We start from the raw sequence: 56,990 nt of genomic DNA, 5'->3' as shown, positions 1-56,990 counted from the left end.
GGAGGTTCGAGTCCTCTTCTGGGCACCAAAAAAACACAAAAAAAGCCGATGATCGAGAGATCATCGGCTTTTTTCATACTTGCCCAGAAAGCAATGTGCCAGTGCACATTGCGTGGGGACTCGAAAGGCATCGCTTGCAAGCGATGCCGGGGTCGCGGAACGTGACCGAGTCCTCTCGGCGCCGGGGGCGCCGTACGGGAATGAAGCGGTACCGCCGAAGCAAAGCCTCATCGACGGTTTCGCTTTTTCCGCCCCCCCCTACTCTTCCACCTGCTCTTTCAGCACTCCCCGCAGCCAGATGCCTAGCGGGTTCCCTGAGCGTTTGCGGTGCCAGCCGACGGCGGTAGTAAACGTCTCCGGCATCAAGTCCAGCGGTAGCCGTGTCAACTGAAACGCGTTGGCGATGGCTGAGGGTACAAACGCGACCACGTCGTTAAATTCGAGAAACGGCTTAAGCGAGGTATAGCAAGCGAGCGTTGCGACGGGAGGGATGAGCGCGTCATGCGCGGCAAGAAATTGCGAGATGGCGTCCTGCGAATAACTTGCGCTGTCGGCAAAATCCACGCGAGGAAACAGTGCGACATCGGCAATATTACGAAGCCCATCAGCGATCCCGGACCTTTCCCCGACCACGCAACAGTACTGCTCATCGTTGAGAGAAATCCGCGCTAGCGAATCATCAAAAAACTTAGCGAACCCAACGGCAATATCCGCATCGCCGCGCTCAAGTTGTTGCGCATGCGTTTCCTGGCAAAAATCCATTACACGCACTGAAACCTTTGGCGCCCTCGCCCGGATCTTCGCGATAAACCTCGGCAATATGGAAAGTTGCGCGTATTCATTCGCAACCATCCCAACACATCTTTCCAGCCTCGTCGGATCGAAATCCGCCAGCACCACGTCATCCACATCCGAAAGAATCCGCTCAAACTTCCTGGCAATATCCAGCGCGAAGTCCGTGGGTTCAATCCCAGTACTATGCCGAAGAAAGATCTCATGCGGCAGCGCCTCTCGAAGCCTTTTCAAATATCCGCTAATCGCTTGCTGCGACATTCCCATTTCCGCAGCAACTCTGGAAGCACTTTTCTCGCGCACCAGTCGCAAGAAAACGCGCATATGTTTGAGGTCGATACTGTGCACAACGAGTCCTTGTAACGGATACAACCGGCGTTTGATTTACGCGGGTGTCTGCCATTTTTAACATGCCACCTCATCTTCAAAAAACGAGGTAAGCAGAAATGAAAACTGTCATCGTCATAGGCGCCAGCGGCAAGATCGGTCAGGCGGCGATGAAGGGGCTTGGGAATCATCGGGTGATCACGGCCAGCCGTTCTGGCGAGGGTTGCGATTATCGCGTCGACACGACGGACAAGGCATCATTGCGCGCCCTGTTCGAATCGGTGGGTAAATTCGATGCGGTGGTCAGTGCCGCAGGGCATTGCGAGTACGCGCCTTTCACGTCGATGACCGATGAGCAATGGGAAGCCACCATTCAGGGCAAGCTTGTCGGCCAGATGAACATCGTAAAAGTCGGTCTCGACCATATCGAAGATGGCGGTTCGTTCACCTTGATTTCGGGCATTTTGAACGTCAAGCCGATGCCCGAGGGTATTGCGGACGCCACGACGAGCGGCGCGATCGATACGTTCGTGAAATGTGTCGCGTACGAATTACCGCGTGGCATTCGCATTAACGCCGTCAATCCGACGGTCATCGAAGAGGCCTGGTCGGTTTATGGCGAGATGATGCCGGGTTATCAGCCGGTGCCTGGGGCGCTGGTTGGCAAGGCATTCGAGCGGTGCGTCGACAGCTTTATCACGGGACAGGTCATTTTCGTGGACGCTTAATCCGTCGTCCATTCCGCGCTAAAAAACAAGGGCGATTCCCAGCGGATCGCCCTTTTTGCGTGCCCGACCCTCACCGATCGACGCCGCCCGCACCGTCCGTGCTGCACAACGAAACACCCGAGCCAAAGCGTAGTGAGAATGTGTAGCGTTTCCGTCACGACGGCTATGGCGTCGTTCCAGAGCATAGGGAAATCTGTAGAATTTACCTCATAAAAAATTGAATATTGTTCAACGGACACTTAATTCGTTGCGCTTGTCGGGTGTTTTTGGTTTTTGTTGCTTGATACTTGTTGGGAAATACATGCCTGCCTTCACTCGCGGCGAGCTTGCCGATTTGAACGTGTTTGTCACCATCTGCCGCTGGCAGAGTTTCCGGGAGGCCGCCACTGAGTTGGGCGTGACGACCTCTGCCTTGAGTCATGCGATGCGCAATCTCGAGGCGCGTCTGGGCGTGAAGTTATTGAATCGCACGAGTCGTTCCGTGTCGCCGACGGCGGCGGGATCGGCATTGGCGAAGGAATTGGAGCAGGGTCTTGAGCAGATTGCCTCGGCGATAGGTGCGTTGGACCGATATCGTGCATCGCCAGCGGGCCGGTTGCGTCTGAACGTGCCACGCGATGCGGCGCGGTTGTTGCTGGACCCTATCCTGCCCCGCTTTGTTGCGTCTTATCCGGACATCGAGCTGGATGTCACGGTGGACGACCGGATGCTGGACATTGTGGCGGAGGGGTTCGATGCCGGGATGCGCTACGGCGACACGGTGCCTGGCGACATGATTGCGACGCCGTTGACGCCGGCATTGAAGTGGATCGTGGTGGGTTCGCCGGCGTACATTGCGCGTCATGGTCGACCGAAGGTGCCGCAGGATTTGATGTCGCACAATTGCATCCGGATGCGACTGGGCGATAACACCTTGTACAAGTGGGAGTTGGGCAATGGGTCGACGGCTGTGGAATTGGATGTGCCGGGGGCGTTGAGCATCAACGAGAGTGACGGCGTGATTTCGGCGGCCCTGGGCGGGTTGGGTTTGGGATATGTGTTGGAGCGCAACGTGGCGGCCGAGTTGGCGAATGGCACGTTGGAGGCGGTGTTGACGGAATGGGCGGTGGATGGGCCGCCGTTATCGATGTATTACCCGAGTCGGCGTCAGACGTTGCCGGGCTTACGGCATCTGATCGACATGATTCGTGCGGAGCATATGGGGCGGGCGGCTTGAGGTGTTTTTGGAGTGAGTGGGGGGTGGCTGGGGGTGTTTGGGGGTACGTGAAAGTTTTTTTGAATTTTTTGGCTCCCAGATATTGACAGTATGTAACACCCTCGGCATAATCTCACTTCTTCGCAGCGAGCACGCAGTAAGCGAGCTGACGGGGCCCAGATGGCGGAATTGGTAGACGCACTAGTTTCAGGTACTAGCGGGTAACACCGTGGAGGTTCGAGTCCTCTTCTGGGCACCAAAAAAATACAAAAAAGCCGATGATCGAGAGATCATCGGCTTTTTTCATACTTGCCCAGAAAGCAATGTGCCAGTGCACATTGCGTGGGGACTCGAAAGGCATCGCTTGCAAGCGATGCCGGGGTCGCGGAACGTGACCGAGTCCTCTCGGCGCCGGGGGCGCCGTACGGGAATGAAGGGGCACTGCTGAAGCAAAGCCTTATCGACGGTTTTAGAAAAAGCGCCCCCACCGCAGATACAAGGCCGCATCGCTGGTTTGTTTTTTCCGGCACATCCAATCGCGCCCCCTTGCCCACCGGCACAATCGCCCGCCGCCACTCGCCCTTCGCCCCCCCAATCCCCCTGCAGTAATAAGCATCCAACGAAAAAATAGTTGTCTGTGGGAATGTCGGTGGGGAGGATGATTGTTTTGCCGTTGGGGGCATGACAGCGTGGAGCGGGTTATGTTGCAAGAGGTGTTGGGAGCGAGCGAGGAGCTATTGTCGAATCTAATGGGATGGACGCCCCCACCCGAAGCGGCATCAATGTGCCAAAGTGGAAGTGTCGAAGCAACCACCTGACCGAGGGGAGCGCCCATCATGAAGATTACGACAGTTGGCATCGATCTGGCGAAGAACGTTTTTGCCGTCCATGGTGTAAATGAGCATGGCCGAACGGTGCTGAAGAAAGTGCTCAAGCGGAATCATGTTGCGGAGTTCTTCGCCAACCTCCCCACCTGCGTGATCGGAATGGAGGCATGCGCCAGCGCGCACTACTGGGCTCGCAAGCTGCAGGCCATGGGGCATACGGTACGACTGATCGCACCGCAGTTCGTCAAACCGTACGTCAAGACAAACAAGAATGACGCGGCGGATGCCGAGGCGATTTGCGAGGCAGTCGCACGGCCGAACATGCGTTTCGTGCCGGTCAAGACCGTTGAGCAGCAATCGGTGTTGTCGCTGCATCGCGTACGCCAGGGTTTCGTGCGGGCGCGCACCGCGCAGGCCAACCAGATCCGTGGACTGCTCGCCGAATTCGGGATCGTTGCTCCCAAGGGAATCGGGCATCTCGAGCGTCAGGTTCCTGAACTGATCGAAGATGCGGAGAACGAACTGACTGGCTCGTTTCGATTGCTCATCCAGCGCCTCATGGACCAACTGAAGGAGCTTGACCGACAGGTCAAGGAGCTCGAGGCGCAGATTCAGGCCTGGCACCGTAGTGACGAAAGGAGTCGACGGCTCGCGCGCGTCCCGGGCATCGGGCCCCTTACCGCGAGCGCGCTCGTTGCGTCTGTCGGCGACGCAAAGAGCTTCAGTAGCGCCCGACAACTTGCGGCGTGGCTCGGTCTGGTACCCCGGCAAAACTCGAGCGGCGGCAAGAACGTGCTGCTGGGCATCAGCAAGCGAGGTGACGTGTATTTGCGAACATTGTTGATCCACGGTGCGCGTTCCCTTCTGCAGGTTGCCAAACGCAAGGAATGCAAAAGCGGCTGGCTACATGGCTTGCTGCAGCGGCGAAACGCAAATGTCGCCGCCGTCGCACTCGCGAACAAGAACGCGCGGATCGTCTGGGCGCTACTGGTCCACGGCCGTGAGTTTCACCCTGATTACCACGCGCCTGCAGCGACTGTTTAACTGTCCGCCGCATGCCCAACCCGTAACTACCAGCAGGTAGCCTACTTCCGATTGCTCAGGCGATCATGACGTGATGGCGAGACAGGTCAGACCGTGGCCGGGAAACTCTGAGTACACCAACGTGCGCACCAGCACGCGAATCTGATGAGAGTCCGGCCAGCGAATTCCATCAGGGACCGCCGGCCTCGCGCCGGGACATCGAAGTCCGGATGCATGGCCGCAATCATTACCTGCCCTCCGTTACAAATGAGAGCTTGGCAAGCCGGGGGCGTCCATGCATGGTGTACGGGGTGCTTTGGGAAATATGAGAAGGCGGTGGCGGTTTAGCTGAGAATGTTGCTTGTCGAAGGCACACCGAGCAAAGCCGGCGCGAGCCGGCCCCGACCACCATGAAGAAGATTATGAAAGAAACGAACGGCAGAAAAGCACAAACGAAGAGCGCGCTCGATGAACTGATCCAGCAAGGCGCGCGGCAGATCATCGAGCAGGCAGTCGAAGCGGAACTGGCGAGCATGCTTGAACAGTACAGCAACGTGAGGTCGATCGACGGTCGGCGTGCCGTGGTGCGCAACGGCTACCTACCAGAGCGCGAAGTCGTCACGGCCATCGGTCCGGTGCCGGTTCGGGTACCGAAGGTGCGTGATCGCTCGGGTTCGGGCATCCGCTTCAATTCGGCGGTCGTGCCGCCGTACGTTCGCAAATCCGCACGCGTGTCGGCCGCACTACCGTGGCTGTACCTGCGAGGCATCTCGACGGGCGACATGAGCGAAGCCATGGGCATCATGCTGGGCGGCCAGGTCAGCGGCCTGTCGCCAAATGTGGTGAGTCGTCTGAAGGCGCAATGGGCCGATGAGCATGCTCAGTGGAATCAGCGTGAGTTGTCGTTGGCGCGCTGGGTGTACTGGTGGGCTGACGGCATTCACACCGGCGTGCGCAGCGACGATTCCGACGGCCAGTGCCTGTTGGTGATCATTGGTGTCAAACCGGACGGAACGAAAGAGCGTGTGGCGATCAGTGACGGGTATCGGGAATCGAAGGCGTCGTGGGCCGAACTGCTGCTCGATCTGAAAAAGCGCGGTCTGCAGTCAGGGCCGCTGCTGGCTTGCGGAGATGGTGCGATGGGATTCTGGGCAGCGATGGAAGAAGTGTTCCCGCAGACCAAGCATCAGCGCTGCTGGTTCCACAAGATGGGCAACGTGCTCAACGCGCTGCCGAAATCGCAGCAGGCCCGCGCCAAAAAGGCGATGCAGGACATTTGGATGGCCGCCACGCGTGCCGAAGCGCTGGTTGCCTTCAATCACTTCGTTGATACCCACTCGGCAAAGTATCCGAAGGTGGTCGAAAAGCTGACGCAAGATCGCGACGAGCTGCTGGCATTTTACGATTTCCCGGCCGAACACTGGCAGCATCTGCGCACGACGAATCCGATTGAATCGACCTTCGCGACGGTGCGTCACCGCACCAAGCGCACGCGTAACTGCGTCTCGCGCGCGACGTTCCTCGGCCTGGCATTCAAGCTGATCGAGTCGGCCGAAGACTCGTGGCGGCGCATCCGCGCCCCCGAAAAGATCGCGACGATGCTTGACGGGATGACGTTCAAGGATGGAGAGCCGGTGACCGACAGCACACCGGCTCAGCAGCCCCTGGCCGCCTAATCTTGCTCACGCCCCGTACACCAGATTTGACTTTAACTCGCGAGCGAGACCGACCGCGTTGCCGACTGGTTGCTGGCGGGGTTGGAATTAAAGAGCACGCTGTTCCATGTGGGTGAGTACTGTGGCGTGTATCAGGCGTCGACGGGTGGGCATCAGCGGGCGAGTTTCCATGTGGTGCTGGATGGCGGGTGTTATTTGCACGTGGGTGCCGACGGGGGCCGCGAGGCAAGCACGACCGAGTTGAGTGCGGGGGATGCTGTTTTCCTGCTTTCTGACGTTCCTCACGCGTTGACGCCATCCGCGACACCTCCGGCGGACCTGAGCGTCAGATTAGGCAAGATGACGCCGCTACCGCCTGCGCCGCACGAACCCATCCGATCAGCCTCCAGATCTTCTGTTGCCCTCGCTTGCGGCTTCTTCGAATTCCGCACCGATCTCGACATGCTGGTACTTGGCTTGCTGCCGAACCCGATCATTGCGCGTCACGCGAGCGGTCGACTCGACGGCATGACGCAGGTTTTCGCGTTAATCCAGGCAGAAGCACGCCGCCCTGGCGACACGCCCTCCCCACTACTCGCCCGTCTCACCGACCTGCTCTTCTACTACGCATTGCGCGAAGCGGTACACGCAGAGGACGTTGCCCCAGGGATGTGGCGTTTAATGCGCCGCGACGCCTTCGGCCGACTGGCGGCGGCGATTATCGAGTCCCCGGGCGAGCGTTGGACGACGGACAGCATGGCGGACTTCGTGCACATGTCGCGCGCGCGATTCTGCAAGCAATTTGCGGAGGTTGGCGGACAGCCGCCAGCGCACTTCGTAACGTTGGTCCGAATGAAGACGGCGGCTGCACTCCTACGCGCGGGCGTCTCTTTGCCGGAGGCGGCCGAGCAGGTGGGTTACCAGTCGGAGTCGGCCTTTGCACAGGCTTTCAAACGTGTGATCGGCATCCAGCCGGGGGCATGGCGTCGGCAGGCGGCCAGCGCGGGCGCTCAGCCCGCGGCAACCGCCGTCGCCACGTACCCGGTGCACTAACGCCAGCGAAGGCCGTCACCGGCCAACGCTGCACCATCGTGGCTTCGCGTGCAATGGTTTGCCACCCTCCGATCAGGCCCAAATGGGTTCTTCGAGCGCGCGCCTCCCTGCCACCTCGGAAAATTCCGTCCCCCGATGAGACGAATCCGCAGAATTTCCAGACGGGCGCGCATTGAGCATGCGCCCGGGCTTGCGCACAATGGAGGCTCGACTGTAAGGAGCCCGATATGAGCCGACTGCCATTGCACACTGTTGAGACAGCCCCGGAGGCGAGCCGTCCGTTTTTGGAGAAGTCACTGGCGGCGAATGGTTTCCTGCCTAATCTGGTGGCGTCGCTGGCGAACGCACCGACGGCACTCGAAACCTATCTGACGGTGGGCGCGATCAATGGTCGCGCGAGCCTGACACTGGCCGAGCGCGAGGTCGTGCAGATCACGGCGGCCGGGATTCACGGCTGCGGCTTTTGCGTTGCCGGGCATACGGCCGTGGCGCTGAAGAAGGCGCAACTCCCCGAAGCCCTCGTGAATGAAATCCGCGATCAGGCCAAACTCTCCGATGCCCGCCTCGACGCCGTCGCGAATTTCACGCGCGCCGTGATCGCCACGCGCGGCGCGGTGTCGGATGCCGAATTCACCGCCTTCAAATCTGCGGGTTTCGACGATGCCGCCGCCCTCGAAGTGGTGCTTGGCGTCTCGCTCGCCACGCTGTGCAACTTCGCGAACAATCTTTCGCAAAACGAACTGAACCCGCAACTGGCGGCTTATCGCTGGGAACCGAAGGCGCAGGCGGCATGAGTACCTCCGCCAGCCAGCAGGGTCTCGCCGCCCGCGCACCGGCACTCGCAACGTGGCTCGACGCTCACTCGGAGACGCTCGACACGGACGCCACGCTTTGCGGTGAAGTGGTGCCGCAACTCGCCAGCGCCGGATTACTGCGCGTTGGCGTTCCGGTTGAGCTGGGCGGTACCGGTGGCACGATTGGCGATGCGATCGAAAGCGTTGCCGACGTTGCCGCGCATTCGTTCGCGGCGGCCTTCGTCTTCTGGGGACAACGCACGTTCATCGAGTACCTGCTGCAAAGCCCGAATCAGGCGTTGCGCGATCGTCTGCTGCCTGCCTTGCTCCGCGGAGACCTGGCGGGCGCGACCGGCCTGTCGAACGCGATGAAATACCTGTCGACCATCGAGCCGTTGCAAATCCGGGCGACGGACGTGCCCACCGTGGCCTCGTCTGGCGCCGGTAGCGCCGCATCGTCGTGGCGCGTGAACGGTGGCTTGCCGTGGATCACGAACCTGCGCAAGCAAGGCTTCGTTGCCGCCGCAGCCATCGACCACGAGGCGGGCGGGCCTCCGTCGATCTTCGCCATCGCACACAACGCGCCGGGGGTGCAACGCAGCGACGACCTGGATCTGATCGGTCTGCGCGGGACCAACACCGCCGCACTTCAGATGACGGACACACCGCTGAGCGATGATGACCGCATCACCGACAATGCACCGGCGTGGCTCGTGCGCGTGCGCCCGGCCTTTCTCGGGCTGCAATGCGGCATGTCGCTGGGTCTCGCGCGGCGCAGCCTCGACGCCACCAGCGCAGGCGGCCCGGCAGCCCGTGCTGCGGTGGCGGACGACGTGGCCGCGCTCACCGATCATCTCGCGTCCCTCACAACGCGTCTGAAATCGGGCGTCCTGCAAGGCGAATTTGTCGACACGCCAGCAACCCTGTTCAAATTGCGCATCTCGCTCGCGGAACTGGTTCACGACGCCGCCACACTGGAAGTGCAGACCGCGGGCGGACGGGGTTATCTGCGCGGACTCTCGGGCGTTGCCCGACGTCAACGCGAGGCCGCTTTCGTGCCTATCGTGACGCCGAGTCTCGTGCAACTAAAGAACCAACTGGCGGCGCAAAGCGCACGGCAACTCAAGACCGGAACGGTTACATGACCCAACCCACGGCGACGCAACGCGCGCACGCAACCGCCCACGAGTACGCACATTTCGCCGCAGCGCGCGAGGGCACCTCGCGCGCATCGTCATTCCTGACGCTGCGCAATATCTGCCTGTCGTACGGCGAACGGGCAATCCTTCGCGGCGTCGACCTCGCGGTCGCGCCGGGCGAACTCGTCTCCGTACTCGGCCCAAGCGGTTCAGGCAAATCCACGTTGTTGCGCATTGCCGCCGGACTGCTTGCACCGAGCGACGGCACCGTCATTGTGGATGGCACCCCGCTCACGGGTCCACGCCCCGACGTGGCGCTCGCCTTTCAGGACCCGTGTCTGCTGCCCTGGCTGTCGGTGGAGCGCAACGTGGCGTTCGGCCTGACGTTCGCACGACAGCCCGCACTCTCGCGTGAAACGCGGCGCACGCGTATCGACGCCGCGCTGACCGAAGTCGGCTTGTCCCATGCGCATCATCTGCATCCTCGCCAGCTTTCCGGCGGCATGGCGCAGCGCGTGGCACTCGCGCGTTGTCTCGCGCGTCAACCGCGTGCGCTGCTCCTCGATGAGCCGTTTGGCGCACTTGACGAAGTCACACGCGCCGATATGCAACGTCTGCTGGTGACCGTGGTGCGCGACACCGGCGCGGCGACGGTCCTTGTCACGCACGACATCGACGAGGCGTTGCTGGTCTCCGACCGGATCGTGCTGCTTGGCAATCAAGGTCGCACGCTCGCGCAATGGCAGATCGATGTCCCCTCTCCGCGCGAAGCCCAGGTACAGGCGCTTGGCGCCCTGCGCATCGAAATTCTGGAAGCACTGCAACTTGCGATGTCCCGCGACACAACATCCGCTCAGGCGGCACTTCACACATCACCTCACACACGTTAAGCACCCACCTTCGGGGATTCTCAGACCATGTGCCAAATTTCCCGCCGCGAATGGCTCAAGCTCGCTTCTATGATGACCGTCGCAGGAGCGGCCCCGTTGCTCGCATCGGCCGCTGCGCGTGCCGCCGCCGAGCCGGACGCGCCCTTGCGCATCGGCTATCTGCCGATTACCGACGCCACGCCCCTTCTCGTCGCGCATAACAACGGCTATTTCGAACAAGCGGGCATCAAGGCGGAAAAGCCGACCTTGTTGCGCAGTTGGGCGCAACTGATCGAAGCGTTTCTGTCCGGACAGGTCAACGTCGTTCACCTGCTCTCGCCGATGACGGTCTGGGCGCGGTACGGCAGTCAGGCACAGGCCAAGGTCGTCGCCTGGAATCACGTCAACGGCAGCGCCATCACGGTGGCCAACGACGTCGACAAGATTGGGGATCTGGGCGGCAAGACCTTTGCGGTGCCGTTCTGGTACTCGATTCATAACGTGGTGCTGCAGGGATTGCTTGCCGCGAACGGCCTGACGCCGGTACTCAAGAAGAGCGGAACGCCCGCCGCCAACGAGGTCAATCTGATCGTGATGGCACCGTCGGACATGCCGCCCGCCCTCGCCGCAAAACAGATCGCGGGCTATATCGTCGCCGAGCCGTTCAATGCGGCAGCCGAGAACCTCAAGGTCGGCAAAGTGCTGCGCTTTACCGGCGACGTCTGGAAGAACCATGCGTGCTGTGTCGTGACGATGCACGAGCGCGACCTGACCTCGCGCCCGGAATGGTCGCAGAAGGTCGTCGACGCCATCGTCAAGGCGCAGGCGTGGACACGCGAGCACCCCGCAGATGCCGCGCGCCTGCTGTCCAAGGAAGGTCAGAACCGCTACACACCGCACCCGTTCCAGGTGTTGCAGCGCGTGCTGGCGCCGGATGCTTCCGAGCAGGGCCGCTATCTCGCCGACAAGGCCATCTTGCATGCCGACTGGCACGAGAAACGCATCGACTTCCAGCCCTATCCCTATCCAAGCTACACGGAGGCGCTTGTGCGTCACATGCAGAAGACGCAGGTCGAAGGGAATGCGCAGTTCCTTGCGAAGCTCGACCCGTCGTTCGTCGCACGCGATCTCGTCGACGACCGCTTCGTGAAAAAGAGCATTGCCGCCGCCGGTGGCATGAAGGCTTTCGGGCTGCCGGATGGTTTCACCCGTCAGGAGGTGATCGTTGTCTGATTTCGCGCCCAGCCGCGTGCAGCAACCGGTCGGTTCGGTGGAGTCTGCCTCCGGCGCCACCGCCCCCTCCGCGTCGAACGCAGGCACAGTGACGCCCCGCTCTGCGCGCCACGCGTGGCTCGGCCTTGCGGGGCTCGCAGGCATCGTACTGATCTGGTGGCTGGGCATTTCGCTACTCACCACGCCCGGCTCTCTCGCGTCGCAGTTCTCGCCTGCGGCCGCACTGAACGCCCTGCCCGACCTGATCCGCGACGAGCAGCTTGGCCTGCACATCCTCGCCAGCTTGCGACGTATTGCGGTCGGGCTGGCGTGGGCTGTGGTGCTGGGCGTACCGCTGGGCTTTCTGATCGGGCGCGTGCGCTGGCTGGACAAGGCCCTCACACCATCGTTGCAATTCCTGCGCATGGTGTCGCCGCTGTCGTGGATGCCGATTGCCGTCATGTCGCTCGGCGTGGGCGACCCTGCCGTGTATTTTCTCTTGGCCTTCGCCGCCTTGTGGCCGCTGGTGATGAGCACGGCGGCCGGTGTGACGCATATCGACCGACGCTGGGTACAACTCGGTGAAAGTCTGGCGGCGACCCGCTGGGAAATGCTCTGGCATGTCTATGTGCCAGGCATTGCAGCGCATGTCCTCACGGGTGTGCGGTTAGCCATCGGAATCTTGTGGATCGTACTGGTGCCCGCAGAGATGCTGGGCGTGAATGCAGGTCTGGGGTATCTCATCCTCGATACGCGTGACCGGCTGGCGTACTCGGAACTGACCGCCGTCATTCTGGTGATCGGTGTGCTTGGCTTCGCGCTCGACTGGGCAGCACGCTTCATCTACCGGCGCTTCAGTGGCGCAATGCAGGACGAGTAGCGGGCCAATAGGCTCAACGGGCATACACGCGGACAGGCCGTTACAATAGCGACCTGAATCCAGATGCCTGACGGAGACGCATCATCGAGCTAGATCGTTTACTGCAATCGCAGGGCTTCGGCAGTCGCAAGATGTGCCGCAAGCTCATTCAATCCGGTGCTTTCGCCATCGACGGCGTTGTGCACGACAACTTCCGGGAATCGGTGGATCCGAAGGGCCTTCAGTTCACGCTGGACGGCGAGTCCTGGGACTACCGCGAGCACGTCTACATTCTGCTCAACAAACCTGAAGGCTTCGAGTGCTCGACGAGCCCGACGCATCACGAGGGCGTGCATTCGCTGTTGCCGCTCCCGCTCGCCGTACGTGGCGTGCAACCGGCCGGCCGTCTCGATCAGGACACCACCGGCATGCTGCTGCTCTCCGATGACGGTCCCTTCCTGCATGCCATGATGTCTCCACGCCGCCACGTGCCCAAACGGTATGTCGCGACGACCAAGCACCCAGTGACGGACGAGATGTTGCAGGCATTGCGCGACGGCGTACTGTTGCGCGACGAGACCGAGCCGCTCTCTGCAACAGACGTCATGAGCCCGTCATCGCACGAAATCGCTCTCACGATCACACAAGGGAAATACCATCAGGTCAAGCGGATGGTGGCCGCCGCAGGCAATCGCGTGGAAGGTCTGGTGAGAACCGCCATCGGCGGCTTGCCGATGGGCACGCTCGGACTCGGTGAATGGCGTTACCTGTCGCCGGACGAATTGCTGTCGTTGCCGTACGAGGTTCCGCTGTCCGCCAAGTGATCGGACTTGGGGATGCGACCCCTCCTCCGATCGCGTCCAAACGCAAAAACGCCCAACGCCGGTACGCATGCCAGCGTTGGGCGTTTCCCTTTGGGTTCGCCGATATTCGCGCGGACAGCCTCAGCTCTGCTTACCTTCCAACAGGAACTGCGCGCCCTTGTCCTGTCCGAGCGCCTTGACGAGATACGGCATCGTCGTCTTGAGCGTGTCTTGCAGCATGTACGGCGGGTTCACGATGAACATGCCGCTGCCGTGCAACCCCATACCACCCGGCACGGGATTGCAGACCGTCAGCGCAACGTGCAGCCAGTTCTTGATCGGCTTCTCGTCGATCGTCAGCCGCTTCATGCGCTCCGGCAATTGCGCAGCCTCCCGACGTTGCACGAGCGGATACCACACGGCGTACATGCCGGTCGGGAAGCGGTCGAGCCCTTCCTGCACGGTCTGCGTGGTGCGCGTGTAATCGCGCTTGTCCTCGTAGGACGGGTCGATGAGCGTGAACCCCCGGCGCGGCGCCGGCGGCAGAATCGTCTTGAGACCGGCAAATCCGTCGGCCCCGAAAATCATGGTGCGGCGTGCGACGGCACGCCCCTGCGCTTCGAAGTTCTCGCGCAGCACTTCCTGTTCGGTCGGATGCGCCTCGAACAAGCGCAGACGGTCGCGGTCGCCCAGCAGTTGCAGCGCAAAGTACGGCGAGCCGGGGTAGTAGCTCAGCTTGCCGTCCGGATTGAACTCACGGACCAGCGCAACGTAGTCCGCCAACGCCGGAGGCAGATCGTTACGCGCCCACAGACGGCCGATGCCCGTCTCGTACTCGCCCGTCTTGTCGGCCCACTTGCCGTCGAGCGCGTAGCCGCCCGCGCCGGCGTGCGTGTCGATATACCAGAACGCCGTGTCTTTCTGGCGCATGTAATCGATGCATTCAACGGCGATGAAGTGTTTCAGTACGTCGGCATGGTTGCCGGCGTGGAAGGCGTGGCGGTAGCTAAACATTAGGCAGATCCTGATTCGTCAGGCGCGATTGTAGCCGACGACGCCCCTGCCCGGCGTTTCCGGGCCGGTGCGTCGCTGTTTTTTGCCCCGTTGGCCGCCAGCGTCTTCACCGCTTTATGACGCGGGCACGCGACCAGATGATCGTTCACCATGCCAGCGGCCTGCATGAACGAATAGCAGATGGTGGATCCCACGAACGTGAATCCCGCCTTCTTCAGCGCACGACTCATGGCGTCCGACGCGGCGGACGTTGCCGGGACTTCGCTAAGGGACGTCCAGCGGTTTTGCAACGTCTCACCGCCCACGAACTGCCAGACGAAGTCACTGAAGCGCGTCCCCGAGGCTTCCATCGCCAGATACGCTTTGGCCCCCTTGATGACGCCATTGACCTTCAGACGATTGCGCACGATGCCGGGATCGGCCATCAGCCGCGCTTCGTCCTCCGGTCCGTACTTCGCAATACGGGCCGGGTCGAAATTGTCGAAGGCCTTGCGGTAGGTCTCGCGCTTCTTCAGGATCGTGGACCACGACAACCCGGCCTGCGCCCCTTCGAGCATGAGCAATTCGAACAACTCGCGGGAGTCGCGCAACGGCACGCCCCATTCCTGATCGTGATACTGACGATATTGCTCGAAGCCTTCACTCCACGGACAGCGTTCCATTTGCCCCTCGATAGTTGTGCTCGCGCCTCGACGTGACCGAGGCATGCGGACGAATGGGGCAAGTGTGCCAGCAATTACCGAAGAAGCGAACCCGCAACCCCGCATCCTCCGCGAAATTGGGCCGCCAGGCAATGCCGATGCGGAATTTTCCGAGCCTCCGACATCGGCCGCCCCTGCGTGTTACAGCATCAGTTGTCCGCCATTGACCTCGATGATCTGACCGGTCACATAGCTCGCCAGCGTCTCAGACGCGAGATACAGGAACGCCCCCGAACACTCGTCGGGCTCGCCAAGGCGCCCCATCGGAATGCTCTGACGGAAGGCGTCGATCTGCGCCTGCGTGCTGAATTGCTCGTGGAACGGCGTCATGATCACGCCCGGCGAGACGGCATTCACGCGAATACGGTCGGGCATCAACTCTTTGGCCATGCCTCGCGTGAGCGTGCTCACGAAACCCTTCGCCGCTGCGTAAATCAGTGCGCCCGGACCGCCACCGTGGCGCGCCGCAATCGACGTCACGTTGACGATCGCGCCGCCGCCCTGCTTACGCATGGCGGGCACGACCGCGCGCGAGAACGCCACGACCGAGCGTGCATTGACGTTGAGGACGTCATCGAAATAGGCGTCCGTCACTTCCGTGAACGGGGTGCGTTTGACGAGACTGCCCGCGTTGTTGATCAGCACGTCGATGCGGCCGAAGCCGTCGAGCACGTGGGCCACAGCGGCATCGATGGCGCCGGTGTCCTGCACGTCGGCCGCGACCGTCATGGCTTTCACGCCATGCGCGCGCACCGCTTCGGCCACGGCTTGCGCCTTGTCGGCCGAGCGGTTGAAGTGCACCGCCACGTTCGCGCCCTGCGCGGCAAACGCCGTCGCCGCTGCCGCCCCGATGCCGGTACTCGCGCCCGTGATCAGCACGAACTTGCCTTTCAAATCTTGCATGATGAATCGCTCCGAAGAATGTCGTCGATGGGCTGTGCCTGACGTTGCAAAGCCGCGCACGGCAGCACGATCGGTGCGCCCGGCGTCGTTCGCCATGTCAGCGGGAGGCCGCTTGCGCCGCCCTCCGTGCCCATCAACTTACGGGATGGATGTGAAAAGCATCGGACACGCGTTCAGTCGAGCAAGCGTGCGTCGTACGCGTGCACTTGCTGCGTCTGCTCGCCCAGTCCGTCGATGCCAAGTCGCATGACGTCGCCCGGCTTCAGGAAGACCGGTGGCTTCTGACCAAGACCGACGCCCGGAGGCGTGCCCGTCGTCACGAGATCGCCCGGCTTGAGCGTGGTGAACTGGCTGATGTAATGCACCAGATAGGCCACGCTGAAAATCATGGTCGACGTATTGCCCGTCTGGCGGCGAACACCGTTGAGGTCGAGCCACAGGCCGAGTTGCTGCGGGTCGCGGATTTCGTCGGTCGTCACCAGCCACGGACCGACCGGACCGAAGGTGTCGAAACCCTTGCCCTTGTCCCATGTGCCACCGCGCTCGATCTGGTACTCGCGCTCGGAGACATCGTTGACCACGCAATACCCGGCGACGTAATCGAGCGCACGCTCCAGTGGCACGTAACGCGCCGTCGTGCCGATCACGAAGCCCAGTTCGACTTCCCAGTCGCCCTTGACCGAGTCCTTGGGCAGCACCACGGGGTCGTTGGGTCCCGTCAGGCAGTTGTCCCACTTGGTGAAGAGCACCGGTTCCGACGGCACGGCCAGCCCCGACTCTGCCGCATGATCGCTGTAGTTCAGACCGACGGCGAGAAACTTGCCCAGCCCCAAGAACGGCACGCCCAACCGGCCCGGCGACGCCACCACCGGCAACGTCGTGACATCGAGCGCGCGCAGCGCCGCCAGCCCCTGCGGGCTCAGCGTTTGCGGCGTGATGTCGGCCATCACGCCGGAGAGATCACGCACCTGGCCATCCGCATCGAGCAGTCCCGGCTTTTCCTGGCCCTTCGGGCCGTAACGCAGCAGTTTCAAAGCAAATCTCCTTGCGAAATCAGTTGGACCAGCCGCCGTCGATCAGATGGATGGCGCCGGTGGTGAACGAGGATTCGTCCGAACCCAGATAGATGGCGAGTGCCGCAATTTCTTCTGGCGTGCCCACACGCCCTATCGGCTGACGCGCCACGAACTGCTCGCGTACGGCGGTCAGACTCGCGCCCGCCGCGTCGGCCTGCGCGGCAATGCGCTGACGCAGCGACGGCGACTCGACCGTGCCCGGGCAGATCGCGTTGCAGCGGATGCCGCGCGCGACGAAATCGGCTGCCACGGACTTCGTCAGCCCGATCACGGCCGCCTTGCTCGTACCGTAGACGCAACGATTGGCCACCCCCTTAACGCTGGACGCCGCCGACGACATATTGATGATCGCCCCGCCGCCTGCGGCCAGCATCGCGGGCAGGAACGCCCGCGTTGTGCGGTACATGCTCTTCACGTTCAGATCGAACGAGAAGTCCCACGCGGCTTCGTCGCACTCGAGAATCGAGCCGTGATGCACGTAGCCGGCGCAGTTAAACAGCACGTCGATCGCGCCGAGTTCGCTCGCGAGCGTGGTCACGGCCGCGCCGTCGGTCACGTCGAGTGTTCGCCGCGTCAGGTTCGGGTGGTCGTCCAGTTGCGCGAGCGCGTCGGCGTTCAGATCGGTAGCGATCACGCGCGCGCCTTCACGCAGATAGGCCTCGACGCAGGCGCGTCCGATGCCTTGTGCCGCAGCAGTAATGACGGCGGTTTTGCCCGTCAGTCGGCCAGTCATGAGTGTCTCCTCGTGAGCCTGTGGGTCGTTGGGGATTTAGGGATGTGCCGGATGAGCCGACTCAGATGTTCGTGGCCGCGTGCGTGGCTACAGCGGCGTCTTCGTCATTCGCAGTCACGCTCGACGTGACGGACACAGCATAGGCGTCGCGCACGCGGCACAGATGCTGGCGCATTGCCAGCGCGGCCCGTTCCGGGTCTCGCGCCTCCAGCGCGTCGAGAATGTGGCGATGATCCTGCAAGCTGCGCTCGAGCACCCCCTCGACCTGCGACGTCACGCGGCGACTCTTCTTGCCCAGCAAATACAGACTGTTCGCGATGCTTTGCAGGAAAGGGTTCTCGCAAGCGTCGATGATGGTCTCGTGAAAGGCCATATCGGCCGCCGAGAACGTTTCGGGATTGCCCAGCAGCGCCTGTTCGTCTTCGACGAGCGCATGCAGACGTGCGATATCCTCGTCACTGATGTGCGTCGCCGCCAGCGCGGCCACGCCGGGCTCGATCACCAGACGCGCGTCGAACAGGGATTCCAGCGTGCCCGCGTTAAGCTCGATGACCATCTCCAGTGGTTCGAGCAACTCCCGCATCTCGAGCGAACCGACGAACGTCCCCTCACCCTGCCGAATGCGCAGCAACCCCAGCAGCGCCAGCCCGCGAATCGCTTCTCGCACGGCCGGGCGGCCAACGCCCAGCATGCTGGCGAGGTCGCGCTCGGGCGGCAGTTGCTGGCCGGGCTTGAGCAGGCCGGTGCGGATCATCGTGAGCAAGCGCTGCGCGACCTGCTCCGAGACGGAAAGCTGCACGATGGGATCGAATGACATGATGCCGTTCAGTGGTAAGACCAATGAACGCCATGTTGCCCCCGTCACCTATCGAGTGTCAACGCAAAATTTCACCTACCCCATCGACGGCATCGCGGGCTTTTGATTTTTGACAAAGTCATCGGAATTTATCGGACGTTTCCGACTCGTAGTCAAACACGCGATCGCGCAAGATCGTTTGTTCATGCGGATCTCCGTAAATTTGCATTGCGAGAGTGCACTGCGTCGCAAGTCAACGCCTTCTTGTTGTCTGGGTGTCACTTTTCTGCGACCATGATCTGCCGCTCCGAGGTTCTCATTGGGGCAATGTTCCCGCCGTCGCTTGATCTGCCGTGCCCCTGGCTGCATCCGTTCCCCGAAATTCTGGAGTCTCCGACGATGTCCTCCTCAAAGACCGCCAAGCTGGGCCACTGGACGGCGTACATGCCAATCCTGGCCCTCGTTGCCCTCGGTGTTGCCGCGTTTTTGCCGAACGCCGCGGCGCTTACGTTATGTGCAGCAGCGCTCGCCGGGGCCGTGTTCTCGGCCGTGCACCATGCCGAGACCGTCGCTCACAAGGTCGGCGAGCCGTTCGGTACGCTGGTTCTTGCCGTGGCCGTCACCATCATCGAAGTGGCGCTGATCGTCTCGGTGATGCTCTCCGGCGGACCGGACAAGGCCGGGCTGGCACGCGACACAGTGTTCGCCGCCATCATGATCGTCTCGACGGGGATCGTCGGCTTATGCCTGCTCTTCGGCGGGGTGCGTCACCACACGCAGGGCTTTCATGTGGAAGGTGCGAGCGCTGCGCTCGCCGTGCTGTGCGCGCTGTCCGTCCTCACACTGGTGCTGCCGAACTACACGAATTCCGTGGTTGGACCGGGCCTCACGGCGTCGCAGCTGGCGTTCGAAGGCGTGATCTCGCTGGTGCTCTATATGGTGTTCGTGTTCGTGCAAACGGTGAGCCACCGCGATTACTTCCTGGCGAAAGCGCCGAGCGAAGAAGTCCACGTGCCGCCGCCCTCGCGCCGTACGGCAGTGTTGAGTCTCGGCTTGCTGGTCGTGGCGCTGGTGGCCGTGGTGGGACTGGCGAAGAAGCTCTCGCCCGCCGTGGAACAGGCGGTGGCAACGGCAGGGGCGCCGAAGGCGGTGGTGGGGATCGTGATTGCTGCGCTGGTGCTGCTGCCCGAAGGGCTGGCCGCGCTGCGCGCTGCCCGTGCCAACAAGCTTCAGACGAGTCTGAATCTGGCGCTCGGCTCGGCCCTGGCCAGTATCGGCCTGACGATTCCGACGGTGGCTGCGGTGTCGCTCGTGCTCGATCAGCAGATCGAACTGGGTCTCGCGCCGAAGGAGACGGTACTGCTTGCCATCACGCTGTTGGTGAGCGTGCTCACGCTCGGTACCGGACGCACGACCGTGTTGCAAGGTGCCGTCCACCTGGTGCTGTTCGCGGCGTTCCTGTTCCTGGCGATCGTGCCGTGATGCGGTGATGCGTTCCTGTCCCGAAGCGTTGGCCCGTGTTAGGCCGCTAGGCCGCTAGGCCGTTAGGCCGCCAGCGCTTCGTGCTTCAGTGTCCCAGCCGTTCAAGCCTTGGACGCCTTCCGGTCCGCCGTGGCCGCGTCATCTTTGACGTCATTGGCGTCAGTCGATTCCGCCGCATCCGACGGCGTGCCGAGCAGCGCACCCAGCAGCTTGCTGCCACCGCCACCGCGCTTGCCCTGTGCACCCACCCCCTTGCCCGTCGGCGGGCCGCGACGCACACCGGCGTCGATTTTCAGGCCGCGACGCTTCTGAATCTCAAATTTAGTCTGTGTCATGGTGTTGTCCGCGTGTTGTCCGTTACTTCAGGGTTCGATGCCCAGGTCACCCTCGGCCGCCAGCTTCCTGGCCAGCGCGTGCGCGGCTTCGAGCGCGTCGCTTGCCCAGCGGTAGGCGTCGGGCGTGGTATAGGTGAGCGGCGGATCGAGCGATTCGATGACGTCGTCCACGTCTCGCCATCCGGTAAAGTGCACCACCCCGTAGAACTGTCCTTGCGGCGCGGGCGACGTCTCCGCCCAGTAATAAAAGTCTTCCGCCAGCAGGCAGCCTTCGAAACCCATAGCGATCCGTCGAGATCCCGTGAAAAGGCGGCATCGTAGCACGACGCACGACGAGCGGCATACCGTCGCTACGCAGTAGAATACTGCGGCATAGCAACCTACGACTCTTTATACCGACATCACGATGTTCACCGGAATTGTTCAAGGCACGGCCACGCTGTCGTCCATCGAAGATCGCGACGGCATGCGCACGCTCGAGCTGGCGTTTCCCGAAGGCTTCTGCGAAGACCTGACCCTCGGCGCCAGCGTCTCGGTCGACGGCTGCTGCCTGACGGTCACGCAACTGCTCTCGCCCACCGCCGCGTCGTTCGACGTCATTCTCCAAAGTCTTAACGTGACGACGCTTGGCAGCTTCGGCACGGGCGCACAGGTCAACGTGGAGCGCGCGGCCAAGGATGGCGCGGAAATCGGCGGCCATCCGCTCTCCGGCCATATCGACTTCTCCACCGAGATCCTCAGCGTGCGCACCTCGGATACGAACCGCGTGCTGCGCATCGCGATCCCCGAAGCGTTCCGCAAGTATGTCTTCGCCAAGGGCTACATCGCCATCAACGGCGCGAGCCTGACGGTCTCCGAAGTGAACCGGCAGGAAGGCTGGTTCGAGGTGTGGCTGATTCCGGAAACGCGCCGCATGACGACGTTCGAGGACAAGGGTACCGGTTCGCGCGTCAATATCGAAATCGAACGTAGCACGCAGGTGGTCGTCGACACGGTCCGCGAAGCGGTGCAGGAAAGCCTCGGCCGCCTGCAACCGGTGCTCGAAGCCCTGCTCAAGGAAAAGGGACTCTCGCTCGACGACTTCGTCGGCGTGCCGAAGTTGCCCTCCGACAAGGCATAAGTCGGCATCAGGGGTAAGACCCGAGCCCTGCGTTCACTTTCAAAGGACTTTCATGCAACTCGCCACCTGGAACGTCAACTCGCTCAAGGTTCGTCTCGGACATGTGCAGGACTGGCTGCGCAGTAACCCCGTCGACGTCCTCTGCCTTCAGGAACTGAAGCTCACCGACGAGAACTTTCCGATCACCGAAATCGCTGCGCTCGGCTACACGTCGCACTTCACCGGACAGAAGACGTATAACGGCGTTGCGCTGCTCGTGAATCACACCAAGGTCGGGGAGGCCACCGACCTCGTCAAGAACCTGCCGAATTTCCCCGACGAACAGCAACGTCTGATCACGGCGACCATTGGCGGCGTGCGGGTCGTGTGCGGCTACTTCCCGAACGGTCAGTCGCTCGAATCGGACAAGTTCGTCTACAAGCTCAACTGGCTCGACGCGCTCACCCACTGGCTGTCGGACGAATTGCAGCGTCACCCGCAACTCGCGCTGCTCGGCGATTACAACATCGCGCCGGAAGACCGCGATGTGCACGATCCGGCGAAATGGGAAGGCTGCAACCTGGTGTCGCCTCAGGAGCGCCAGGCGTTCGCGCGCCTGCAAGGGCTCGGTTTGCGTGACACGTTCCGCATGTTCGAGCAGCCGGAAAAGACGTTCAGTTGGTGGGATTACCGCATGGGCGCATTCCGACGCAACGCCGGACTGCGCATCGATCACGTGCTCGCCTCCGCCGCACTGGCCGAGCGCTGCACCGGCTGCGAGATCGATCGCGTGCCGCGCACCTGGGAACAGCCGTCGGACCACACGCCGGTCGTCGCCACGTTCAAGGACTGACGCCGCGCTTGCCCGTTGTCGGGCAGCGGCCCGATAGCGCAACGGCACCCGTGGGTGCCGTTTTCTTTCTCGCCGTGACGTCGCCTCGGCACGTGCTTGTCGCGTCGCAGTTCGCGACGTCCGCACTACTGGCCCGCGCGCGGATCCGTGAGACGCGATTCATAGACGAAGCAACGAATCGCGGCCTTGTTGCGCGTCTCCATCTGCATGAACTCGAGACCATAAGCCCACGTGCCGTCCGCCCGTGGCCCTTCGACGCTGCGTACCGCCGCCCGCCCGACAATCGGTACGATATCCGCGCCGATCGGCACCCGAAACTGCACCGCGACGTGAAGGCATCCCTCCGGCAACGGGGCCTTCGCCACGATGCCCGCCCCGTCTGCACTGATGTCGCGCACCAGTACGAGCCACTCCGGCGTATCCTGCGGATCGGCCAGCATGCGCGTAAGCGACGCGCGTGACGTCTCGTCGATAGGCGACAGCCGCGCCACGAGTCGTGTGTCGACGCGCGGCGTACGACGCACCGGCGTCTCCCGCACCTGCGACGGACGCGACAGCACCACGTAATCGAACGGGCCGTGATGCACGCTATGCACGTCGCACGTAAATTCGTAGAGGTTGTCGCCCGGGAACGTCCAGAGCGCCAGCCGATCCCCCGCTTCCATCGGCATGCGCGCGTCTCCCGCCGTCGGAAGCGTGACGATCAGCATGCCGTTGGGTGCCCGGCCAATCAGGCGGGCACGCACGCGCGTCATCTCGGCGTCCGGCGCCACTCGCACCTGAATCCACGCACCGATCGGCAGCGGAACGGGCAAACCGTGCAAATAGACGGTCGATGCGCCTGCATCGAGCGACGACGCCGAATTCGCAGCCTCCGTCCGACCGGCGGCTTCCCCCGTTGTCGCGCCCTCGGGCAGCGGCCGGTGAGGCGCAAACATCGTGAAAAGCCAGTCGAGATCGGCCTCGGACGGCAGACGCTCGCCCTCCGCAAGCAACGGTGTGCCGTCGGCGTCGAACAGTGGCCAGGAGAGTGGGACGTGAGCGTCAAGCTCGCGACGATTGACCGCCACGAACCCCGGATAGCCTGACGCAATACAAGTCGAGTGCATGATGCCTGAAAGGGGCGTAACACCCCGGAAAGTCTCGGATTAAGGAGGCGCGACGTACGCAATGTGGCTTCATGACGCTCGGTAAGACGTTTTGCGACGTCGTCTGACGCATGTCTGACGTAATGCAACGTAAGGCGCGTACGTATTTTTACCACGAAAGTGGGATCGCGCTGATGGCGGAATATCAGGCAAAACGCGCCTCAATCCATCGCAACCCCATCCGAGCCTTGCGGGGGCGAAACACCGGTGTGGGTCGCTTCAGTGACGATGTGGGCAGGAAGCGGAAATCGGATGGCCCAGAACCACGGGAGCGTCTGACGACAGGCCTCTGCCAGTCCGGGAAGTGCCATGATCTCAGGGCAGGTCAGCCATTGCGCCAATCGTTCGGCCAGGTGCCGCGACGCGATGGCATCGTCCGACAGACAGGCCCGTAGGGCAATCGCCTGCGGTAACGCGCGCCACCTGGCCTCTTCGGTCATCGTCTCGTTGAGCACCGCAAGTGCATAGCGGCGGCAGGCAAGGCGCACGCCGTCTGCGCTCTCCCGGCCCACATCGATCGACGGCAGCGAGAGATGCCACTCCGGCTGCGTCGCCAGCCAGGCCAGACCGGCTGCGACGGAAACGAGCCGGACACGGCGTGACAGGGAGATGCCCAACGTCACATCGGGGGCTGACGTCGAGAGCGGATGGTCGCGAAACACTTCGTCGATATCGGCGCGGCCAGCGGAATGCAGTCGCACATAGGTGGACGACAGGGATGTGCCGACCGTGGCGTCGAGACGCTCCGCCGGACTCAATTTGGCCGAACTCAATGCGGCATGTCGTGACGACGGCACCGCCACGGGCAGTTCACTCGCCGTGTCCGCCAGCGGACCGACCCGAGCGCCGACGGCGGGTGACCATCCGCCCTGGAGTGCGGCATGGGCTCGCACCTCGCCCTCATCGCCAAGCCACCGGCCAGTGAGCCGGACAAATGCAGCGAGCGGTCGCTCCACCGGCCATAGACCGGCGAGGCACCCGAACTCCCTGAGCAAACCCTGAAGTTGCCGCATGGTCCCGGGCACGAAGTCGCCGGGAGACATCAGATCGCGCACGACCACCCGCGTGCCCGCCCAGCGCCAGCCGGGGAGCGGGTCGCCCGCGAAGCCCACCTCCCCCTCCTTCGGCTGGCTTGTACCCGCCGCGCCCCACACGCCCCATACGCCCGCCGTCAATGCTTTCGGCAGACGCGCCGCCACCTCGCCGTCGGCCCGAATCCACACGAGGTAGGCCGGATCCAGCGCATCGATGCCGTCCGCCGACAGCGCGACATGCACCTGCTCGGGCAGCATGTTGAACCACGCCGCGCGCAAGGCCGCCGTGCGCGAATCGCCGACGCTGCCCAGCCCCTCCTCCCCCCAATAAAGCGTCTGGCAGATCGCACCGGCGTGCGACCAGACAGTCTCGGGAGACGCCGTCAGACACAAGCGGTGCAACGTAGCGATCAGCGCTTCGATCACCCACACAGTCTCATCGTGCGTCAGACGCACCTCGTTCAGCGCATCGATTTTGCGCGCCAGCCATTGCGCGCGCAGCGTCGCGAAACACGCATGATCCGCCAGGCCGCCCGCCTCCCCCGGCGCAGCCAACAGATGTCCAAGCCAGTCGCTGCGCTGAACGTGCTCCGGCAAGCGATGCAATGGCGGCGCCCTGTCGTAGGAAGTCTCGGTGACAGCCGACACCGCAGACCGATGCCGCAGCGCATTCAGCAATTGCAGGAAGATGTCTGCACGCATCGTCGGTTGATCCACAGGAAAGGTCATCAGGGACCGGACCACCTGGGCCAGTTCGAATGGGGTCAGTCGGCGGAGCCAAGTCTCGTTCAGCCGAAGCCGGGCACCTTGCCATTGCGTCGCGCTCAGATCGCAGTCGCGGCCGATGCACACGCGCTTGAGACTGGCACCGCAAAAACGTGCGCGGCGCATGTCGCACGACTCGAAGAACGCGCCATTGAGCCGAGCACCTCGCGCATCCCACGCGACGACGTCGCACCGACGAAATTCGGCATCCCGCAAGTCCGCACCGGCTGCCCGCCCATGGCTCATCGTGACCGAGGTCCATCTCGAACGTCTCGCCCGGGCGCCCACGAGCATCATGCGGCGCGCACTGCCGTTCGTGAAACACGCACCGTCCATTCTCGCCCGATGAAAGGACGCGTCGTCGAGGCGCACCTTCTCGAACGTCACCCCCTGACACTGCGTCTCGCTTAGATCGACCCCGCTCATCACGGTATGCAGGAACTCTGCGCCACGAAGATCGGCCCCCACCATGCGGGCGCCGCTCAGCACCGCCGCGCGAAAGCACGCGTCACGCAAATCCGTCCGCTCGAAGTCGGCATTCACCTGATTGGAGTGTGCGAACCCGGCGCGACGCAGCCGCGCCGCCGCCCAGACCGTTCCGTTGAACTGCCCGCCGCAAAACTGTGCGCCCGGTGCGTGAACCCCCCGCAGGTCGCTGTTCGACAGCGACAGATCCGGCAGCACGCCGTCCCGTAGATTGGTCAGCGCCAACGCCGTGCCCAGAATGTCCGGTGGCCACTCGCGCAGTGGCAAATCGGCCATTGCCGCTGCGTCAAATGCGACGGCATCCGCCGAAGGCAGCCAATGCCACTGCGGCGCGCGCGCGTGGCCGTCGCGAGACGGCGAACACCACGTCACCATGTCTCGCGCAACGTCCGCGGCGCGCGCGCCGTACAACAGATGCGAATATCGCGTGTTCCACGCCCGCGTCAACGCGGCCTTATCGAAGGGTAAGTCGCCTCGTACGGCGTGGGCGCTCGCACACAAGCGTTCGATGCTGCCGCAGCCCCCTCCCCGCGCCGCATCCCGCGCAAGTGCGTGTGTCAGCCACGAGACCAGCAATGCGATCGCACGGCGCTCGGCCGGGTCGGCGCGCAGGATTGCGCAACGTAATGCTTCGGGCGGGGCTTCGTGGGGGGCTTCGGGGGGCGCTTCGCCAAAGGATGTCGAACAGGACGACGCCAAGCCGCCATTGGCGTTTGGGGCACCCTCGACGCGGGCCGAAGGAAACGGGGCCGTAGCGCCTGCCTGCGTGTGTGCGCCACGAATGACAGCGGACTGAGACCACGTGATGCATCGCTCCTCGGCACACGCTTGGGCGCATGCGCAAAAAGCCACCATGTTGCCGAAAGAACCCGGGGCTGCGCGCTAAGGAATTTCCGAATTAGTCGCACAGCCCCGAAGGGGACGGTCGTCGCCTCAGGCGAGACAGAGTTGGAGGGCGTCGCGCCAGTCGGGCGCACGAACGCCGAAGTTACGCGCGAGCTTGTCGTTGTCGAGTACGGAGAAGGCCGGACGTTTGGCGGGCAGCGGATAGGCGGATGTCGGAATCGGCACAACGTTCGGGCGCTTCTCCGGTGCGGTGAGATCGAGAATGGCTTCGGTGAAACCGTGCCACGTCGTCTGGCCGGCGGCCGTCAGATGATAGAGGCCACCGCGCTCGCGCCAGAAGTCGGCATCGATGCCACGCTCACCGGCATGGCCCAACCCTTGCACCAGCACCTGCGACGTGAGTTCCGCAATCGTACGGCACCAGGTCGGTGCGCCGTGCTGATCGGCAACGATACGCAGTTCGTCGCGCTCGCGGGCCAGCCGCTGAACCGTCAGCAGAAAGTTCGCGCCGCGCGCGCCGTACACCCAGCTCGTACGCAGCACCAGATGGTTGGCGCCGCTCGCAGCAATAGCCGCTTCACCGGCAAGCTTGGTACGGCCGTAAGCGTTTTGCGGATTGGTCGGTTCGTCTTCGCGATACGGGGTGGATGACGTGCCGTCGAACACGTAGTCGGTGGAGTAGTGAACGACGAGCGCGCCTAAACGCTTCGCCTCTTCCGCCATGATGCCGGGCACCACGGCGTTCACCTGATAGGCCGCCGCTTCTTCCGTCTCGGCACGGTCGACGGCCGTGTAAGCGGCCGGATTGATGATCATGTCGGGCGCGAAGTCGCGCACGGTCCGCACCACGCTGTCGGTGTCCAGCAGATCCATTTCGCTGCGTCCGGGGGCGTGCACGTCTCCCATGCCTTGCAGGCAACGTGCCAATTCCCAGCCCACTTGTCCGGTAGCGCCCGTCAGCAGGATGCGTCTTGCCATGATACGGCTCCCTTGTCGCGATGTGAGGAAACAAGGGAGCCTACCCGGTTTCGCTTCAGGTTTCCAGCCCGAGCTCCTGGATCTTGCGCGTGATCGTGTTGCGCCCGATCCCCAGACGGCTGGCGGCTTCGACCTTACGCCCGCGCGTGAAGTCCAGCGCTTCGTTGATCAGCGCGGTCTCGAAGCGACGCGTGAGCTGATCCATCACGTCCGGCGAGGCCGAGCGCAACAGTCGCGCGACCTCGCGGCGCAGGATCGGCTCCCAGCTCTCCACGTTCTGTACGCCCGGGATGCCTGCCACTTCGCCCGCACTACCGCCCATGCCGCCCATGCCACCGACGGGCACCGACGGCACCGCACCCACGCCGCCGTATCCCGCCGTGCCCTGCGTCGGATCGATACTCCCCGGCGTCGCGGCGCCGCCATGCGGCGCACCGTTCGCGTACGCAGGCACACCTGCCACCACCGCAGCAGGCGCGGCCGTCGTCTGAAATTCCGGCGGCAAATCCTTGATCTCGACGGTCTGCGCCGGCGCCATCACCGTCAGCCAGTTGCTGAGGTTTTCCAACTGACGCACGTTGCCCGGGAACGGGAAGCGCGTCAGATGCGTGAGCGCCGCCTCGCTGATGCGTTTGGTTTCGACGCCCAGTTCGCGGGCGCTCTTCTGCAGAAAGTGACGCACGAGCAGCGGAATGTCTTCGTTACGCTCGCGCAATGACGGCAAGCGCAACCGGATCACGTTCAGACGGTGATACAGGTCCTCGCGGAACAGTCCCTGACGCACGCGATCTTCCAGGTTCTGGTGGGTGGCCGCGATCACGCGAACGTTCGCCTTGATCGGACTGTGGCCGCCGACACGGTAATAGTTGCCGTCGGAGAGCACGCGCAACAGCCGCGTCTGCAAGTCCAGCGGCATATCGCCGATTTCGTCGAGAAACAGCGTGCCGCTCTCCGCTTGCTCGAAGCGTCCGCGACGCGTTGCCTGCGCCCCGGTAAACGCGCCGCGCTCATGTCCGAACAGCTCGGACTCGAGCAAGTCTTTCGGAATGGCCGCCGTGTTCAGCGCAATGAACGGTCCCGAAGCGCGCGGCGAATGTCGATGCAATGCGCGTGCGACCAGTTCCTTGCCCGAGCCCGACTCGCCGGTGATGAGCACCGTCGCGCTCGAATGCGACAGACGGCCGATGGCGCGGAACACGTCCTGCATCGCACTCGCCTGTCCGAGAATCTCGGGCTCTTCGGTAATCCGTTCGTCGTCCGTCGCTTCGCGCAGGCTTTCTTCGACGGCGCGCAGAATCAGCTCGACCGCACGATCCACGTCGAACGGCTTGGCCAGATACTCGAACGCACCGCCCTGAAACGCGGCGACGGCGCTATCCAGATCCGAGAACGCCGTCATGATGATGACGGGCAGGCCGGGATGCCGTTGCTTGACGGTTTGCAGCAATTCGAGGCCGGAGCCGCCCGCCATGCGGATGTCCGACACCAGCACTTGCGGCGAATCGTGTTCGAGCGCGGCGCTGGCTTCGCGCGGGCCGGTAAAGCTGCGCACCGGCAGATTGGCTCGCGAGAGTGCCTTTTCCAGCACCCATCGGATGGATTGGTCGTCGTCTACTATCCAGATCGGCTTCATTGTTCACCGTGTAACGTCTATGCCCGGCCGCAGGTGTTACGGCCGACGGCGTGAGGGCCGCTTCAGCCCAGGGGCAGCAGGATTCGGAAATCCGTCCGTCCGGGCCGGCTTTCGCATTCGATCAGACCGTCGTGGCGCTGAATGAACGATTGCGCCAGTGTGAGTCCCAGACCGCTTCCCCCCTCTCGCCCGGAGACGAGCGGATAGAAGATGCGATCTCGAATGTCGGCAGGGATGCCTGGCCCGTTATCGATCACATGCAATTCCAATGCCAGCTTGTGCAATCGCTTGGCAATCGTGATCTTTCGCGCCACGCGTGTGCGCAATACGATGCGTGCGTCGCCACGCGCGATCTGCTCGCGCAGCGCCTCGGCACCGTTGCGCACGATATTGAGTAGCGCTTGAATGAGTTGCTCTTTATCGCCCCGAAAATCGGGCAGGCTGACGTCGTAGTCCCGCTCGATCGACAGGCCTTGCGGGAATTCGGCGAGCACCACCGAACGCACGCGCTCGCAGACTTCGTGGATGTTCACGTCCGTCGCGATATACGGATGGCGATGCGGCTCCAGCAAGCGATCCACCAACGTCTGAAGCCTGTCGGACTCCTTGATGATCACCTGCGTGTATTCGCGCAATTCGCGCTGATCCAGCTCGAATTCCAGCAACTGTGCCGCACCGCGAATGCCGCCGAGCGGGTTCTTGATCTCGTGCGCCAGGTTGCGGATGAGCTGCTTGTTCATCAACGCCTGATCGATGATCCGCTCCTCGCGCTCGTTCTTGAGCTTTTGCTCGTTCTCGATCAGCTCGACGATCACGAAATCGGGCGCTGCCTCGGGGGCCGCCACAATCGCGTGCGTGTGCAACGGCTCCTGTGCGGTGCGTTCCAGCACCAGATCGAGGCGCGTGGTCTGGAAGTGATTCGCGATGAGCTCCGTCATCGTCGACGACAGCACTTCGCCGTTCGTGAACACATCGTTCCACGTCATCTGCGAGAGCGAGCGACGCGACAAGGCCAGCAACGCTTCGGCGGCCGGATTTGCGAAGACCACGCGCAACGAGTGCTTTTCCAGCACCAGCAGCACGGTCGGCAACGCTTCCAGGCCGGGCAGAATGCCGGTCGCGGCAAGCTTCGCTTCCCACGGGTCGACCAGGGCAGGCACCGCGGACAGCGGTGCGGCGATGCCTGCGGCGTCAACCGTCACATCGGCAGCAACATCGACGGCATCAGCGGAATGCGAGGCCCGCTTCGTCTGCCCTTTCTCACCAGCGCGGACACTTTTCATCAAGGATCTAGGCGTTAAGTTCGTGGCAGGCGGCTAGCGCAATGCACATTGGGGATGCATGGCGCGCGCGCTGCGGATAAAAAAGGGGGACGGCCGCGGCCATCCCCCCGTGCTTGTCGGGCATGACGGTCGGCCGCAGGCGTTCCGTCATGCCGGCGCATTGCTGCGCAGCGACCCGATTACAGCGAGTAGTACAGTTCGAACTCGAGCGGGTGCGTGGTCATGGCCACGCGGCGAGCTTCGTCCGTCTTCAGTGCGATGTACGAGTCGAGCATGCCGTCGGTGAACACACCGCCACGGGTCAGGAACTCGCGGTCTTCGTTCAGGTATTCCAGCGCCTGTTCGAGGCTCGAGCACACGGTCGGGATCTTTGCGTCCTCTTCCGGCGGCAGGTCGTACAGGTTCTTGTCGGCGGCTTCGCCCGGGTGGATCTTGTTCTGCACGCCATCCAGACCGGCCATCAGCATGGCCGAGAAGGCCAGGTACGGGTTGGCCATCGGGTCCGGGAAGCGCGCTTCGATGCGGCGACCCTTCGGGTTGGCAACGTACGGAATACGGATCGATGCCGAACGATTACGGGCCGAGTAGGCCAGCTTCACCGGGGCTTCGAAGTGCGGCACGAGACGCTTGTACGAGTTCGTCGACGGATTCGTGATCGCGTTCAGGGCACGGGCGTGCTTGATGATGCCGCCGATGTAATACAGCGCGAATTCCGACAGACCGCCGTAGCCATTGCCTGCGAACAGGTTCTGACCGTCCTTCCAGACCGACTGGTGGATGTGCATGCCCGAACCGTTGTCGCCAACGATCGGCTTCGGCATGAACGTGGCCGTCTTGCCGTAGCTGTGCGCCACGTTGTGCACGACGTACTTCAGGATCTGCGTCCAGTCGGCGCGCTCGACCAGCGTCGAGAACTTCGTGCCGATTTCGTTCTGGCCCTGGCCAGCCACTTCGTGGTGGTGCACTTCAACCGGCACGCCGAGTTGTTCGAGCAACAGGCACATTTCCGAGCGCATGTCCTGGAACGTGTCGACCGGTGCGACCGGGAAGTAGCCACCCTTCGTGCCCGGACGGTGGCCGGTGTTGCCGCCGTCGAAGTCCTTCGACGAAGACCACGGGGCTTCTTCGGAGTTGATCTTCACGGAGGTGCCCGACATGTCCGTGTTCCACTGGACCGAGTCGAAAATGAAGAATTCCGGCTCCGGACCGAAGAAGGCGGTGTCGCCCAGGCCCGTGCTCTTCAGGTAGGCTTCAGCGCGCTTGGCGATGGAGCGCGGATCGCGGTCGTAGCCCTTGCCGTCGGCCGGTTCGATCACGTCGCAGGTCAGGACCAGCGTGTTTTCTTCGTAGAACGGGTCGATGTAAGCGGTGTTGGCGTCCGGCACCAACAGCATGTCCGAGGCTTCGATGCCCTTCCAGCCAGCGATCGACGAACCGTCGAAAGCGTGACCGCTCTCGAACTTGTCGGCGTCGAAGTGCGACACGGGCACCGAGACGTGCTGCTCTTTGCCGCGCGTGTCCGTAAAGCGGAAGTCGACGAACTTGACGTCTTCTTCCTTAACCAGGTTCATCACATCTGCCACAGATTTGCTCATGCTATCTCCCGAAAGATTCAATCTGGCGCTGCTGGCGCTCATCGCCCGCGTCGCCGCACCCTCTTAACGAACTCCGTGTTCGAATTCGCCAATGATAAGCAGGAAGCGTGCCAACGCATCGCTTCACTGCTGTGCCTCACCCTCACCCACTGATTTCTAAGGAAATATTCGATGCTGGTGCGGCCAGCGCCGAATTCCCGCTCGCGGGCTTTAATTCTCTATTTCGGTGCACATCGCACCAAAATATCACCATATTGGTGCATTTGCAGATTATGCACCTTTTAAGTGCTGTCGGGCCGCATCGTCGGCCCGAAGTTGTGCGCCATATTGCACCGTCGTCGGGCGCGGTGGATTCGGACCGCAGAATATCCAGACGACTCCCAATGCCGCGCGATGTCACTTAAAGCGCATCTTTGCGTGTGCTGCACGCTAGAATGAAGGACAACCATCGACTAACGAGATCACAGCAATATGACAAGCGCAAAAGCCATTCTCGACCAAGCTACGGAGCGTCGCGCCACGGGCCAGCTCGCCTACACAGGCGCGCTCACGCCGGAAGAGGCGCTGGCATTGCTCAACGCCGATGCGAACGTTCGTCTGATCGACGTGCGTACGCGCGCTGAACTCGATTGGGTCGGGCGCCCCCAAGTGCCGGACGGGCAGTACGCAAACGTCGAATGGGTGCGCTATCCCGGAGGCGTGCCCAACGAACACTTCCTCGAACAACTGACGTCGCAGACGACGGACAAGGCAGCGCCGCTGCTGTTCCTGTGCCGCAGTGCTGCCCGCTCGAAGGCCGCCGCAACGCGCGCCTACGAAGCCGGCTTCACACAATCGTTCGATATCCTCGAAGGCTTCGAAGGCGACAAGGACAGCAACGGTCACCGCAAGAATGTGAGCGGCTGGTGCTTCCGCGGCCTGCCGTGGTTCGGTGCGTGAGATCGGGACATCGGGACATCGGTCATCGCCCGGACAGTGAGCGATGGGCGGGGCAGCATCGTGTAGACAACACATAGATCACTCAGAACGACATCAACGCGAGGAGACGCAGCGATGGACTGGACTCACTTGTTGACTTTCGCGCTCGCCCTGTTTGTGGGCGCGGGCACGCCGGGCCCCGGTATCGCTGCCATCGTCGCACGCGTACTCGGACGTGGCACGCAAGGCGCGATTGCCTTCTCTGCAGGCGTCGCCATCGGCGACGTCGTCTGGCTCACGCTCGCCGTGCTGGGCGTCGCTGCGCTGGCGCACACATTCTCCGGCGTGTTCCTCGCGATCAAGTACGCTGGCGCGGCGTACCTCCTCTATCTCGCCTGGAAGATGTGGCACGCACCGGCCATTGCGCCGACGGAGCCGCTCGCCGCCGCACCGCGCGAGAAGTCCTGGCGTCTGTTTCTGGGCGGACTGTCGGTCACGATGGGCAACCCGAAGGTCGTCGTGTTCTATTTCGCATTACTGCCCAACTTGCTCGATCTCCAACGCGTGACGGCACTCGGTTATGTCGAAGTCGTCGGCGTCACACTGACGGTTCTCGCGATCGTGTTCGGCAGCTATATCGCGCTGGCGTCGCGCGCACGGCGACTACTCAGTTCAGCGCGCGCCGTGAAACGCCTGAATCGCGCGACGGGCACCGTGATGGCTGGTGCGGCGGTTGCCATCGCCACTCGCTGAAGGCATCCGAAGCATCTCCGCTATCTCCGCATCGCCACCGCATGACGAACGCCATCTTCGGGTGGCGTTTTTTATTGATGCCGCGTCGCCGAGCGCCTCTCATCGAGTGAGAACGCGCGTCGCATTATTGCGGCTCGCGTAATGATGCATTCGCTTAATTGCCGTTTTTCTGTGATAGCCCGGGGCATAGACTGGCTTCACCGGTCGCGCACAACGCATACCGCGTCCTACCAACAGTCGCTCGATACCGATGCATTGCGCGCCCCCGCAACACAGAAGAACAGGAATTGACGTCATGAATCGCACCCTCAATCGCAAACTCATTGCATCGGCACTGATCTCGGCCACGATGGCCACCGCAGCAGGTTCCGTTTTCGCACAATCGCAGTTATCGAGCGACGCTTACCCCGACGGTTCGCCGTTCGGCTGGGTGCCGCAAACGTCGCAACTCACCCGCGCACAGGTGCGTGAGGAACTGGTCGACGCGCGCGCCAAGGGCTTGATTCCGCAGAACGACTACGACTACCCGGCGTTCAACACGATGAGCAACGCCAACGTGCCGGGCAAGACGCGTGCACAGGTCTATGACGAACTCGTGCGTGCGCGCCAGAACGGCGAGATGAAGTACTCGAATCCGTAAGCTACCGCCAAACCGGCCCTCGTCATGCCGCCTCCCTAGGGCGGTGTGACCGACGCGCGCAGGCCGAATGGCATCGTCGGCCTGCGTTGCGTCACCTTATTCCTCCCTAGTCCCGCCGACAGGCGCGCGCCCCCGCCCAACGACGTTTTACCGGGCGATCTGTGGTGCGTCGGTCCAGTGCTTCCCCTCTGGCCCGGCAGTCACGCACGGCTTCCCACGGGCGCATCTCCTGTCGCCATGCGTTCCCCGTCATCGCATGGGACTTTCGCCCGCGCTCCCGCCCTGGAGTGCGGGCTTTTTTCATGGCGGCGTTGGTGGACGGCGGTGGACTGCGCAGGCTGCGTGCTACCATGCAGCCGTTTCAATTTGCATAGACAGGATCATCCGGTGAGTGACATCCAACTAGATATCGAGTGGACCGAGCGCGCAGCGAAGAAGGCCGAGCGACTCGTTCCGAAAGACACCCCGCTCGGGTTGCCGCCGCTCGAATGCCTGCCGCAGGAAGGTGACGTGATGTTCCTCGGCAAGGGCGATAAGAAGCAACCGTTCGTTGTGGTGGAGCGTCAGTACCACCACGAAGGCGAAGACGCCTGGACGATCATCCTGATCCTGGATCTTCCGGAATAACGACGACGTCCCCCCCTGAGGGGCATGCGATCCGTCCGAAGCATCGGCAGCCGAAGCGCCTGCCGTTGATTCGGACGGATCGCAGACCTGTCCGGAAAGCACGGCGCGGCCACTGGGGAAACCCCGGTTGTCGCGCCGCTTTGCTTGAGGGAAGCCGTTTTCTATACTGGAGACGCGACTAACCTCGTGCATCGCCTGGTGGCGACAGGGAGATCCAGCATGATCGCGCCCCACCTTTCCAATGCCCAACTGGTCTGCATGTTTGCGATCGCGGTATTCGGCGCGATCGTTGTCGGCGCAATGCCGTGCAAAGGGACCGTTCGAATGTGCTGGCGATCGCTGCTCGTGGTCGTGGGCTCGGTGCTCGCGGTCCTGGCGTTCGAGGTGGTTCCGCTTTTCGCCTGAGACCTTTTTTGCGGATTTTCACCATTAAGGGTTGACCCCATGCGGAAGAGCCGATATTATCTCGGTCTCGTTGGGGCGTTAGCTCAGTTGGTAGAGCAGCGGACTCTTAATCCGTAGGTCGAGTGTTCGAGTCACTCACGCCCCACCAAACGAATTGTTAAAAAAGGCTGCGATGCCGTGCAGCCTTTTTTATTCCCGGTAGCATCGGGGCGTTAGCTCAGTTGGTAGAGCAGCGGACTCTTAATCCGTAGGTCGAGTGTTCGAGTCACTCACGCCCCACCACAGCATTACAGGAAGGCTGCGACGCTTGCAGCCTTTTTTGTTCCCGGTCGCACCGGGGCGTTAGCTCAGTTGGTAGAGCAGCGGACTCTTAATCCGTAGGTCGAGTGTTCGAGTCACTCACGCCCCACCAAGTATTGATGTAACGAAAAAGGGTCTGCGCTTGCAGACCCTTTTTCGTTTCCACGCGAAACTTCGCCAGGCGTGATCCGGCCCTTGGGAAGTGAGCATCGGATTCCCCCTGACATCCTCCCGAAAAAAGCGCGCATGTGCTTCGCGGCGCCGAGTGTGCTCATACACTGCGTGGCACGCTTAAGCCCCTTGCCGAAGGGCCGCCACCGCACGCTCTCGAGGACCAGGGATGACACGCCCGCCCCATCCACCCGCGCTCTATCGCGTATGGCCATCGCACCTGCCCGACGAATTCTGTGACCTTTTGTACGACACCGGACGTGCGATCACTTTATCGGACGCCGCTGTCGTATCCGCGACCTCCGGCCTCGTGCACAACGACAAGGTCAGAAAAGCGAAAGTCGGATTCTTCGACAAAGCCCACTGGATTTCTCAGATCTGCCTTCATTACGGATGTCTCGCAAACCGCGACCTCTGGCAGTACGACATCGCCGAAATGCAGGGCACACAATTCAGCACTTACGAAGCGGGTGACTTCTTCAACTGGCATCGCGACAGCGCCCCTGGCGCGGATCAACCACACGCCGCTCCCACACCACCGCGAAGAGTCGTGACGGTGATCATCATGCTCTCTGACGGGGGAAGTTACGAAGGGGGCGACTTTATGCTCCGGGATGCGAGCCATGCCGAGCTAATCGATCCGGCGTTTCGGGCAAGAGGGAGCGTGGTGGCTTTTCCTAGCTGTGTTCTGCATCAAGTCAGTCGCATGGTGTCAGGCCATCGGGCGGGCGTCGTCGGATGGCTCATGGGCCGGTAGCCCGAAGCCTCGCTCCATGTCGTCCGATTCCTACAGCCGATTCAGTCGCTGCCGATAGTGCGCAAAACACCTGCGCACTACGCTGAGGTCGTGCTGCCGCGCAAAGCGCGCCCGGCAATTGCTACAGGAGACGCATCATGAAAATGGCCAAGTCGATTCTCGTTGTCATCACCGCGCTTGCGATGGGTTCGTCCATCATCGGGTGCACGCTGGGTGGCGCAGCGGCAGGCGGCGTCATCGGTCACGAAGCCACCGGTGGCAGCACCGCCGGCACCATCGGCGGCGCCGTCGTCGGCGGCGTGATCGGCCACGAACTCGGCAAGTGATCCCAAGCAACCCGCCGAATCGATCCGTCGCCGCCCAACCATGCCGGTCCGCGCACCCGGATCGGCTACACCGTCATCGCCCTACGATGTATAGCGGGCCGTTGGCGGCGTAGCCGTACATGATGAGCACGTCGCCCACCAGCGTATCTCCCGCCGCCCTCGCTTGCGCCACGCTGCCATAGCGTTGCGCGTGCGCCGTACAGGGCACATAGTGACGCACGCCGCCTTTGGGCAGGCCCCGCGAATCGCGCGATTCACGAGTGTCACGCGTATCGTCGTCGCGACCGATGAAGGCCGCCTGTCGCACGCTCCAGACGAAATGCCCTTCGCACTTCGCCAGTTCAGGCGGACGCCGTACCGTCGGGTCTTCCTTGGACGACGGCTCGCCTTCCTTGTGCAAACGCCATTGACGCTTGGCCGCGCTTTCCGGCCAACGTCCCATCCCGATGTCCTTTCCTTTCGCTCTCGCCATTGTGTCCTCCTGGTTTCGGTTGCGGCACCGCACTCGCGGGCACTCCGATAATGGTGAAACATAACGGGGTGAATGGGGTTGGGGAGTGTCCGATATGCGAGGCCGCACCCTACGATCACGCTTCACGCGCATCGAAACTCGTCGGCCGTCATGCAAAGGACACCAAATCGCGCCCCGCATATCGCGCTCGTCCGCAACATACGTTATTTCCCGGCATACATAGCGCGGCGCACACGCAACACTCGCGCATGAATCCGGGACGCTTCCGCCGCAGTTGATCCTCATTGTCTACACTGCAAGTCTGACTGCCGACGATGGATGGCCGCACACGCAAATCTTTCGAACGTTTGTCGGCAGCAAGACAACGCACAAGCGAGCCACGACTTACAAAACACCCACGAGCCCGACATGGCGACCGTCATCTTTGCGCCCGCAATACAGCGTCATGTGCCCGTCGACGAACAACACGTCGAGGGCTTGAACGTGCACGACGCGCTGGCGCAATGTGTGGCGCAGACCCCTGCCCTGCGCGGTTATCTGTTCAACGATCAGGGACGTTTGCGCCCGCATGTCGCCGTCTTTGTGGACGGTCGGCTGATTCGCGATCGTCACACCCTGGGCGATGCACTGACCGGTGCGAGCAGCATCTACGTCGCGCAGGCGCTTTCGGGCGGATGAGGGAGAGACAACATGGAACACGTCATTGGCGCCACCCTCCTGGTCGCCACACGCAAGGGTTTGTTCACATGGCAGCGTGAAGGCGCCGAATGGCGCTTGACGTCGAGTACACCGGACTTTCCCGGCGAGCCGGTCAGCATGGTGTTGCACGACGCCCGCGACGGCACGGACTACGCGGCGCTCAACCTCGGTCACTTCGGCGTGAAGCTTTGGTGCCGCGCGCGTGACGCAAGCACGTGGACGGAACTGGCGCCGCCCGCGTTCGCGCAAGCATCCGATACGCAAGCCCCGCCGTCCGAGCCCGCCGCATCGGCGGCACAAGCGGCGCAAGCGGCACAAGCGACACAAGCGACACAAGCGCCTTCGGTGGCGCTTCTCTGGTCCCTCGAAGCGGCAGGCCCCGACGCACCCGGCGTGCTGTGGGCAGGCACCATTCCCGGCGGCCTGTTTCGCTCACGCGATCACGGGCAAAGCTGGCAACTGATCGAGAGTTTGTGGGATCGGCCGGAACGTGCCGAATGGATGGGCGGCGGCTACGATCACGCGGGCATCCATTCGATCTGCATCGATCCGCACGACAGCCGACAGGTGATGGTCGCCGTGTCGACGGGCGGCGTCTGGCGCACGCGCGACGATGGTCAGACTTGGGCGCTCGCCGCATCGGGCATGGAAGCCGACTACATGCCGCCCGAGCGACGACTCGATCCGAATGCGCAGGACGTTCACCGTCTCGTGCAGTGTCGCGACGCCCCCAATGCGTTGTGGGCCCAACATCACAACGGCATCTTCCGCACCCTCGACTACGGCGCGACGTGGCGACGCATTCAGGCGGCACCGTCGAGTTTCGGCTTCGCAGTGGCGGTCGATCCGCATGACCCCGACGTCGCGTGGTTTGCGCCCGCGCAGCGCGACGCATGCCGCATTCCCGTCGACGCGCGTCTCGTCGTCACACGCACACGCGATGGTGGCGAGTCGTTCACCGCGCTCTCGCACGGTTTGCCGGAGACGCCCTCCTACGATCTTATCTACCGGCACGGACTCGACATCGACGCCACCGGTCGCACGCTCGCGATGGGTTCGACCACCGGCGCGCTATGGATCAGCGACAACGCGGGCGAGCAATGGCAATCGCTGTCGGCTCACTTGCCGCCGATCTATGCCGTGCGTTTTGTGTGATAGCTCTAACTCGCACGCGGGTGCATCGAAGCGCACGAATTCGGCGGCCTCATTGCACCCCGCCGCCTGAATCGTGGCGTTTGTCGCCATCGCGAGCGTCGCCCGCTGCGCGTCCCGATTTTCTGCTCAACTCGTCGTTTACCCCGCCGCGCTAAAAGCAGCCTTCAGTTCGCATATTTCCTGTCGTATACGAAATCAGACGGACTGGCTTCATCGAATCCCCCCCGTCACGCGTCGCCGGACATGTCACACGTGTCGCTCCCGGCGCGTGAGCTGCGTGGCGTCGCGCCTGATCCGGGTACCGATGCTTTTACGCAGCAGACCGGCGACCACTCCTCGAAAACGCCGACAGTTACACGTCATCCGTGTTGTCCTGGCATCAAATCACTACAAGGAGTCTCTCCCTATGCGAATCGCCGACCTGAAGATCCGAACCCGGCTGGCCATCGGCTTCGGCACCCTGCTGTTGCTGCTGCTCACCATGCTCGTCATTGCGCTGATACGCTTCATCGCCATCGAACGTTCCAACGAAGAGTTGCTCACCCGCGCGTGGGCGAAAGCCGACGCCGCCCACAGTATCGACGCCATGGTGCGCGGCAACGCCCGTCGCATACTCGAGGTCGCCACCGCGCAGGATCCTGCGCAACGTAAAGCCTTCGACGAGCGCATCGACGCCAATCTCGGGCGCATTGCTGCGGCGCAGGAAGTGCTCGATAAATATGTGACGTCGGTACGCGGTAAGGAGTTGGTCGCGAGCCTGCGTCAGCACAACGAGGCGTTCCGAAAGTCGCGCAACACGGTCGTCGCCGAGCTGAACGCCGACCAGCGCGCGGACGCCATCGGTCTCGTGGAACGCGAAGCGCTGCCCGCACTCGACGCCATGCAGACCGAAGCCGCCAATCTCGTCACGTTGCAACAAAAGATCGTGGACGACACGGGTGCCGCCACCGCCGCCGACATCGCCTTCGCCAAATGGCTGCTGGTGGCGCTCGGCGCGGTGGCCGCAGTCGTCGGCATCGGCGCAGCGTACTCGGTGACACGCAGCATCACGCGTCCGATCGCGCGCGCCGTCGAAGTGGCCGAGCGCGTCGCACAAGGCGACCTGACGAGCCGCATCGAAGTCACCAGCCGCGACGAAACCGGCCAACTGATGGCGGCCCTCAAACACATGAACGAAAGCCTCGATCAGATCGTGCGACGTGTGCGCAGCGGCACCGCCGCCATCGCATCGGCCTCAGGCGAACTGCTGGCGGGCAACACCGATCTTTCGTCGCGCACTGAGGAGCAAGCCGCGTCGCTCGAAGAAACGGCGTCGTCCATGGAGCAGTTGACGGCCACCGTCAAACAGAACGCCGACAATGCGCGCCAGGCGAGCCAACTCGCGGCGAACGCCTCGGAGATCGCTGGCGAGGGCGGGCGCGTGGTCGAACGTGCCGTCAGCTCGATGCAGGAAATCGCGGCCAGTTCGACGAAGATCAACGACATCATCGGCGTGATCGACGGCATCGCCTTCCAGACCAACATCCTCGCCCTGAATGCGGCAGTAGAAGCGGCGCGCGCCGGTGAACAGGGACGCGGTTTCGCCGTCGTCGCCGGTGAAGTGCGCACCCTCGCCCAACGCAGTGCTGCGGCGGCCAAGGAGATCAAGTCGCTCATCGAAACGTCGGTGGGCAAGGTCGAAGACGGTTCGTCGCAAGTGCGCGATGCAGGGCGCACGATGACGGAAATCGTGCAGGCGGTGCAGCGCGTGACGGACATCATGGGTGAAATCTCGGCCGCATCGAGCGAACAGTCGGGGGGTATCGAGCAAGTCAACACGGCCGTGATGCAGATGGATCAGGTCACGCAGCAAAATGCCGCGCTGGTCGAGGAAGCGACGGCGGCCGCTGGCTCCCTCGAAGATCAGGCGCGCAATCTGCGCGAGGCCGTGGCGGTCTTCCGTCTGCCGGGCGGCGACACGGCAGACGCCGGTTACGACGACGCCGCTGCTATCGCGTCCAATGGCCCGCGTGGTGCCGTACTGGCCTTTTCGCGTGAGCGCCAGGTTGCCTGACGTCGCGTTCTTTGCGGCACAGCCTGCCGCATTAGTGGTCGCCTAGACGTCGACCTGGCCCTCACCGCCAAAGCCCCGGCCGCCCCGCCGGGGCTTTGCTTTTTTGCACTCGGGCATCGTGCGACGCGTGTCTGCGTCCTTGCCGCAAAGCCCCGTCTGCGCTGGACTTGCGGACGATGTGACCGTCAGCGAGGTATCGGGACATTGGAGTATGATGGCTGCTCCCGTTCTTTTTCCTCACCGTCTGAAAAGAGGTGCACTGTGGCCCGAAAGACCCCCATCGAGCGCTACCGAAATATCGGCATCAGCGCTCACATCGACGCTGGCAAGACTACGACGACCGAGCGGATCCTGTTCTACACGGGCGTCAATCACAAGCTGGGCGAAGTCCACGAAGGCGCTGCCACGATGGACTGGATGGAGCAGGAACAAGAGCGCGGCATCACGATCACGTCCGCCGCGACGACCTGCTTCTGGCGCGGCATGGCCGGCAACTTCCCCGAACACCGCATCAACATCATCGACACGCCGGGACACGTCGACTTCACCATTGAAGTCGAGCGCTCGATGCGTGTGCTCGATGGTGCCTGTATGGTTTACGACTCGGTCGGCGGCGTGCAGCCGCAGTCGGAAACCGTCTGGCGTCAAGCCAACAAGTACAAGGTGCCGCGCATCGCGTTCGTCAACAAGATGGACCGCGTGGGCGCCGACTTCTTCCGCGTACACAAGCAGATTCACGAACGTCTGCGTGGCAATGCCGTGCCGCTTCAGATCCCCATCGGCGCCGAAGATCACTTCCAGGGCGTGGTCGATCTCGTGAAGATGAAAGGCATCGTCTGGGACGAAGAATCGAAAGGCGTGAAGTTCGAGTACGTCGATATACCCGACGACCTCAAGGACCTCGCACAAGAATGGCACGAGAAGATGATCGAGGCGGCCGCCGAAGCCGATGAGACGTTGCTCGAAAAGTATCTGGGCGGCGAAACGCTGACCGAGGACGAGATCAAGGCCGGGCTGCGCAAGCGCACGGTCGCCGGTGAGATCGTGCCCATGCTGTGCGGCACGGCCTTCAAGAACAAGGGCGTGCAGGCCATGCTCGACGCCGTCATCGAGTACCTGCCTTCGCCCGTCGACGTGCCCGCCATCGCGGGTCACGACGAGAACGACAAAGAGATCGAGCGCCATCCGTCGGACGACGAGCCGTTCTCGGCACTCGCCTTCAAGATCATGACCGACCCGTTTGTCGGTCAGTTGATCTTCTTCCGCGTATATTCCGGCGTGATCGAGTCGGGCGGCACCGTGCTTAACCCGCTCAAGGGCAAGAAGGAACGTCTGGGCCGCATCTTGCAGATGCACGCGAACACGCGCCAGGAACTCAAGGAAGTGCGCGCGGGCGACATCGCCGCCGCCGTGGGCCTGAAGGAAGCGACGACCGGCGATACGCTGTGCGATCCGAACCACATCATCATTCTGGAAAAGATGGAGTTTCCGGAGCCGGTGATCTCGCAGGCGGTCGAGCCGAAGACCAAGGCCGACCAGGAAAAGATGGGCATCGCGCTCAACCGTCTGGCGCAGGAAGATCCGTCGTTTCGCGTGAAGTCCGACGAAGAGTCGGGCCAGACGATCATCTCCGGCATGGGCGAGCTGCACCTGGAAATTCTGGTCGACCGCATGCGCCGTGAGTTCGGTGTGGAAGCGACCGTCGGTAAGCCGCAGGTCGCGTATCGCGAAACCGTCCGCAAGAAAGTCGAGAACGTGCAGGGCAAATTCGTCAAGCAGTCGGGCGGACGCGGCCAGTATGGCGACGTGGTCATCACGCTCGAACCGGACAAGGAAAAGCTGTACGAATTCGTCGACGCCATCAAGGGCGGCGTGGTGCCGCGCGAGTACATCCCGGCGGTCGACAAGGGCATTCGCGACACGCTCAACAACGGTGTCGTCGCCGGCTATCCGGTCGTGAACGTGAAGGTCACGCTGACGTTCGGTTCGTACCACGACGTCGACTCGAACGAAAACGCGTTCCGCATGGCCGGTTCGATGGCCTTCAAGGAGGCCATGCGCCGCGCCGGGCCGGTGCTGCTCGAACCGATGATGGCGGTGGAAGTCGAGACGCCCGAGGAGTTCATGGGCAACGTGATGGGCGACCTCTCCGGGCGTCGCGGCATCATGCAAGGCATGGACGACATCGTGGGCGGCGGCAAGATCGTGCGCGCGGAAGTGCCGCTCTCCGAGATGTTCGGGTACTCCACCTCACTGCGCTCGCTCACGCAAGGACGCGCCACGTACACGATGGAGTTCAAGCACTACACCGAAGCCCCGAAGAACGTGGCCGAGGCCGTGACGTCGAAGAAGTAATCATCGACTAACGGCAAGGGCGATGGCTTCGCGCCACGCCCTTGCCGCCCCCCGCCCCCGCCCCCGTCAACATGAAAAACGTCCTCAGCATCCAGTCCCACGTCGTATTCGGCCACGCGGGCAACAGCGCCGCCGAGTTTCCGATGCGACGTCTCGGCGTGAACGTCTGGCCGATCAACACCGTGCAGTTCTCGAACCACACGCAATACGGCAAATGGACGGGGCAGGCGTTGCCGAGCGACGAGATTCTGCGACTCGTCGAGGGCATCGCGGACATCGGCGAACTGGGCAACTGCGACGCCGTGCTCTCGGGCTACCTCGGCGCCCCGGAGCAGGCGGGCTTCGTGCGCGCGGCGGTACAGCGCGTCAAGCAGGCCAATCCGGCGGCGATATATCTCTGCGACCCGGTGATGGGCCATCCGGAGAAAGGATGTCAGGTCAAGCCCGGCATCGAACGGTATCTGGTCGAGCACATGCCCGAGATGGCGGACATCATGACGCCCAACCATCTCGAACTCGAAAAGCTCTCGGAGCATCCCATCGATTCGTTCGACGACGCCGTCGCCGCTTGCCGTGCCCTGCTCGCGCGCGGACCGAGGATGGTGCTCGTCAAGCATCTGGAGTACACCGGTAAGCCTGCGGATCGCTTCGACATGCTGGTGGTGACGCGCGACGAAGCCTGGCACGGTTCGCGTCCGCTCTACCCTTTCTCGCGTCACCCGGTCGGGGTCGGCGATCTGACGTCGGGCGTTTTTCTGGCGCGCCTGCTCAAGGGCGATACGGTGCGGGCTGCGTTCGAACATACGCTCGCTGCGGTCGATGCAGTACTGTCCGTGACACACCTCGCCGGACGCTACGAGTTGGAGATCGTGCGCGCGCAGGACGGGATCGTCACGCCGCCGCGCTATTACGAAGCGCGGGCGGTGTGACGTCGCAATACAACGAAAGGAAGACGGCGGGTCAGTACGCGCGCAGATGCTCGGCGTGATGCGACAGATGATCTGCCATGAACGTCTGGATGAAGTAGTAGCCGTGATCGTAGCCATTGTGGCGGCGCAGATTCAACGGCTGCCCCGCCTTCTGACAGGCGCGCTCGAAGATGTCCGGATGCAATTGCGCTTCGAGGAACGGGTCGTTCAACCCCTGATCGATCAGAATGCCGCCCGGAAACACCACCGTTCCCGCCTTGGCGATCAGTTCGCTGGCATCGTACTGACGCCACGTCTCGCGATCCGTCCCCAGATAGCCGGTGAACGCTTTTTCGCCCCACGGGCAATGCATCGGCGCGGCGATCGGTGCGAAAGCGGACACCGAGCGGAATTTGCCGGGATTGCGAAGCGCCAGCGTCAGCGCGCCATGACCGCCCATCGAGTGGCCGAAGATGCCGATACGGTCCGCGTCGATGGGTAGCGACTGGGTGACGAGGCCGTACAGTTCGTCGACGATGTAGCTGTACATCCGGTAGTGCTTCGACCACGGGTCTTGCGTCGCGTCGAGATAGAAACCTGCGCCGACGCCGAAATCCCACGCGTCCGTCTCGCCGGGCACGCCCGCGCCTCGCGGGCTGGTGTCCGGGGTGATGATCGCCACCCCGTGTTCTGCGGCGAGCCACTGCGCCCCGCCCTTGATCATGAACGTTTCTTCCGTACACGTGAGGCCCGCGAGATAGAACAGCGCGGGCACGGCGCGTCCGTCACGCGCCTGCGGCGGCACAAACACGGAAAAACGCATCGGCAGCCCGATCACGGACGAAGTGTGGCGATAGAAGCGCTGCACGCCACCAAAGCAGCGGTGTTCGGAAATGAGTTCGAGCATGGCGAAATCCAGGAAATGTGGCTGCTATCTTACCTCGCGATGTGACGCGTGACATTGGCTAGGCACTCGACGAGCGCATCTCGCCGATCAACGTACCGAACGGCGACGGCTATGTCGCGCTTGTCGTCGCTTGTTGTCTTGCGACAGGTGAGCGCGCATCGCTACGGTGAGCCTCCGCTATTCGATACCAGGAGCAGCCCATGCCGATGTCACCATTCGATCTGGACGAGGTCACCAATCTCGTAAAACGCGACGGCATCGCCGCGCGCCTGTCTGAGCAGGAAAAGCGTTTATTGGTCCTGCTCGCCGCCCGTGCGGGCACCGCGCTCGACAAGCACGCGCTGATGTCGGCGCTGTGGGGCAAACGCGCGCAGTGGATGGAAGACGCCGCGCTCGTGCAACTCGTCTCCCGCTTGCGACGCTCGCTCGCCCCGCTCGGCCTGCAACGCGCCATCGTGACGGTGGCGCGCGTCGGCTATCGCTTCGACGTCCCGTCGTCCACCTCCGCGATCGATTCCATGAACGCTTCCATGACCCCTTCCGATATGAACCCTTCAGACGAAGCAGCGCGCGAAACGTCGTCGGTGTGCTTAAACAGCAGCCACGACGGCGTGACGGTCGTCGACGCCACGGCCTCCGCATCGTGCGCACCGCCGCTCTCGCACGGTGTCGCATGCGACGGGCACGGCGAGGTGCGGCGACACGGCGTGACCGTCCGGATCCCGCAGATCGAGTACCGCTTGCTGTGTGCGTTGCGCTCCCCGGCCAATGTCGCCCATGACAAACGTACGCTGATCGCGATGCTGTGGCCGACGCGTCCCGATCAGGACGACACCAATCTGATGCAGGTGGTCTCGCGCCTGCGCCGCAAGCTGATTCCGCTCGGATTGCATCGCCACATTGTGACGGTGCCGCGCATCGGCTATCGCTTCGAGTCTTGCGTCGACGCTGACACCGCGCTCATGCCCGAGGCACCGGATACGTCACCCACGCCCTCCCCACCCCGCCCGTCGACAGGCAGGCCCGGTCGGCTCCGGGACTGGCTGCCGACGACGCTCCCACGCGCCTTGCGCACACTGACACGGCATTTGCGCTGGCGAAGCCGCTGAGCGAACGCGACGCTGGTCACGCCGATGTCGCCGCGAGCCTCATGTTTCATCGCCCGGCAACGGCACCTGTCCATTCACTCTCAGGAGCCACCTCATGACTGCACCGTGCAATTCGTCTCCCGCTTGCGCTGCATGCGCCACCGACGCCCTCAGCGCACTCGTCTACCCCACGGACCCGCTCGACGGCGCGACGGAAACCACCTATGCGCAGAACGGATTCGATCCGGCGACGAGCACGACACAACTGTCGTACACGTCGGCGCGTGTCGCCAGGCGCGTCTACAACCGATATGCGAAAAACGCATTCGAAGTCTCCGGCTATTACACCGACTGGTCGCAATACGATGGACGCCTCGACGGCGACTTCAGCAACGACGCGGCCGGACGCGGCGTCGATCTGATGCTGCTCGATCCGTTTGCCTACGACCGGCTGATCATCGGATTCGCGGGCATCGTAGGCGATCAGGGCGAGAAGGCGCAGACCATCGCCCGCGCAGCCACCGACTTCGTACGCAAGCCGGATCAGGCCACCTTCGTCGACAGTTGGGGGGACGTGCTCTCCTATCGTAACTGCGGCTTTCCCGGCTGGGTGAGCAACGACGTGACGCCGATGTTCCAGCAGTCGCGGGCACAGGGCGTACTCGGCGGTTTGCGTCTGCTGCACGCGAAGAACCCGGCACTCAAACTCGCCATCGCCATCGGCGGCTGGACGATGAGCCAGGCGTTTCATGGACTGGCGGGCAGCAGCGCGCGACGCAAGACGTTCTGCGCGAGCGTCGTCGATCTGCTGCGCCGCTTCCCAATGTTCACCGGGATCGACATCGACTGGGAGTATCCCGGCTCGCCGGGTGACGACGGCAACCTCTACGACGACTCGGACGGACCGAACTACGTCGCGCTCGTGAGCGATCTGAAGCGGGCGCTGGTGGCCGCCGGTCGCCGTGACGTCGAAATCTCGATTGCGGCGTCGGCCAGCGTGGCCGACATGCAAAAGGCCAACCTGCCGGGCCTGATCGCGGCGGGCGTCTCACGTCTGAATCTGATGACGTACGACTTCTTCGGCACGCCGTGGGCGCCCGCGCTCGCTCATCACACGAATCTTCACGACACGGACCCGGCCGCGCCCGACGGCTACTCGATCGATCGCGCGGTGAACTGGCTACGTCAGGCAGGCGTTCCGCTCGCCAAGGTGCACATCGGTTACGCAGCCTACTCGCGCAACGCGCTTCAGGCGCAGATTGCACAGGTCGCTGCGCTTTCCGGCACCTACTCCCCGGGCGACGACATCACCACCGGCACCTTCGAATCGGGGACAACGGAGTATTACGACGTGCTGCGCAATTACCTCGATCTCGAACACGGTACGGCGCGCAACGGCTTCGTTCTGTACACCGATACGGTGGCCGATGCCGACTTCCTGTACCAGCCTTCGACGGGCATGTTCATGTCGCTCGACACGCCACGTACCGTGCGAGCCAAGGGCGACTACGTCAGGCGCAACGGGCTTGGCGGCCTGTTCACCTGGACCGTCGACCAGGACAACGGCGTGCTGGCGAATGCGGCACATGAGGGGCTTGGGCAGAAAGCGACGGCATCGCATATCGACATGACGCCGTTTTACTTCATCGGGAAGACGTCGCTGGACGATTCCTCGACGGAGGACTGACCATGCGCTTCCTCTTGTCCCGGCTGCTGGAACCGTCGACGTGGGCGGGCCTCACAGGCCTCGCGGTTTCGCTCGGCACCTCGCCTGACGTCATGCACGAGCTGGCGCAGGCAGGAGCGGCACTGGCGTCGCTCGCGGCCATGGCATTACCGGAGAATGCGGTGCGCGCTCGCCCGAACGACGGCATTTCCCGACAGCCGTAAGCCTGCTTTGCCCGCATGTGACGGGTTTGGCACGGGCCGAAGGGGCGTCGCTGTCGCGCCATCGGCCCGTGTCGTCAAAAAATTGTCATGATCGCTAAACTTTTCGCGGCGCGTGTCGCTATACGTTTCAGAGCGTGCTGCGCCGCTGCACGCCCTGCGTTTGGGAAGTCCGGGAAAGTTGTCACATTGACAGACTATGATGCCGTCGATGCGAGACGTCCCGAGGCCCCCGCCCCATCAGGCAGTTGCGGCACCGAAGTCCCTCAGCAGTGCATGACCGAAGCGTTGCGGCATGATCGCCGGCACGGCCCCCTTTTGAGGCGGGCCGGTCAGGACGATGGCCGCGACGTACGACAAACAAAAGACAGACCAGATTCACCAGAGATTGACCGGGGGCCCTATGAAACTGATCCTGCTGGCGCTTGCCGCCTCGTTGTTCACGCTCGTCATGATGGTACAGGCGCGCAGCGAAGCCAACGAAGTTGCCGCCTCTTCACCGCGCTCGCAACCTGCGGGCATCAACGTCGGCGAACGCATCCGCACCCGTAAGGACATGGCGATGTGGAACGCACGTCGCAAGATGCACGCCGTTCGTCAGGAAGACTGAACAGGCGCAGCAACATGCTGCATTGCGCCAAACTTGGGCATCCTCGAAGACCGTTCTATAGTGGAAAGGCACATAGGAGAGGAGAGAAGAAAGATGCCCGCAATCCACTTCAATCTCTACGACCTGACCTTGTTCCTGCCGATGGCAGTGGCCGGTGCGCTACTCGTTGGCGGTATTCCTGTGGCCACGCGCTCGACCCGCTACGGTCTGCGTGCCGTCGGTGCGATGGTTGGGGCGCTCGTCGCGTTCCTCGTGGTGGAGGCGTTGCCCGTGCTGGTGTAGTCGGCGCACGCGTCAGTCCGCACCGAACGAGGCAGGGTGAAGGACGCGCGTTGCGCGCGGCGGATAGCTTTTCCTCCAGGATTTTCCCAACCTCGTTCCTCGATGACCCTTCGCAAGCCGCCTGCGGTTTGCGAGGTGTAACGCGTGTGGAACGCGTGGGCTGTCGACCGACCCTGCACGTGCGTCGGTCACGGCATTGTCATCGCCACGATTTGATCTGAATTACGGCAACTCCGGTTGCGCTGTCACCCTCTCTGTTGCGCCGCCGACCCGCTCGCGGCTTTTTTTGTGGGGATGTGCGAGGGAATCGACCGCCTGCTGCATTGGTGCTTCCACCGTCATCGTTTTGCCCCGACAGGCGCCGCCCCATCGCCTACAATCACCGGAAGTGCAACGCCGTGTGCGTGCCTTCGACTGGTCACGCCGGGGGTGTCGCGCCACGCAGACAGAGGGGGTTTCCGAATGTCCGACGCGTTCTCCCGCGCCTTTGCCGTCGTCGTCAACCAGTACCGTTCGCCGCGTCAATACACTGTCTCGATCGAGCGGGCGAGTGAGATGATCGCCAAGAACATCGGCCTGTTTTCAGATGGCTTCGCCGCCGAACCGCATCTGATCGTGGGCCTGTTCGAGACCGAAGCCGAAGCCTGGGCCCTGGCCCGGCGTCTCCAGCGCACGCGCATCACCATGCAGACGCTGCTTCAGACGCCCGCGCGCGCCACGTCCAGCTCGCCGCCGGAGCTTGACCCGAGCGAGTGAGTCCAGGGCGCGCCAGCAGAGCGCCGTCTCCCTCTCCCCGCCGCGCCGCCGCCGCGCGACTTTCCGTCTCTCCTTCCCCCGCTCGCCTCCACGCCCCCAAAACGGACGTCCACGGAAATAAACCGTGTCGACATCCGCCATCGCGCGTAGAATTCGGAATTCCAGATATCAGGGATACCGGCCTTCGCCGGAATGCCATGCCACAGCCCGGTTCATCTTCCGCCTCATCCCCCGCGGATACCACCGACGGGCCGACGACCGACGCCATGCCCTCGCCGATGGCCCCGCTTGCGCCGCTCGCCAGCACGCCGGTGCTCATCGATCAGGTGTACTCGCGGCTGCGCGACGCCATCGCCGACCTCACGCTGCCGCCCGGCGAGCGCATCCGCCAGGCCGAACTGGCCGACTCGTTGGGCGTATCGCGTCAGCCCGTGAGCCATGCATTGCAATTGCTCAAGCGCGACGGACTGGTGTGCGACAGTGGACGTCAGGGGCTCGAAGTGGCCCCGATCGACGCGGACCATTTGCGTCAGCTCTATCAGGTGCGCACCGCACTCGACAGCCTGGCGGCGCGACTGGCCGCGATGCGCCGCGCCGAAGGCACGTTGCCGGACGATGCGCTGCGCCGCCTGCAAGACGCCGTCGCCGCTGGCATGGCCATGACCAAAGGCACGCCGGTGGTGCGGCAGGTCCGTATCGAAGTCGCCTTCCACACGGCCTTGCACGACGCGTCGGGCAACCCGCTGATTGCACAGACGGTGGCCCCGCAGTGGCCGCACATCATGCGCGCGATGGCCGCCACGCTGGGCGCGATGCCGATGCAGGAAGTCGTCTGGCATGAGCATGGGGAAATCGTCGCGCGCATTGCGGCCGGTGACGCCAACGGTGCCGAAACCGCCGCCCGCGAACATACGGAAGCCGACGGTGGCAACGCGCGTCGCGAATGGCTGATCCGTCTCACGCAATCGAACTGACGAACTGACGAAGCAACCCATGCAAGCCGTTATCTCTGCCGCCCTGCCCGTGTTCGGGCTGATCTTCCTGGGGTACCTTTGCGCCCGCAGGGCCTGGCTCGGCGATGCCGCGCTCGATGCGCTCAATCGCTTCGTCGTCTATCTTGCGCTGCCCGCCGTTCTGTTTCAGTCGATGGCGCAGATCACGTGGGCCGAGCTCGTCAATCCCGGCTTTCTGGGCGCGTTCGGCGGCGGGATGGCCGCAACCTTCGCGCTGTCCTTCCTGCTCGACCGGACGGTGCGCGGACGCCTGACCGACGCAAGCATCGAGGGGATGGGCGCGGCGTACCCTAACGCGGGCTTCATGGGGCTGCCGCTGTGCCTCGTAGCGTTCGGTCCGGCGAGCGTGCCCGCCGTCGTCGTGGCCATGCTGCTCACGGCGACGGTGCTCTTCGCGATTTCCATCGGAATTATCGAAACGGATCTGCAAGCCACGCCGAACTGGCGTCGCACGGCGGGTTTCGTTGCGCGTGCGCTCATTCGCAATCCACTGGTCGTCTCGCCCTTCGCCGGTATGGCGTTCGCGGCGTTCGGCATCGCGCTGCCCGCCCCCGCCCTCCACTTCACGACGTTACTCGGCGGCGCGGCCAGCCCGTGCGCACTGGTGGCCATCGGCATGTTCCTCGCACAAAGCGCGGGCGCGGCAAAAGAGCCGCGGATGGCGCGCGCCGTGGGACGCCTCGTCGGACTCAAGCTGATTTTCCAACCGGCCATTACCGCGTTTCTGGCGTTTCGCGTGTTCGATCTGCCAACGATCTGGGCGCACAGCGCGTTGCTGCTGTCGGCGCTGCCCATCGGCACCGGGCCGTTCATGCTGGCGCAGTTGTACGGCCGCGAGGCGGCCGTGGCGTCGCGCGCCATTCTGATCTCGACGGTGTTGTCGGTGGTGACGGTGTCGTTGCTGATCGGCTGGTTCAGCGTTCGATAACCGCCCGGTCTGACACGCCCCGGACCGGATCGATGTAGGGGGCGGTGGACGGTCGGCTAACGAAGGCTCGCCGTCGGGGCGACGACCACGCGGTCGCGTCCCGAGCGCTTCGCGGCGTAGAGCGCGGCGTCCGCAGCGCTCAGCAGGCGCATGGGCAGCGATTCCGGATCGGCGATGTCGCGCGGATCGACGCTGGCCAATCCAATCGAAATGGTAAGCGGCACGAGAATCCCGTCGTCGTCGGGCACTTCCAGCCGCGCCACCGCACGACGCACCCGCTCGGCCACCGTCCCCGCCCAGTTCTGCTCGGTCTGTACCAGGAGTGCGGCGAATTCTTCCCCGCCGTATCGCGCGAGGGTATCCGTCACCCGCAATTGCGCACGCATGCAGACACTTGCGGCACGCAACGCGCGATCGCCGGTCGCATGACCGTGGCTGTCGTTGACACGCTTGAAATGGTCGATGTCGATGAGCAGGCACGCGAGCGGTGCGCCATAGCGCGCCCCCCGAACGACCTCCTCTCGCAGACGCTGATCGAAGTAGCGACGGTTCGACAAACCCGTGAGCGGGTCCGTCAGACCGATACGCTTGAGGCGCTCGCGATTCCACATGTTCTCGAGACACACGGCGACGACTGCGCCGAACCGTTCGAGGAAGTCGGTGGCCATGTCGGGGGCAAAGCGGCGTGCGTCGCGACTGCCCAGTGCAATCACACCGATGTAACGTCCGTTGCGCGCCAACGGCATGACGACGGCACTCGCCGGTGCGCGCGGCCCGAACAGCGCCGCGTGACGCTCGCGCGGTGCGCCGATCCAGAGCTGACCGTCGCCGCACACAGCGGCAAACGTCCCGGGGTCCTGCGCGATGCACAGACCGTCATCGAGCGCGCGGATGCCTTCGGCCGTGTCGATGAGATCGCGAAGGGTATCGTCGACCTCGGCCAGCATCAGACGCACCCCCGACAGGTCGAAGTCGTGGCGCAGACGATTGAGCACCACCTCCAGGAATTGTCCGAAGTCCGGCGCGCCCATGAGCGCCAGCTCGATGTCCTGAAAACGTTTTAGCGAGCGCTCGTTGCGCTGGACGGTTGCCAGCAGCGATTGCAAAGCGTCGAGCGTCGGTGCCTGATTGGTTGCCACGTAAGGTCTCGAAAGACACGCGGCACTGCGCGGCCGCCTAGCGTGTTTGCCCCACGATGATGGCCTCGCAAATGCGCGTCTTGCAACGCCGTCTTGAGGCGACCATGAGGCCGTTAACGGCAGGCATTTACCAAAACTGAGGGTAATGAGGATCTATTTTGACGTCTCGAAAACGAGCACTGGCGCGCGGATTCCGTCTGACTAGGGAAAATACCTACCCTCCATGACAATCGTGTCGCGACGCACAAAACCCTGTGCCGACCGACATGGGATTTCCGGGCGGTCGGTCGACCGCCTTGCGTTCGACGCCTGACCGATCGCCACTTATCGGTCGGTTGCGCTGAGGCATAACACGGTGACGACCCGGTGACACATGGCGATGTCACGCCCCGTTGTGCCCACGCCACATATGCTCTGTCGAATGGGATATTCGCCGAATGTTTAGGGCATTCACTGAAATGGAGGCAGACATCGACCGCTTCTCACTTGGTCATCCCAACTTCCCGGAAAACGGGAACCCGTTACCTGCCGACTATGCAAAACGCGTCGACGCGCAACCCGATGATTCGGAATCTGGATGACGTCAAAGCGAGGCGACTGGATGTGGATCGTGGAGCGAGAGGAAAGGACAGAGAACAGGACGACGTCCGGCCGTCCGGCATGACCGACCGCATGTCGCAACGCAGCGAAAATCGGCTCGAAACTGGCGTGGATCAACAATCCCACAGTTTCCCTGCTTGACACCTTCCCACCTTTCCCGTAAAAAAACGGGTGCATGAACGTTGTATGGCGAGTCTTGTGTCATCTAATGTCGCCCTCTGCGTCAACTCGGTTGTACCTGATCAGCTTTTTAATGTCATGCGCTCGCTGAGCATCTCGCTCGCTCATTTGAAAACTTTAAGGATTTAAGAAATGGCAACTGGTACCGTCAAGTGGTTCAACGACGCCAAGGGTTTTGGTTTTATTACGCCGGACGAAGGCGGTGAAGATCTCTTCGCTCACTTCTCGGAAATCCAAGCGAAGGGCTTCAAGTCGCTGCAAGAAAACCAGAAGGTCAGCTTCGAAGTGAAGAACGGACCGAAGGGCCGTCAAGCCAGCAACATCCAGCCCATCTAAGGTCTGCGATTCGCTGAGCGGTCGCTAACGCGATCGACGCGCCTCGGGCAGTACGCTAAACTCTAGCGACTGCCCGAACTGAAAACCCCGCCAAAGCGGGGTTTTTTCGTTATGGGATGCAACCGGACGGATGCTCAGACAGCGCGCGGTTTCACCCGACTCGCTGCTTCCACTGCATTGCTGCGCGCGACGTCCAGATTCTCGTCGTACGCCAGCGCCACCCCCATCCGACGCTTCACGAAGCTCTCCGGCTTGCCGAACAGACGAATGTCCGTCTGCGGCACCTGCAAGGCCCGATCGACGCCGTCGAACACGATGCCCTTGGCGTCCACGCCGCCATAGATCACGGCACTCGCGCCCGGCGTCTTCAGCGTGGTGTTCACCGGCAGACCGAGGATCGCCCGCGCATGCAGTTCGAACTCGTTCTGCCACTGGGTGATCATCGTCACCATGCCTGTGTCGTGTGGACGCGGACTGACTTCGCTGAACCACACGTCGTCGCCCTTCACGAACAACTCGACACCGAAGATGCCCTGCCCGCCCAGGTTGTTTGTCACGTCACGTGCAATGAGACGCGCACGCTCAAGTGCGACGGACGACATCGGATGCGGCTGCCAGCTCTCTACGTAATCGCCACTCACCTGCTTATGGCCGATCGGTGCGCAGAAGTGCGTCTCGACCTGCTCATCGGCGCCCCGTGCACGCACGGTCAGCAGCGTGATCTCGTAATCGAAGTCGATGAAGCCTTCGACGATGATGCGGCCATGGCTCACGCGTCCGCCTGCCATGGCGTAGTCCCAGGCGGCTTTCACGTCGGCCGCGCTGTCGATCTTGCTCTGCCCCTTGCCGGAACTGCTCATCACCGGCTTGACGATGCACGGATAGCCGATGCCACCATCGATGGCGGCCTGCAGTTCTTCCAGCGAATCGCAGAACCGATATGGGCTCGTAGGCAGGCCCAGCGTTTCGGCGGCCAGACGACGAATGCCCTCGCGATCCATCGTCAGACGCGCCGCGCGCGCCGTCGGAATGACGCGCACCACGCCGTCGGCTTCCAGCGCTTCGAGCATTGGCGTGGCGATGGCTTCGATTTCCGGAACGACGAGATCGGGCTTCTCGGCTTCGATCAGGGCTTTGAGCTGTTCGGGATCGGTCATCGCGATGGTGCGCGAATGATGCGCCACCTGCTGACCGGGGGCGTTCTCGTAGCGATCGACGGCAATCGTCTCGACACCGAGACGCTGCAAGGCGATCAGCACTTCACGGCCGAGTTCGCCAGCGCCCAACAACATGACCTTCGTCGCGCTCGGCGACAGCGGGGTTCCGATAGTGGTCATTTGCGACCTTTGGAGAGTGAGAAATTAGGAAGGACGACGGGGACGGCGAGCGCTCAGCCGCTCCATAGCCGTCATGGCCGTCATACGTGAAAGCCGTATTGTAGCGAGCCATGCCGTCGCTGCGGCGCCTCGCAGCATCGGTGGCGACCCTGCGCGCAGGTCGCAGCAGAGCGTCGCGCGCTCAGTCGGCCGGTCAGTCAGCCGGGTCGGGCAAATCACATCAGCGCGCCTCGCAGCACGCGACGACAGCTCGCCACCATGCACGCCTGCGTGTCCTGATAGCCCATGAGGACCCACGCCGTTCCTGCGTTGGTCATTGCACCCACCAGCGCCAGCCCGACGATCCGGACCTGTGCCTGTGCATCGTCACCGGTCGGCGGCGGCGTCTCGGCCATGGCGAGGATCAGCTTCGCGAATTCGAAGATGTAGCGCTGATACGTCAGATCTGTCTCCGGACTCACCCCCATCACCTCAAGCAGCAGCACGCGGGCCGCATGTGGCTCACGCAGGAACGCGAAGAAGGCGTTCAGGCCAGCGTCGAGCCGCGCGTCGAGCGTTGGCGCACTGTCGGCGATGGCCGCCTGCAACCGTTCGAGCAGCGTCTGCGCATGATGCGCGTACGTCGCCCGTAGCAGATCCTCCATGTTGTCGAACGCCGCGTAAAAGTACCGGTCGTTGAGCTTGGCCAGACCGCACACGGAGCGCACGGTGGCGCGGCGAAAGCCGACCGTGCCGAACACCTCGGTGGCAGCATCGATCAGCGCGGTGCGGCGCGCCTGTTCCCGCTGCGCCTGCGCTACGCCCCCATAGCGCCGCCCGCCTTCCCGGGCCATCGGTGCGGCATCCTTCGATTCGAGTCCTTGTTCCATTTCGCTATTTGACATCACCGGGACGGAAAACTAAAGTGGTGACACGTAACACCAAATTTGCGTGACCTCATTATAGGCAACGCGAGCGCCGCCGCAAGACGACTCAAAACCATAAATGGCGACGCGCCAAGCATCCCCGCTGGGGGGACACGGAGACGGCACGATGAAGACGTTCACGGACAAGGTGGCGGCCATCACGGGAGCAGGATCGGGCATGGGACGCTCGCTCGCCTTGGAACTGGCGCGCCGGGGTGCGCATCTCGCGTTATCCGACATCGACGAGGCCAGCCTCACGCACACCGCCATCGCCTGTCGTGCGCTCGGCGCGCGCGTGACGTCGCAACGGCTCGACGTCGCCGATCGCGACGCCGTCTTTGCGTGGGCACGCGACACCGCCGCCGCACACGGCAAGGTCAACCTCGTCTTCAATAACGCAGGCGTGTCGTTGTCCGTGCCGGTCGCGACCGCGCGTTTTGAGGACGT

Annotated in this window: 56 protein-coding genes and 5 tRNA genes (2 of these 61 cut by a window edge); 41 read left to right on the top strand and 20 right to left on the bottom strand. The window is 63.0% G+C overall.

The window, feature by feature from the left end; translation table 11 throughout:
- Positions 1-28: transfer RNA gene (locus MB84_RS10170), tRNA-Leu, on the top strand (it extends 57 nt beyond the left edge of the window).
- Between the two features lie 230 nt (positions 29-258).
- Here MB84_RS10170 and MB84_RS10165 read toward each other — a convergent pair.
- Positions 259-1,140 (bottom strand): LysR family transcriptional regulator, encoded by an 882-nt coding sequence (locus MB84_RS10165; protein WP_084009707.1) that lies wholly within the window; start codon positions 1,138-1,140, stop codon positions 259-261.
- Positions 1,141-1,238: 98 nt separating this feature from the next.
- Between MB84_RS10165 and MB84_RS10160 the strand changes: the two genes are divergently transcribed.
- The 12 genes from MB84_RS10160 (at position 1,239) to MB84_RS10105 (ending at position 13,297) form a co-directional block, all read left to right on the top strand.
- A complete protein-coding gene (locus MB84_RS10160; RefSeq protein WP_046291686.1) occupies positions 1,239-1,847 on the top strand; it encodes a short chain dehydrogenase in 609 nt (202 codons plus the stop codon).
- A gap of 301 nt (positions 1,848-2,148) precedes the next feature.
- Positions 2,149-3,063, top strand: a complete 915-nt coding sequence (locus MB84_RS10155; protein WP_046291685.1) for a LysR substrate-binding domain-containing protein — start codon at positions 2,149-2,151, stop codon at positions 3,061-3,063.
- 153 nt (positions 3,064-3,216) lie between these two features.
- A tRNA-Leu gene (locus MB84_RS10150) sits at positions 3,217-3,301 on the top strand.
- A 577-nt stretch (positions 3,302-3,878) separates the two neighbouring features.
- Positions 3,879-4,913: an IS110 family RNA-guided transposase gene (locus MB84_RS10145; RefSeq protein ID WP_046291684.1), complete on the top strand. Its 1,035-nt coding sequence runs from the start codon at positions 3,879-3,881 to the stop codon at positions 4,911-4,913.
- 389 nt (positions 4,914-5,302) lie between these two features.
- Positions 5,303-6,568, top strand: a complete 1,266-nt coding sequence (locus MB84_RS10140; protein WP_046290953.1) for an IS256 family transposase — start codon at positions 5,303-5,305, stop codon at positions 6,566-6,568.
- 108 nt (positions 6,569-6,676) lie between these two features.
- Entirely contained in the window at positions 6,677-7,600 is a 924-nt protein-coding gene (locus tag MB84_RS10135) for an AraC family transcriptional regulator (RefSeq protein ID WP_342672654.1), read from the top strand.
- A gap of 227 nt (positions 7,601-7,827) precedes the next feature.
- Entirely contained in the window at positions 7,828-8,394 is a 567-nt protein-coding gene (locus tag MB84_RS10130; RefSeq protein ID WP_046291682.1) for a carboxymuconolactone decarboxylase family protein, read from the top strand.
- Complete coding sequence (locus tag MB84_RS10125; RefSeq protein WP_046291681.1) at positions 8,391-9,539, top strand: acyl-CoA dehydrogenase family protein; 1,149 nt, start codon at positions 8,391-8,393, stop codon at positions 9,537-9,539. Before MB84_RS10130 ends, MB84_RS10125 begins: the two co-directional genes overlap by 4 nt.
- Complete coding sequence (locus tag MB84_RS10120; RefSeq protein WP_084009706.1) at positions 9,536-10,423, top strand: ABC transporter ATP-binding protein; 888 nt, start codon at positions 9,536-9,538, stop codon at positions 10,421-10,423. The genes MB84_RS10125 and MB84_RS10120 overlap by 4 nt, the downstream gene beginning before the upstream one ends.
- Positions 10,424-10,450: 27 nt before the next feature.
- Positions 10,451-11,635, top strand: coding sequence for an ABC transporter substrate-binding protein (locus tag MB84_RS10115; RefSeq protein ID WP_046291680.1), 1,185 nt, complete (start codon positions 10,451-10,453; stop codon positions 11,633-11,635).
- Between the two features lie 88 nt (positions 11,636-11,723).
- Positions 11,724-12,494, top strand: coding sequence for an ABC transporter permease (locus MB84_RS10110; protein WP_046293632.1), 771 nt, complete (start codon positions 11,724-11,726; stop codon positions 12,492-12,494).
- A gap of 131 nt (positions 12,495-12,625) precedes the next feature.
- On the top strand, positions 12,626-13,297 hold the full coding sequence (locus MB84_RS10105) for a pseudouridine synthase (RefSeq protein WP_084009704.1): 672 nt from the start codon (positions 12,626-12,628) through the stop codon (positions 13,295-13,297).
- 120 nt (positions 13,298-13,417) lie between these two features.
- Here MB84_RS10105 and MB84_RS10100 read toward each other — a convergent pair whose 3' ends face one another.
- The 6 genes from MB84_RS10100 to MB84_RS10075 all read right to left on the bottom strand — a co-directional run bounded on the left by MB84_RS10100 (position 13,418) and on the right by MB84_RS10075 (position 18,520).
- Positions 13,418-14,290: a 23S rRNA (adenine(2030)-N(6))-methyltransferase RlmJ gene (locus MB84_RS10100; protein ID WP_046291678.1), complete on the bottom strand. Its 873-nt coding sequence runs from the start codon at positions 14,288-14,290 to the stop codon at positions 13,418-13,420.
- Positions 14,290-14,952, bottom strand: a complete 663-nt coding sequence (locus MB84_RS10095) for a DNA-3-methyladenine glycosylase I (protein ID WP_046291677.1) — start codon at positions 14,950-14,952, stop codon at positions 14,290-14,292. The genes MB84_RS10100 and MB84_RS10095 overlap by 1 nt, the downstream gene beginning before the upstream one ends.
- Positions 14,953-15,132: 180 nt before the next feature.
- Positions 15,133-15,894: an SDR family NAD(P)-dependent oxidoreductase gene (locus MB84_RS10090; protein ID WP_046293631.1), complete on the bottom strand. Its 762-nt coding sequence runs from the start codon at positions 15,892-15,894 to the stop codon at positions 15,133-15,135.
- Positions 15,895-16,067: 173 nt separating this feature from the next.
- Positions 16,068-16,928, bottom strand: coding sequence for a fumarylacetoacetate hydrolase family protein (locus MB84_RS10085; RefSeq protein ID WP_046291676.1), 861 nt, complete (start codon positions 16,926-16,928; stop codon positions 16,068-16,070).
- A gap of 19 nt (positions 16,929-16,947) precedes the next feature.
- Positions 16,948-17,703, bottom strand: coding sequence for an SDR family oxidoreductase (locus MB84_RS10080; protein WP_046291675.1), 756 nt, complete (start codon positions 17,701-17,703; stop codon positions 16,948-16,950).
- Between the two features lie 61 nt (positions 17,704-17,764).
- Positions 17,765-18,520 carry a FadR/GntR family transcriptional regulator gene (locus MB84_RS10075; protein WP_084009703.1) on the bottom strand — a complete coding sequence of 252 codons (756 nt, stop codon included), beginning with the start codon at positions 18,518-18,520 and terminating at the stop codon, positions 17,765-17,767.
- Positions 18,521-18,898: 378 nt separating this feature from the next.
- On the opposite strand from MB84_RS10075, the gene MB84_RS10070 reads away from it, so the two are divergent.
- On the top strand, positions 18,899-19,981 hold the full coding sequence (locus MB84_RS10070) for a calcium:cation antiporter (protein WP_046293629.1): 1,083 nt from the start codon (positions 18,899-18,901) through the stop codon (positions 19,979-19,981).
- Positions 19,982-20,082: 101 nt separating this feature from the next.
- Here the strand turns inward: MB84_RS10070 and MB84_RS10065 are convergent, their stop codons facing one another.
- Both MB84_RS10065 and MB84_RS10060 read right to left on the bottom strand, forming a co-directional pair.
- Entirely contained in the window at positions 20,083-20,316 is a 234-nt protein-coding gene (locus MB84_RS10065) for a hypothetical protein (protein ID WP_052653128.1), read from the bottom strand.
- Positions 20,317-20,343: 27 nt separating this feature from the next.
- Complete coding sequence (locus tag MB84_RS10060) at positions 20,344-20,598, bottom strand: hypothetical protein (protein ID WP_046291673.1); 255 nt, start codon at positions 20,596-20,598, stop codon at positions 20,344-20,346.
- A gap of 124 nt (positions 20,599-20,722) precedes the next feature.
- Between MB84_RS10060 and MB84_RS10055 the strand changes: the two genes are divergently transcribed.
- Positions 20,723-21,436, top strand: a complete 714-nt coding sequence (locus tag MB84_RS10055; protein ID WP_046291672.1) for a riboflavin synthase — start codon at positions 20,723-20,725, stop codon at positions 21,434-21,436.
- Positions 21,437-21,488: 52 nt separating this feature from the next.
- A complete protein-coding gene (gene xth, locus MB84_RS10050) occupies positions 21,489-22,268 on the top strand; it encodes an exodeoxyribonuclease III (RefSeq protein ID WP_046291671.1) in 780 nt (259 codons plus the stop codon).
- 125 nt (positions 22,269-22,393) lie between these two features.
- Here xth and MB84_RS10045 read toward each other — a convergent pair whose 3' ends face one another.
- The 6 genes from MB84_RS10045 to glnA all read right to left on the bottom strand — a co-directional run bounded on the left by MB84_RS10045 (position 22,394) and on the right by glnA (position 32,036).
- Positions 22,394-23,377: a flagellar brake protein gene (locus MB84_RS10045; RefSeq protein ID WP_046291670.1), complete on the bottom strand. Its 984-nt coding sequence runs from the start codon at positions 23,375-23,377 to the stop codon at positions 22,394-22,396.
- A 200-nt stretch (positions 23,378-23,577) separates the two neighbouring features.
- Positions 23,578-25,977, bottom strand: coding sequence for a pentapeptide repeat-containing protein (locus MB84_RS10040; RefSeq protein ID WP_169834997.1), 2,400 nt, complete (start codon positions 25,975-25,977; stop codon positions 23,578-23,580).
- A gap of 657 nt (positions 25,978-26,634) precedes the next feature.
- On the bottom strand, positions 26,635-27,525 hold the full coding sequence (gene rfbD / locus MB84_RS10035) for a dTDP-4-dehydrorhamnose reductase (protein WP_046291668.1): 891 nt from the start codon (positions 27,523-27,525) through the stop codon (positions 26,635-26,637).
- A gap of 55 nt (positions 27,526-27,580) precedes the next feature.
- Positions 27,581-29,158, bottom strand: a complete 1,578-nt coding sequence (ntrC, locus tag MB84_RS10030; RefSeq protein ID WP_046291667.1) for a nitrogen regulation protein NR(I) — start codon at positions 29,156-29,158, stop codon at positions 27,581-27,583.
- Between the two features lie 62 nt (positions 29,159-29,220).
- A complete protein-coding gene (gene glnL, locus MB84_RS10025; protein WP_425415908.1) occupies positions 29,221-30,327 on the bottom strand; it encodes a nitrogen regulation protein NR(II) in 1,107 nt (368 codons plus the stop codon).
- A 293-nt stretch (positions 30,328-30,620) separates the two neighbouring features.
- The gene (gene glnA, locus MB84_RS10020) at positions 30,621-32,036 is read right to left on the bottom strand and encodes a type I glutamate--ammonia ligase (RefSeq protein WP_046291666.1); all 1,416 of its coding nucleotides are present in this window, start codon (positions 32,034-32,036) and stop codon (positions 30,621-30,623) included.
- Positions 32,037-32,507: 471 nt separating this feature from the next.
- Between glnA and MB84_RS10015 the strand changes: the two genes are divergently transcribed.
- The 10 genes from MB84_RS10015 to MB84_RS09970 all read left to right on the top strand — a co-directional run bounded on the left by MB84_RS10015 (position 32,508) and on the right by MB84_RS09970 (position 36,933).
- A complete protein-coding gene (locus tag MB84_RS10015; protein WP_046291665.1) occupies positions 32,508-32,975 on the top strand; it encodes a rhodanese-like domain-containing protein in 468 nt (155 codons plus the stop codon).
- Positions 32,976-33,089: 114 nt separating this feature from the next.
- A complete protein-coding gene (locus MB84_RS10010; protein WP_046291664.1) occupies positions 33,090-33,707 on the top strand; it encodes a LysE family translocator in 618 nt (205 codons plus the stop codon).
- 295 nt (positions 33,708-34,002) lie between these two features.
- Positions 34,003-34,347 (top strand): DUF4148 domain-containing protein, encoded by a 345-nt coding sequence (locus MB84_RS10005; RefSeq protein ID WP_046291663.1) that lies wholly within the window; start codon positions 34,003-34,005, stop codon positions 34,345-34,347.
- 387 nt (positions 34,348-34,734) lie between these two features.
- Positions 34,735-34,974, top strand: a complete 240-nt coding sequence (locus tag MB84_RS10000) for a hypothetical protein (RefSeq protein ID WP_039398969.1) — start codon at positions 34,735-34,737, stop codon at positions 34,972-34,974.
- A 219-nt stretch (positions 34,975-35,193) separates the two neighbouring features.
- Positions 35,194-35,379 (top strand): hypothetical protein, encoded by a 186-nt coding sequence (locus MB84_RS09995; RefSeq protein WP_046291662.1) that lies wholly within the window; start codon positions 35,194-35,196, stop codon positions 35,377-35,379.
- A 72-nt stretch (positions 35,380-35,451) separates the two neighbouring features.
- A tRNA-Lys gene (locus MB84_RS09990) sits at positions 35,452-35,527 on the top strand.
- Between the two features lie 58 nt (positions 35,528-35,585).
- Positions 35,586-35,661: transfer RNA gene (locus tag MB84_RS09985), tRNA-Lys, on the top strand.
- Between the two features lie 54 nt (positions 35,662-35,715).
- A tRNA-Lys gene (locus MB84_RS09980) sits at positions 35,716-35,791 on the top strand.
- A gap of 228 nt (positions 35,792-36,019) precedes the next feature.
- Complete coding sequence (locus MB84_RS09975; protein ID WP_084009701.1) at positions 36,020-36,607, top strand: 2OG-Fe(II) oxygenase; 588 nt, start codon at positions 36,020-36,022, stop codon at positions 36,605-36,607.
- Positions 36,608-36,744: 137 nt separating this feature from the next.
- The gene (locus MB84_RS09970; RefSeq protein ID WP_044455446.1) at positions 36,745-36,933 is read left to right on the top strand and encodes a glycine zipper 2TM domain-containing protein; all 189 of its coding nucleotides are present in this window, start codon (positions 36,745-36,747) and stop codon (positions 36,931-36,933) included.
- A 73-nt stretch (positions 36,934-37,006) separates the two neighbouring features.
- Here the strand turns inward: MB84_RS09970 and MB84_RS09965 are convergent, their stop codons facing one another.
- Complete coding sequence (locus MB84_RS09965; protein ID WP_157122682.1) at positions 37,007-37,405, bottom strand: hypothetical protein; 399 nt, start codon at positions 37,403-37,405, stop codon at positions 37,007-37,009.
- Positions 37,406-37,813: 408 nt separating this feature from the next.
- On the opposite strand from MB84_RS09965, the gene MB84_RS09960 reads away from it, so the two are divergent.
- The 5 genes from MB84_RS09960 (at position 37,814) to pdxY (ending at position 44,596) form a co-directional block, all read left to right on the top strand.
- On the top strand, positions 37,814-38,083 hold the full coding sequence (locus MB84_RS09960) for a MoaD/ThiS family protein (protein WP_046291660.1): 270 nt from the start codon (positions 37,814-37,816) through the stop codon (positions 38,081-38,083).
- Between the two features lie 24 nt (positions 38,084-38,107).
- A complete protein-coding gene (locus MB84_RS09955) occupies positions 38,108-39,259 on the top strand; it encodes a VPS10 domain-containing protein (RefSeq protein ID WP_157122888.1) in 1,152 nt (383 codons plus the stop codon).
- A 406-nt stretch (positions 39,260-39,665) separates the two neighbouring features.
- Positions 39,666-41,312 carry a methyl-accepting chemotaxis protein gene (locus MB84_RS09950; RefSeq protein WP_046291658.1) on the top strand — a complete coding sequence of 549 codons (1,647 nt, stop codon included), beginning with the start codon at positions 39,666-39,668 and terminating at the stop codon, positions 41,310-41,312.
- A 261-nt stretch (positions 41,313-41,573) separates the two neighbouring features.
- Positions 41,574-43,667, top strand: coding sequence for an elongation factor G (gene fusA / locus MB84_RS09945; RefSeq protein WP_046291657.1), 2,094 nt, complete (start codon positions 41,574-41,576; stop codon positions 43,665-43,667).
- A gap of 71 nt (positions 43,668-43,738) precedes the next feature.
- Positions 43,739-44,596, top strand: coding sequence for a pyridoxal kinase PdxY (gene pdxY, locus MB84_RS09940; RefSeq protein ID WP_046291656.1), 858 nt, complete (start codon positions 43,739-43,741; stop codon positions 44,594-44,596).
- Positions 44,597-44,627: 31 nt separating this feature from the next.
- Here the strand turns inward: pdxY and fghA are convergent, their stop codons facing one another.
- On the bottom strand, positions 44,628-45,482 hold the full coding sequence (fghA, locus tag MB84_RS09935) for an S-formylglutathione hydrolase (protein ID WP_046291655.1): 855 nt from the start codon (positions 45,480-45,482) through the stop codon (positions 44,628-44,630).
- Positions 45,483-45,682: 200 nt separating this feature from the next.
- Here fghA and MB84_RS09930 point away from each other — a divergent pair, with 200 nt between their 5' ends.
- From MB84_RS09930 to MB84_RS09895, 8 genes are all read left to right on the top strand, one after another.
- On the top strand, positions 45,683-46,591 hold the full coding sequence (locus MB84_RS09930; RefSeq protein WP_052653124.1) for a winged helix-turn-helix domain-containing protein: 909 nt from the start codon (positions 45,683-45,685) through the stop codon (positions 46,589-46,591).
- Between the two features lie 94 nt (positions 46,592-46,685).
- The gene (locus MB84_RS09925; protein WP_084009700.1) at positions 46,686-48,257 is read left to right on the top strand and encodes a glycoside hydrolase family 18 protein; all 1,572 of its coding nucleotides are present in this window, start codon (positions 46,686-46,688) and stop codon (positions 48,255-48,257) included.
- A gap of 2 nt (positions 48,258-48,259) precedes the next feature.
- Positions 48,260-48,460 (top strand): hypothetical protein, encoded by a 201-nt coding sequence (locus tag MB84_RS09920; RefSeq protein ID WP_046291654.1) that lies wholly within the window; start codon positions 48,260-48,262, stop codon positions 48,458-48,460.
- Positions 48,461-48,860: 400 nt separating this feature from the next.
- Positions 48,861-49,067, top strand: coding sequence for a hypothetical protein (locus MB84_RS09915; protein WP_046291653.1), 207 nt, complete (start codon positions 48,861-48,863; stop codon positions 49,065-49,067).
- Positions 49,068-49,160: 93 nt separating this feature from the next.
- On the top strand, positions 49,161-49,349 hold the full coding sequence (locus MB84_RS09910) for a hypothetical protein (protein WP_046291652.1): 189 nt from the start codon (positions 49,161-49,163) through the stop codon (positions 49,347-49,349).
- 462 nt (positions 49,350-49,811) lie between these two features.
- Positions 49,812-50,105: a hypothetical protein gene (locus tag MB84_RS09905; RefSeq protein WP_046291651.1), complete on the top strand. Its 294-nt coding sequence runs from the start codon at positions 49,812-49,814 to the stop codon at positions 50,103-50,105.
- A gap of 266 nt (positions 50,106-50,371) precedes the next feature.
- Positions 50,372-51,079 carry a GntR family transcriptional regulator gene (locus MB84_RS09900; RefSeq protein ID WP_157122681.1) on the top strand — a complete coding sequence of 236 codons (708 nt, stop codon included), beginning with the start codon at positions 50,372-50,374 and terminating at the stop codon, positions 51,077-51,079.
- A gap of 19 nt (positions 51,080-51,098) precedes the next feature.
- Positions 51,099-52,046 (top strand): AEC family transporter, encoded by a 948-nt coding sequence (locus MB84_RS09895; RefSeq protein ID WP_046291650.1) that lies wholly within the window; start codon positions 51,099-51,101, stop codon positions 52,044-52,046.
- Between the two features lie 56 nt (positions 52,047-52,102).
- On the opposite strand, the gene MB84_RS09890 is transcribed toward MB84_RS09895, so the two are convergent.
- Positions 52,103-53,185, bottom strand: a complete 1,083-nt coding sequence (locus MB84_RS09890) for a GGDEF domain-containing protein (protein ID WP_046291649.1) — start codon at positions 53,183-53,185, stop codon at positions 52,103-52,105.
- A gap of 912 nt (positions 53,186-54,097) precedes the next feature.
- On the opposite strand from MB84_RS09890, the gene MB84_RS09885 reads away from it, so the two are divergent.
- Positions 54,098-54,301 carry a cold-shock protein gene (locus MB84_RS09885; RefSeq protein ID WP_046291647.1) on the top strand — a complete coding sequence of 68 codons (204 nt, stop codon included), beginning with the start codon at positions 54,098-54,100 and terminating at the stop codon, positions 54,299-54,301.
- 134 nt (positions 54,302-54,435) lie between these two features.
- On the opposite strand, the gene purT is transcribed toward MB84_RS09885, so the two are convergent.
- On the bottom strand, positions 54,436-55,638 hold the full coding sequence (gene purT, locus MB84_RS09880; protein WP_046291646.1) for a formate-dependent phosphoribosylglycinamide formyltransferase: 1,203 nt from the start codon (positions 55,636-55,638) through the stop codon (positions 54,436-54,438).
- A 215-nt stretch (positions 55,639-55,853) separates the two neighbouring features.
- On the bottom strand, positions 55,854-56,522 hold the full coding sequence (locus MB84_RS09875) for a TetR/AcrR family transcriptional regulator (RefSeq protein ID WP_084009699.1): 669 nt from the start codon (positions 56,520-56,522) through the stop codon (positions 55,854-55,856).
- Between the two features lie 148 nt (positions 56,523-56,670).
- Here MB84_RS09875 and MB84_RS09870 point away from each other — a divergent pair, with 148 nt between their 5' ends.
- On the top strand, positions 56,671-56,990 hold the 5' end (the start) of the coding sequence (locus tag MB84_RS09870) for an SDR family NAD(P)-dependent oxidoreductase (protein WP_046293623.1). It continues 583 nt past the right edge of the window; the window shows 320 of its 903 coding nt (coding positions 1-320); its start codon is at positions 56,671-56,673; its stop codon lies beyond the right edge, outside the window.

It is taken from the genome of Pandoraea oxalativorans, from assembly GCF_000972785.3.
In the GTDB taxonomy this organism is placed as follows: Bacteria; Pseudomonadota; Gammaproteobacteria; order Burkholderiales; family Burkholderiaceae; genus Pandoraea; species Pandoraea oxalativorans.
This window is presented reverse-complemented; position numbering and strand designations above follow the sequence as displayed.

Coding starts and splice junctions, on each gene's coding strand:
- MB84_RS09960 (WP_046291660.1), top strand. CDS start 37,814: ATGGCGACCGTCATCTTTGCGCCCGCAATACAGCGTCATGTGCCCGTC.
- MB84_RS09895 (WP_046291650.1), top strand. CDS start 51,099: ATGCAAGCCGTTATCTCTGCCGCCCTGCCCGTGTTCGGGCTGATCTTC.
- MB84_RS10125 (WP_046291681.1), top strand. CDS start 8,391: ATGAGTACCTCCGCCAGCCAGCAGGGTCTCGCCGCCCGCGCACCGGCA.
- MB84_RS10075 (WP_084009703.1), bottom strand. CDS start 18,520: ATGTCATTCGATCCCATCGTGCAGCTTTCCGTCTCGGAGCAGGTCGCG.
- MB84_RS09885 (WP_046291647.1), top strand. CDS start 54,098: ATGGCAACTGGTACCGTCAAGTGGTTCAACGACGCCAAGGGTTTTGGT.
- MB84_RS10145 (WP_046291684.1), top strand. CDS start 3,879: ATGAAGATTACGACAGTTGGCATCGATCTGGCGAAGAACGTTTTTGCC.
- MB84_RS10140 (WP_046290953.1), top strand. CDS start 5,303: ATGAAGAAGATTATGAAAGAAACGAACGGCAGAAAAGCACAAACGAAG.
- purT (WP_046291646.1), bottom strand. CDS start 55,638: ATGACCACTATCGGAACCCCGCTGTCGCCGAGCGCGACGAAGGTCATG.
- MB84_RS10040 (WP_169834997.1), bottom strand. CDS start 25,977: ATGGCCGATTTGCCACTGCGCGAGTGGCCACCGGACATTCTGGGCACG.
- MB84_RS09910 (WP_046291652.1), top strand. CDS start 49,161: ATGCCCGCAATCCACTTCAATCTCTACGACCTGACCTTGTTCCTGCCG.
- MB84_RS10105 (WP_084009704.1), top strand. CDS start 12,626: ATGTGCCGCAAGCTCATTCAATCCGGTGCTTTCGCCATCGACGGCGTT.
- MB84_RS09965 (WP_157122682.1), bottom strand. CDS start 37,405: ATGGCGAGAGCGAAAGGAAAGGACATCGGGATGGGACGTTGGCCGGAA.
- xth (WP_046291671.1), top strand. CDS start 21,489: ATGCAACTCGCCACCTGGAACGTCAACTCGCTCAAGGTTCGTCTCGGA.
- MB84_RS10005 (WP_046291663.1), top strand. CDS start 34,003: ATGAATCGCACCCTCAATCGCAAACTCATTGCATCGGCACTGATCTCG.
- fghA (WP_046291655.1), bottom strand. CDS start 45,482: ATGCTCGAACTCATTTCCGAACACCGCTGCTTTGGTGGCGTGCAGCGC.
- MB84_RS10120 (WP_084009706.1), top strand. CDS start 9,536: ATGACCCAACCCACGGCGACGCAACGCGCGCACGCAACCGCCCACGAG.
- MB84_RS10155 (WP_046291685.1), top strand. CDS start 2,149: ATGCCTGCCTTCACTCGCGGCGAGCTTGCCGATTTGAACGTGTTTGTC.
- MB84_RS10100 (WP_046291678.1), bottom strand. CDS start 14,290: ATGTTTAGCTACCGCCACGCCTTCCACGCCGGCAACCATGCCGACGTA.
- MB84_RS10015 (WP_046291665.1), top strand. CDS start 32,508: ATGACAAGCGCAAAAGCCATTCTCGACCAAGCTACGGAGCGTCGCGCC.
- glnA (WP_046291666.1), bottom strand. CDS start 32,036: ATGAGCAAATCTGTGGCAGATGTGATGAACCTGGTTAAGGAAGAAGAC.
- MB84_RS09995 (WP_046291662.1), top strand. CDS start 35,194: ATGATCGCGCCCCACCTTTCCAATGCCCAACTGGTCTGCATGTTTGCG.
- MB84_RS10060 (WP_046291673.1), bottom strand. CDS start 20,598: ATGGGTTTCGAAGGCTGCCTGCTGGCGGAAGACTTTTATTACTGGGCG.
- MB84_RS10055 (WP_046291672.1), top strand. CDS start 20,723: ATGTTCACCGGAATTGTTCAAGGCACGGCCACGCTGTCGTCCATCGAA.
- MB84_RS10090 (WP_046293631.1), bottom strand. CDS start 15,894: ATGCAAGATTTGAAAGGCAAGTTCGTGCTGATCACGGGCGCGAGTACC.
- pdxY (WP_046291656.1), top strand. CDS start 43,739: ATGAAAAACGTCCTCAGCATCCAGTCCCACGTCGTATTCGGCCACGCG.
- MB84_RS09925 (WP_084009700.1), top strand. CDS start 46,686: ATGACTGCACCGTGCAATTCGTCTCCCGCTTGCGCTGCATGCGCCACC.
- MB84_RS10130 (WP_046291682.1), top strand. CDS start 7,828: ATGAGCCGACTGCCATTGCACACTGTTGAGACAGCCCCGGAGGCGAGC.
- MB84_RS10065 (WP_052653128.1), bottom strand. CDS start 20,316: ATGACACAGACTAAATTTGAGATTCAGAAGCGTCGCGGCCTGAAAATC.
- MB84_RS09875 (WP_084009699.1), bottom strand. CDS start 56,522: ATGTCAAATAGCGAAATGGAACAAGGACTCGAATCGAAGGATGCCGCA.
- MB84_RS09950 (WP_046291658.1), top strand. CDS start 39,666: ATGCGAATCGCCGACCTGAAGATCCGAACCCGGCTGGCCATCGGCTTC.
- MB84_RS10115 (WP_046291680.1), top strand. CDS start 10,451: ATGTGCCAAATTTCCCGCCGCGAATGGCTCAAGCTCGCTTCTATGATG.
- MB84_RS10080 (WP_046291675.1), bottom strand. CDS start 17,703: ATGACTGGCCGACTGACGGGCAAAACCGCCGTCATTACTGCTGCGGCA.
- MB84_RS10095 (WP_046291677.1), bottom strand. CDS start 14,952: ATGGAACGCTGTCCGTGGAGTGAAGGCTTCGAGCAATATCGTCAGTAT.
- MB84_RS10045 (WP_046291670.1), bottom strand. CDS start 23,377: ATGCACTCGACTTGTATTGCGTCAGGCTATCCGGGGTTCGTGGCGGTC.
- MB84_RS09975 (WP_084009701.1), top strand. CDS start 36,020: ATGACACGCCCGCCCCATCCACCCGCGCTCTATCGCGTATGGCCATCG.
- MB84_RS10160 (WP_046291686.1), top strand. CDS start 1,239: ATGAAAACTGTCATCGTCATAGGCGCCAGCGGCAAGATCGGTCAGGCG.
- MB84_RS09970 (WP_044455446.1), top strand. CDS start 36,745: ATGAAAATGGCCAAGTCGATTCTCGTTGTCATCACCGCGCTTGCGATG.
- MB84_RS09920 (WP_046291654.1), top strand. CDS start 48,260: ATGCGCTTCCTCTTGTCCCGGCTGCTGGAACCGTCGACGTGGGCGGGC.
- MB84_RS09900 (WP_157122681.1), top strand. CDS start 50,372: ATGCCCTCGCCGATGGCCCCGCTTGCGCCGCTCGCCAGCACGCCGGTG.
- MB84_RS09930 (WP_052653124.1), top strand. CDS start 45,683: ATGCCGATGTCACCATTCGATCTGGACGAGGTCACCAATCTCGTAAAA.
- MB84_RS10010 (WP_046291664.1), top strand. CDS start 33,090: ATGGACTGGACTCACTTGTTGACTTTCGCGCTCGCCCTGTTTGTGGGC.
- ntrC (WP_046291667.1), bottom strand. CDS start 29,158: ATGAAGCCGATCTGGATAGTAGACGACGACCAATCCATCCGATGGGTG.
- MB84_RS09905 (WP_046291651.1), top strand. CDS start 49,812: ATGTCCGACGCGTTCTCCCGCGCCTTTGCCGTCGTCGTCAACCAGTAC.
- MB84_RS10070 (WP_046293629.1), top strand. CDS start 18,899: ATGTCCTCCTCAAAGACCGCCAAGCTGGGCCACTGGACGGCGTACATG.
- MB84_RS09915 (WP_046291653.1), top strand. CDS start 48,861: ATGAAACTGATCCTGCTGGCGCTTGCCGCCTCGTTGTTCACGCTCGTC.
- rfbD (WP_046291668.1), bottom strand. CDS start 27,525: ATGGCAAGACGCATCCTGCTGACGGGCGCTACCGGACAAGTGGGCTGG.